This window comes from Streptomyces sp. NPDC005004 (genome assembly GCF_053600675.1).
In genome coordinates this window covers 277781-333838 of the sequence record NZ_JBSGAH010000006.1, presented here as the reverse complement: position 1 = coordinate 333838, position 56058 = coordinate 277781, and the positions used below count along the sequence as shown (strand labels likewise).

Annotated in this window: 53 protein-coding genes and 1 pseudogene (2 of these 54 only partly in view); 20 read left to right on the top strand and 34 right to left on the bottom strand. The window is 71.2% G+C overall.

Annotation, left to right across the window (positions count from 1 at the left end; translation table 11 throughout):
* Positions 1-2056, top strand: partial view of an FtsX-like permease family protein gene (locus ACWEEU_RS11215; RefSeq protein ID WP_451730960.1) — the 3' portion only. Its footprint begins 290 nt before the window's first position; 2056 of the gene's 2346 nt are visible here — the last part of the coding sequence; its start codon lies off the left edge, out of view; the stop codon is at positions 2054-2056.
* A 54-nt stretch (positions 2057-2110) separates the two neighbouring features.
* On the opposite strand, the gene ACWEEU_RS11210 is transcribed toward ACWEEU_RS11215, so the two are convergent.
* The gene (locus ACWEEU_RS11210) at positions 2111-3091 is read right to left on the bottom strand and encodes a LysR substrate-binding domain-containing protein (RefSeq protein WP_451731046.1); all 981 of its coding nucleotides are present in this window, start codon (positions 3089-3091) and stop codon (positions 2111-2113) included.
* Between the two features lie 141 nt (positions 3092-3232).
* Between ACWEEU_RS11210 and ACWEEU_RS11205 the strand changes: the two genes are divergently transcribed.
* Positions 3233-3787 (top strand): peroxiredoxin, encoded by a 555-nt coding sequence (locus tag ACWEEU_RS11205; RefSeq protein WP_018544217.1) that lies wholly within the window; start codon positions 3233-3235, stop codon positions 3785-3787.
* 3 nt (positions 3788-3790) lie between these two features.
* Positions 3791-4324, top strand: a complete 534-nt coding sequence (locus ACWEEU_RS11200; RefSeq protein WP_451730957.1) for an alkyl hydroperoxide reductase — start codon at positions 3791-3793, stop codon at positions 4322-4324.
* 28 nt (positions 4325-4352) lie between these two features.
* Here the strand turns inward: ACWEEU_RS11200 and ACWEEU_RS11195 are convergent, their stop codons facing one another.
* The 5 genes from ACWEEU_RS11195 to ACWEEU_RS11175 form a co-directional block, all read right to left on the bottom strand.
* Entirely contained in the window at positions 4353-5723 is a 1371-nt protein-coding gene (locus ACWEEU_RS11195) for an AI-2E family transporter (protein WP_385741950.1), read from the bottom strand.
* 126 nt (positions 5724-5849) lie between these two features.
* Positions 5850-6551 (bottom strand): aggregation-promoting factor C-terminal-like domain-containing protein, encoded by a 702-nt coding sequence (locus ACWEEU_RS11190; protein ID WP_451730955.1) that lies wholly within the window; start codon positions 6549-6551, stop codon positions 5850-5852.
* A 425-nt stretch (positions 6552-6976) separates the two neighbouring features.
* Positions 6977-8302 (bottom strand): PhoH family protein, encoded by a 1326-nt coding sequence (locus ACWEEU_RS11185; protein ID WP_385741742.1) that lies wholly within the window; start codon positions 8300-8302, stop codon positions 6977-6979.
* Positions 8303-8660: 358 nt separating this feature from the next.
* Positions 8661-9434: an isoprenyl transferase gene (locus ACWEEU_RS11180; protein ID WP_018544212.1), complete on the bottom strand. Its 774-nt coding sequence runs from the start codon at positions 9432-9434 to the stop codon at positions 8661-8663.
* Positions 9435-10038: 604 nt separating this feature from the next.
* Positions 10039-10827: a methyltransferase domain-containing protein gene (locus ACWEEU_RS11175; protein WP_451730952.1), complete on the bottom strand. Its 789-nt coding sequence runs from the start codon at positions 10825-10827 to the stop codon at positions 10039-10041.
* A gap of 105 nt (positions 10828-10932) precedes the next feature.
* On the opposite strand from ACWEEU_RS11175, the gene ACWEEU_RS11170 reads away from it, so the two are divergent.
* Positions 10933-11319, top strand: a complete 387-nt coding sequence (locus ACWEEU_RS11170) for a DUF192 domain-containing protein (protein WP_385741749.1) — start codon at positions 10933-10935, stop codon at positions 11317-11319.
* Here ACWEEU_RS11170 and ACWEEU_RS11165 read toward each other — a convergent pair.
* From ACWEEU_RS11165 to ACWEEU_RS11100, 14 genes are all read right to left on the bottom strand, one after another.
* Complete coding sequence (locus tag ACWEEU_RS11165) at positions 11313-11960, bottom strand: OmpA family protein (protein ID WP_385741752.1); 648 nt, start codon at positions 11958-11960, stop codon at positions 11313-11315. The two genes, ACWEEU_RS11170 and ACWEEU_RS11165, sit on opposite strands and share 7 nt — an antisense overlap.
* Positions 11960-12535, bottom strand: coding sequence for a hypothetical protein (locus tag ACWEEU_RS11160; RefSeq protein WP_451731043.1), 576 nt, complete (start codon positions 12533-12535; stop codon positions 11960-11962). Before ACWEEU_RS11160 ends, ACWEEU_RS11165 begins: the two co-directional genes overlap by 1 nt.
* Before the next feature lie 34 nt (positions 12536-12569).
* Positions 12570-13208 (bottom strand): pilus assembly protein TadG-related protein, encoded by a 639-nt coding sequence (locus ACWEEU_RS11155; RefSeq protein WP_451731040.1) that lies wholly within the window; start codon positions 13206-13208, stop codon positions 12570-12572.
* The gene (locus ACWEEU_RS11150; RefSeq protein WP_199585214.1) at positions 13205-13390 is read right to left on the bottom strand and encodes a hypothetical protein; all 186 of its coding nucleotides are present in this window, start codon (positions 13388-13390) and stop codon (positions 13205-13207) included. Before ACWEEU_RS11150 ends, ACWEEU_RS11155 begins: the two co-directional genes overlap by 4 nt.
* A gap of 113 nt (positions 13391-13503) precedes the next feature.
* The gene (locus ACWEEU_RS11145; protein ID WP_451730947.1) at positions 13504-14262 is read right to left on the bottom strand and encodes a response regulator; all 759 of its coding nucleotides are present in this window, start codon (positions 14260-14262) and stop codon (positions 13504-13506) included.
* Positions 14262-15596 (bottom strand): sensor histidine kinase, encoded by a 1335-nt coding sequence (locus tag ACWEEU_RS11140; RefSeq protein ID WP_451730944.1) that lies wholly within the window; start codon positions 15594-15596, stop codon positions 14262-14264. The genes ACWEEU_RS11145 and ACWEEU_RS11140 overlap by 1 nt, the downstream gene beginning before the upstream one ends.
* A 5-nt stretch (positions 15597-15601) precedes the next feature.
* A complete protein-coding gene (locus tag ACWEEU_RS11135) occupies positions 15602-16489 on the bottom strand; it encodes a DUF5936 domain-containing protein (RefSeq protein WP_385741760.1) in 888 nt (295 codons plus the stop codon).
* A gap of 16 nt (positions 16490-16505) precedes the next feature.
* Positions 16506-17450: a type II secretion system F family protein gene (locus ACWEEU_RS11130; protein WP_385741763.1), complete on the bottom strand. Its 945-nt coding sequence runs from the start codon at positions 17448-17450 to the stop codon at positions 16506-16508.
* A gap of 10 nt (positions 17451-17460) precedes the next feature.
* Complete coding sequence (locus ACWEEU_RS11125; protein WP_385741766.1) at positions 17461-18798, bottom strand: CpaF family protein; 1338 nt, start codon at positions 18796-18798, stop codon at positions 17461-17463.
* A gap of 24 nt (positions 18799-18822) precedes the next feature.
* Positions 18823-19179 (bottom strand): TadE/TadG family type IV pilus assembly protein, encoded by a 357-nt coding sequence (locus ACWEEU_RS11120; RefSeq protein WP_385741769.1) that lies wholly within the window; start codon positions 19177-19179, stop codon positions 18823-18825.
* 1 nt (position 19180) lies between these two features.
* Positions 19181-19510, bottom strand: coding sequence for a pilus assembly protein (locus ACWEEU_RS11115; RefSeq protein WP_385741956.1), 330 nt, complete (start codon positions 19508-19510; stop codon positions 19181-19183).
* 147 nt (positions 19511-19657) lie between these two features.
* On the bottom strand, positions 19658-20899 hold the full coding sequence (locus ACWEEU_RS11110) for an AAA family ATPase (RefSeq protein WP_385741772.1): 1242 nt from the start codon (positions 20897-20899) through the stop codon (positions 19658-19660).
* A 12-nt stretch (positions 20900-20911) separates the two neighbouring features.
* Entirely contained in the window at positions 20912-21613 is a 702-nt protein-coding gene (gene cpaB / locus ACWEEU_RS11105) for a Flp pilus assembly protein CpaB (protein ID WP_451730938.1), read from the bottom strand.
* Positions 21614-21678: 65 nt separating this feature from the next.
* Positions 21679-22539, bottom strand: a complete 861-nt coding sequence (locus ACWEEU_RS11100) for a hypothetical protein (RefSeq protein ID WP_451730935.1) — start codon at positions 22537-22539, stop codon at positions 21679-21681.
* 326 nt (positions 22540-22865) lie between these two features.
* Here ACWEEU_RS11100 and ACWEEU_RS11095 point away from each other — a divergent pair, with 326 nt between their 5' ends.
* Complete coding sequence (locus ACWEEU_RS11095; RefSeq protein ID WP_451731037.1) at positions 22866-24572, top strand: chitinase; 1707 nt, start codon at positions 22866-22868, stop codon at positions 24570-24572.
* A 94-nt stretch (positions 24573-24666) separates the two neighbouring features.
* Here the strand turns inward: ACWEEU_RS11095 and ACWEEU_RS11090 are convergent, their stop codons facing one another.
* The 5 genes from ACWEEU_RS11090 to ACWEEU_RS11070 form a co-directional block, all read right to left on the bottom strand.
* Positions 24667-25224 carry a hypothetical protein gene (locus tag ACWEEU_RS11090; protein ID WP_451730932.1) on the bottom strand — a complete coding sequence of 186 codons (558 nt, stop codon included), beginning with the start codon at positions 25222-25224 and terminating at the stop codon, positions 24667-24669.
* 77 nt (positions 25225-25301) lie between these two features.
* Entirely contained in the window at positions 25302-26855 is a 1554-nt protein-coding gene (locus tag ACWEEU_RS11085; RefSeq protein WP_385741780.1) for a GntP family permease, read from the bottom strand.
* 128 nt (positions 26856-26983) lie between these two features.
* Positions 26984-27394: a RidA family protein gene (locus tag ACWEEU_RS11080; RefSeq protein WP_385741783.1), complete on the bottom strand. Its 411-nt coding sequence runs from the start codon at positions 27392-27394 to the stop codon at positions 26984-26986.
* Complete coding sequence (locus ACWEEU_RS11075; RefSeq protein ID WP_385741786.1) at positions 27391-28155, bottom strand: IclR family transcriptional regulator; 765 nt, start codon at positions 28153-28155, stop codon at positions 27391-27393. The genes ACWEEU_RS11080 and ACWEEU_RS11075 overlap by 4 nt, the downstream gene beginning before the upstream one ends.
* Positions 28152-29210, bottom strand: a complete 1059-nt coding sequence (locus tag ACWEEU_RS11070) for a sugar kinase (protein WP_451730927.1) — start codon at positions 29208-29210, stop codon at positions 28152-28154. The genes ACWEEU_RS11075 and ACWEEU_RS11070 overlap by 4 nt, the downstream gene beginning before the upstream one ends.
* A 178-nt stretch (positions 29211-29388) precedes the next feature.
* On the opposite strand from ACWEEU_RS11070, the gene ACWEEU_RS11065 reads away from it, so the two are divergent.
* Both ACWEEU_RS11065 and ACWEEU_RS11060 read left to right on the top strand, forming a co-directional pair.
* A complete protein-coding gene (locus ACWEEU_RS11065; protein WP_451730924.1) occupies positions 29389-30666 on the top strand; it encodes an amino acid deaminase in 1278 nt (425 codons plus the stop codon).
* Positions 30667-30678: 12 nt separating this feature from the next.
* Complete coding sequence (locus ACWEEU_RS11060) at positions 30679-32289, top strand: N-acyl-D-amino-acid deacylase family protein (RefSeq protein ID WP_451730921.1); 1611 nt, start codon at positions 30679-30681, stop codon at positions 32287-32289.
* Positions 32290-32317: 28 nt separating this feature from the next.
* Here ACWEEU_RS11060 and ACWEEU_RS11055 read toward each other — a convergent pair whose 3' ends face one another.
* Complete coding sequence (locus tag ACWEEU_RS11055) at positions 32318-33151, bottom strand: trypsin-like serine peptidase (RefSeq protein ID WP_385741798.1); 834 nt, start codon at positions 33149-33151, stop codon at positions 32318-32320.
* 395 nt (positions 33152-33546) lie between these two features.
* Here ACWEEU_RS11055 and ACWEEU_RS11050 point away from each other — a divergent pair, with 395 nt between their 5' ends.
* The 3 genes from ACWEEU_RS11050 (at position 33547) to ACWEEU_RS11040 (ending at position 36493) form a co-directional block, all read left to right on the top strand.
* Entirely contained in the window at positions 33547-35256 is a 1710-nt protein-coding gene (locus ACWEEU_RS11050; protein ID WP_385741801.1) for a sodium:solute symporter family protein, read from the top strand.
* Positions 35257-35272: 16 nt separating this feature from the next.
* Complete coding sequence (locus ACWEEU_RS11045; RefSeq protein WP_385741804.1) at positions 35273-35584, top strand: hypothetical protein; 312 nt, start codon at positions 35273-35275, stop codon at positions 35582-35584.
* 78 nt (positions 35585-35662) lie between these two features.
* On the top strand, positions 35663-36493 hold the full coding sequence (locus ACWEEU_RS11040; RefSeq protein ID WP_451730917.1) for an aldo/keto reductase: 831 nt from the start codon (positions 35663-35665) through the stop codon (positions 36491-36493).
* A gap of 27 nt (positions 36494-36520) precedes the next feature.
* Here the strand turns inward: ACWEEU_RS11040 and ACWEEU_RS11035 are convergent, their stop codons facing one another.
* Positions 36521-37195 (bottom strand): hypothetical protein, encoded by a 675-nt coding sequence (locus ACWEEU_RS11035; protein WP_451730914.1) that lies wholly within the window; start codon positions 37193-37195, stop codon positions 36521-36523.
* Positions 37196-37332: 137 nt separating this feature from the next.
* Between ACWEEU_RS11035 and ACWEEU_RS11030 the strand changes: the two genes are divergently transcribed.
* Positions 37333-38544: a pyridoxal phosphate-dependent aminotransferase gene (locus ACWEEU_RS11030; RefSeq protein ID WP_385741812.1), complete on the top strand. Its 1212-nt coding sequence runs from the start codon at positions 37333-37335 to the stop codon at positions 38542-38544.
* 113 nt (positions 38545-38657) lie between these two features.
* The gene (locus ACWEEU_RS11025) at positions 38658-39089 is read left to right on the top strand and encodes an SCO4983 family protein (RefSeq protein ID WP_385741815.1); all 432 of its coding nucleotides are present in this window, start codon (positions 38658-38660) and stop codon (positions 39087-39089) included.
* Between the two features lie 6 nt (positions 39090-39095).
* On the opposite strand, the gene ACWEEU_RS11020 is transcribed toward ACWEEU_RS11025, so the two are convergent.
* A complete protein-coding gene (locus tag ACWEEU_RS11020) occupies positions 39096-40928 on the bottom strand; it encodes a phosphoenolpyruvate carboxykinase (GTP) (protein ID WP_451730910.1) in 1833 nt (610 codons plus the stop codon).
* Between the two features lie 383 nt (positions 40929-41311).
* On the opposite strand from ACWEEU_RS11020, the gene trhA reads away from it, so the two are divergent.
* A complete protein-coding gene (gene trhA / locus ACWEEU_RS11015; protein WP_385741821.1) occupies positions 41312-41995 on the top strand; it encodes a PAQR family membrane homeostasis protein TrhA in 684 nt (227 codons plus the stop codon).
* A gap of 52 nt (positions 41996-42047) precedes the next feature.
* Positions 42048-42776: a Mut7-C RNAse domain-containing protein gene (locus ACWEEU_RS11010; protein ID WP_451730906.1), complete on the top strand. Its 729-nt coding sequence runs from the start codon at positions 42048-42050 to the stop codon at positions 42774-42776.
* A gap of 117 nt (positions 42777-42893) precedes the next feature.
* Here ACWEEU_RS11010 and ACWEEU_RS11005 read toward each other — a convergent pair whose 3' ends face one another.
* Positions 42894-44927 (bottom strand): thioredoxin domain-containing protein, encoded by a 2034-nt coding sequence (locus ACWEEU_RS11005; RefSeq protein ID WP_451730904.1) that lies wholly within the window; start codon positions 44925-44927, stop codon positions 42894-42896.
* The gene (locus ACWEEU_RS11000; protein WP_451730901.1) at positions 44924-46849 is read right to left on the bottom strand and encodes a hypothetical protein; all 1926 of its coding nucleotides are present in this window, start codon (positions 46847-46849) and stop codon (positions 44924-44926) included. Before ACWEEU_RS11000 ends, ACWEEU_RS11005 begins: the two co-directional genes overlap by 4 nt.
* 338 nt (positions 46850-47187) lie before the next feature.
* Between ACWEEU_RS11000 and ACWEEU_RS10995 the strand changes: the two genes are divergently transcribed.
* On the top strand, positions 47188-47460 hold the full coding sequence (locus ACWEEU_RS10995) for a hypothetical protein (RefSeq protein WP_385741833.1): 273 nt from the start codon (positions 47188-47190) through the stop codon (positions 47458-47460).
* Positions 47457-47864 carry a type II toxin-antitoxin system VapC family toxin gene (locus tag ACWEEU_RS10990; protein ID WP_451730897.1) on the top strand — a complete coding sequence of 136 codons (408 nt, stop codon included), beginning with the start codon at positions 47457-47459 and terminating at the stop codon, positions 47862-47864. The genes ACWEEU_RS10995 and ACWEEU_RS10990 overlap by 4 nt, the downstream gene beginning before the upstream one ends.
* 36 nt (positions 47865-47900) lie before the next feature.
* On the opposite strand, the pseudogene ACWEEU_RS10985 reads toward ACWEEU_RS10990, so the two are convergent.
* Positions 47901-48053 (bottom strand): annotated as a pseudogene (locus ACWEEU_RS10985) (DUF255 domain-containing protein); the annotation flags it as partial.
* 446 nt (positions 48054-48499) lie between these two features.
* Between ACWEEU_RS10985 and ACWEEU_RS10980 the strand changes: the two are divergent.
* Entirely contained in the window at positions 48500-51706 is a 3207-nt protein-coding gene (locus ACWEEU_RS10980; protein WP_451730894.1) for a tetratricopeptide repeat protein, read from the top strand.
* Between the two features lie 86 nt (positions 51707-51792).
* Here ACWEEU_RS10980 and ACWEEU_RS10975 read toward each other — a convergent pair whose 3' ends face one another.
* On the bottom strand, positions 51793-52044 hold the full coding sequence (locus ACWEEU_RS10975) for a hypothetical protein (RefSeq protein WP_385741842.1): 252 nt from the start codon (positions 52042-52044) through the stop codon (positions 51793-51795).
* Complete coding sequence (gene mca / locus ACWEEU_RS10970; protein WP_385741845.1) at positions 52037-52918, bottom strand: mycothiol conjugate amidase Mca; 882 nt, start codon at positions 52916-52918, stop codon at positions 52037-52039. The genes ACWEEU_RS10975 and mca overlap by 8 nt, the downstream gene beginning before the upstream one ends.
* A gap of 155 nt (positions 52919-53073) precedes the next feature.
* Here mca and ACWEEU_RS10965 point away from each other — a divergent pair, with 155 nt between their 5' ends.
* Together ACWEEU_RS10965 and greA are read left to right on the top strand one after the other, a co-directional pair.
* Positions 53074-53472, top strand: a complete 399-nt coding sequence (locus ACWEEU_RS10965; protein WP_385741848.1) for a DUF4307 domain-containing protein — start codon at positions 53074-53076, stop codon at positions 53470-53472.
* Positions 53473-53679: 207 nt separating this feature from the next.
* On the top strand, positions 53680-54180 hold the full coding sequence (gene greA / locus ACWEEU_RS10960; RefSeq protein WP_385741851.1) for a transcription elongation factor GreA: 501 nt from the start codon (positions 53680-53682) through the stop codon (positions 54178-54180).
* A gap of 104 nt (positions 54181-54284) precedes the next feature.
* On the opposite strand, the gene ilvA is transcribed toward greA, so the two are convergent.
* Entirely contained in the window at positions 54285-55535 is a 1251-nt protein-coding gene (ilvA, locus tag ACWEEU_RS10955) for a threonine ammonia-lyase (protein ID WP_385741854.1), read from the bottom strand.
* Between the two features lie 163 nt (positions 55536-55698).
* Here ilvA and ACWEEU_RS10950 point away from each other — a divergent pair, with 163 nt between their 5' ends.
* Positions 55699-56058 carry the 5' portion of a MarR family winged helix-turn-helix transcriptional regulator gene (locus tag ACWEEU_RS10950; protein ID WP_451731034.1) on the top strand. Its footprint extends 135 nt past the window's final position, so only the first 360 of its 495 coding nucleotides appear in the window; its start codon is at positions 55699-55701; its stop codon lies beyond the right edge, outside the window.

Genomic DNA, 56058 nt, shown 5'->3' with positions numbered 1-56058 from the left:
GCTCGATCCGGAGGGCCCGAAGGCGCCGCTGCCGCCGGGTCTGAGCCGTTTCCCGGCCAGGGGCGAGATGGTGGTCTCCCCCGCGCTGCGGGACCTGCTCGCCTCGCCGGACGCCCGGCTGCTGCGCGAGCGGCTGCCGTACAAAGTCACCGGGACCATCGGCGAGAGCGGGCTGGTCGGCCCGCGCGAACTCTCCTACTACGCCGGTGCCGAGGACCTCAAGCCCCGGGCGGGCGGCGCGCGCACGAACCGGCTGACCCACTTCGGGCAGACCCAGCCGTGGCAGGAGCGGGACGACCCGGTGCTGCTCCTGCTGATATCGGTCGTCTTCGTGACGCTGCTGCTGCCGGTCGCCGTGTTCATCGCGGCCGCCGTGCGCTTCGGCGGCGAACGGCGCGACCGCAGGCTGGCAGCGCTCCGGCTGGTGGGCGCGGACGGCCGTATGACCCGGCGGATCGCGGCGGGCGAGGCGCTGGCCGGGTCGGTGCTCGGCCTCCTCCTCGGCGCGGTCCTCTTCCTGGCCGGACGCCAACTGGTGACTCTGGTGGAGATCCGGGGCGAGAGCTTCTTCCCGAGCTATGTCACCCCCGCACCCGCCCTGGTCCTGCTGGTCGCGGTGGCGGTCCCGGTGTGCGCGGTGCTGGTCACCCTGTTCGCGATGCGCACCGTGGTGGTCGAGCCGCTCGGTGTGGTGCGCTCGGCCGCGGCCGCCCCGCGCCGGCTGTGGTGGCGGCTGCTCCTGCCGCTGTCCGGTCTGGTCCTGCTCTGGCCCATGATCGGCAAGGGTCGCACGCACGGCGACTTCAACCAGGTCCTCGTCATCGGCGGCGTCCTGCTGCTCCTGGTCGGCGTGACCGCGCTGCTGCCCTGGATCGTCGAACGGGGCGTCAGCCGGCTCGGCGCGGGCCCGCTCTCCTGGCAGCTCGCCGTGCGGCGGCTCCAGTTGAGCGGAGGCATGGCGGCCCGCACGGTCAACGGCATCGCGGTGGCGGTGGCCGGGGCGGTCGCGCTCCAGATGCTGTTCGCGGGCGTGCAGAGCCAGTATGTGAAGGACACCGGCCGGGACCCCTCCCGCGCGCAGGTCGAGGTCGACCTGACCGACCGCACCGGCATCACCGCGGCGACGGAGGCGTTCGCGCGGACCGAGGGCGTGCGGGCGTCGGTGGGGCTGGCCACCACGACCATCGGCGACCGGCCGCTGGACCCGTCCGCCTCGGTCGACCTCGTCGTCGGCGACTGCGCCGCCCTGCGCGAGCTGGCCCGCCTGGCGTCCTGCCGCGACGGCGACATGTTCTCGGTGAACAGCCCCCAGTACCCCACCGCGTTCGACAAGCGAATGCGCAAGACGGTGTTGCGGCCCCGCGCACGCGCCTGGATCGACCCGCGCTTCACGGGCGGCCCCGGTCTCGCGGTCCCGCTGAGGCTCCCGGCGTCGATTCCGCACGCGGCCTTCCGCGAGGACTCCCTGATGCCGAACGCCAACGGGCTGCTGATCACCCCGTCCGCGCTGCCCGCCGCGGCGGAACCGGCGCCGGCCGGCCGGATCTTCCTGCGCCTGGACCCGTCGGTGCCGGACGCGTGGGAGTACGCGCGCAACACCGCGGCGCGGGTGGACCCGGTCTCGGACGTCCTCGCCTGGACGCCGACCGCGACCGACGGCGGGTTCGCCTCCCTGCGCACCGGTCTGTTCATCGGCGCGACCTGTGTGCTCGCGCTGATCGGGGCGAGCCTGCTCGTCTCCCAGCTGGAGCAACTGCGCGAACGGCGAAGGCTGTTGTCGGCCCTGGTGGCCTTCGGCACCCGGCGCCGGACCCTTGGCCTGTCGGTGCTGTGGCAGGCGGCCGTGCCGATCGCGCTGGGCGTCGCGCTGGCCTCGGTGGTGGGCATCGCCCTGGGTGCCGTGCTGCTGCGCATGACGGCGACCCCGGTACGGGTGGACTGGCCGAGCGTGCTGTCCCTGACGGGCGTGGGCGCGGCGGTGGTCGCGGCCATGACCCTGCTCAGCCTGCCGCCGCTGCTGCGGCTGATGCGGCCCGACGGGCTGCGTACCGAGTAGCGCCCAAGGGCGCGAAGAGGGGGGACGGGCGGGGCTGCACGAGCCCCGCCCGTCTCACGCGTCCGCGTCCAGCACCCGCACCGGCAGCGGGCGCAGGGACTCCCGCAGGGCGGCGGCCAGTTGCTGGTACTCGCTGCCCCGGGCCGCGCCCGCGCGCATCGCGAGACCGACGCGGCGGCTCGGGGCCGGGTCGGCGAAGCGGGCGGTGCGCAGCCGGTCGCCCCGGGCGGTCTCCAGGTCCATCGCGGTGCGCGGCAGCAGGGTGCAGCCGAGACCGCCCGCGACCAACTGGACCAGGGTGGAGAGCCCGGCGGCCGTGGTGGTGACCGGCGCCGTGGCCGGACGCCCCCCGCGCCCGGCACCCCGGAACTCGCGTCCGGCCTCGCGGCAGATCTCCAGCGCCTGGTCGCGCAGGCAGTGTCCCTCGTCCAGGAGCAGCAGGTTCAGCTCCTTCAGCGCCTCGCGCGGGATGCCGTCGTCGCCGCCGAGCGGATGGTCCAGCGGGGTGACCAGCACGAAGTCCTCGTCGAACAGCGGGAGTTCGGCCACCCCGGGCACGGCGAGCGGCACGGCGAGCAGCAGCAGGTCGAGCCTGCCGGAGTGCAGCCCCTCGACCAGGTTCGCGGTCTGCTCCTCGTGCACCTGGAGGTCGAGCTGCGGGTAACGCTCGTGCACCAGGCGCAGCACGGTGGGCAGCAGATACGGCGCGACGGTGGGGATCACCCCGAGCCGCAGCACCCCGGTGAACGGCGCGCGCACCGCCTCCGCCTCCTCCATCAGCGCCCCGACCTCGGCCAGCACCGCCTTGGCCCGCACCGCGAGCCGTTCCCCGGCGGGCGAGAGCAGCACCTTGCGGGTCGTACGCTCGACGAGGGTCACGCCGAGGGTCTCCTCGAGTGCGGAGACCGCTCCGGACAGCGCGGGCTGGCTCATCCCGATGGCCGCCGCCGCGTCCCGGAAGTGCAGATGCTCCGCCACCGCCGCGAAGGCGCGGAGCTGGGCCAGGCTCGGCTGCTTCCGAGCGGCGCTACCCATGGTCACCTATAACCACCTCCAATCAATGGCACCGAGTGTAGCTATTTCCCTAATCAATGCACCCTGTGCCACCATCGGCCCAGTCCAACCCATGGGAAGCACCTCCCGACCTGGGGTGCCTCCTCGCTGCAAGGAGAGCAAGTGCTCACTGTCGGTGACAAGTTCCCCGAGTTCGAACTGACCGCCTGCGTCTCGCTGGAGAAGGGCAAGGAGTTCGAGGAGATCCACCACAAGTCCTACGAGGGCAAGTGGCTCGTCGTGTTCGCGTGGCCCAAGGACTTCACTTTCGTCTGCCCGACCGAGATCGCCGCGTTCGGCAAGCTGAACGACGAGTTCGCCGACCGTGACGCGCAGATCCTCGGCTTCTCCGGCGACTCGGAGTTCGTGCACCACGCCTGGCGCAAGGACCACCCGGACCTGACCGACCTGCCGTTCCCGATGATGGCGGACTCCAAGCACGAGCTCATGCGCGACCTGGGCATCGAGGGCGAGGACGGCTTCGCGCAGCGCGCCGTCTTCATCGTGGACCCGAACCGCGAGATCCAGTTCACCATGGTGACCGCCGGTTCCGTCGGCCGTAACCCCAAGGAGGTCCTGCGGGTCCTCGACGCCCTCCAGACGGACGAGCTGTGCCCGTGCAACTGGACCAAGGGCGAGAACACCCTGGACCCGGTCGCGCTGCTGGCCGGTGAGTGACCCATGTCCCTCGACTCGCTGAAGTCCCGCGTCCCGGACTACGCCAAGGACCTGAAGCTCAACCTGGGCTCGGTCATCGGCAACTCCGACCTCCCCGCGCAGCGGCTCTGGGGCACCGTGCTGGCGACCGCCATCGCCTCGCGCTCCCCCATCGTCCTGCGTGAGCTGGAGCCGGAGGCGAAGGCGAACCTCAGCCCTGAGGCGTACGACGCGGCCAAGTCCGCGGCCGCCATCATGGCGATGAACAACGTCTTCTACCGCACCCGGCACCTGCTGTCGGACCACGAGTACGGCACCCTGCGCGCCGGTCTGCGGATGAACGTCATCGGCAACCCCGGCGTCGACAAGGTCGACTTCGAGCTGTGGTCCTTCGCGGTGTCCGCGATCAACGGCTGCGGCATGTGCCTGGACTCGCACGAGCAGGTGCTGCGCAAGGCCGGTGTCGAGCGCGACGTGATCCAGGAAGCGTTCAAGATCGCCTCGGTGATCCAGGCGGTCGGCGTCACGCTGGACGCGGAAGCCGTTCTGGCCGAGTAATCGGCTCTTTCCGGCCCTGGGGCCTCGCTCACTCCTTGTGGGCGAGGCCCTCGGTGTTTTCCGGCTCGGGGTCCCCGGGGACCGCGTCCCCGGGCTCCGCATCCGCCTCGGCGGTCTCCTCGACCGGAGGACGGGCCGGCGGATCGACGCGCGCCCTGGAGAGCTGTTCCGCCAGTGAGTACTGCCGCAGATACCCCACCACCGTGTTCGTCACCGCCACCAGAGGCACCGCCACCACCGCGCCGCCGATGCCCGCCACCATGCCGCCCGCGGCCACGGTGAGCACCACCGCGAGCGGGTGGACCCGTACCGCGCGGCCCAGGATGAACGGCTGGAGGACGTGTCCCTCGATCTGCTGGACGGCGAGCACGACCACGAGAGTCATGACGGCGGTGAAGACGCCCTGGGTCACCAGCGCGACCACCACCGCGAGCGCGCCGGAGGCGACCGCGCCGACCAGGGGGATGAAGGAGAACAGGAAGATGAAGACGGCCAGCGGTACGGCCATCGGCACGTTGAGGAAGTAGATGCCGAGGCCGATGAAGACGGCGTCGATGAGGGCGACCAGGACGGTGCCCCGGACGTAGGCGGTCAGGGTGCGCCAGGCGCGCGGACCCGCTCCGGCGACCCCCGGACGGGCGGCGGCGGGGACCAGCTTCAGGAACCACTGCCAGATGCGCTGGCCGTCGTAGAGCAGGAACAGCGTCGAGAAGAACACCAGCAGGATGCCGGTCAGGGCCTCGACGACGACCTGGACTCCCTCGAGACCGGCGGACGTTATCTGGTCGGTGTTGGCTCCGATGGCCTCGCGCAGGCTCTTGGCGATCTGGTTGATCTGTTTGTCCGTCACATGGAACGGACTCTTCAGCAGCCAGTTGCGCAGGTCGTCGATGCCGTTCTGGATCTGGTCGGAGAGCGTGTCGATGTTCTCCATGACCTGCCAGGTCACGAACCAGCCCATCAGGCCGATGATGACGAATCCCGATATGGCGCTGAGCGCGGTGGCCGGGCCGCGGGGCAGGCCGTAGCGCATCAGCCGGGCGACCGTCGGCTGGAGCAGGGCGGTGACGAGCAGCGCGATGACGAAGGCGAACACCACCAGCTGGACCGCGCTGATGACGCGCATGAGCACCCAGACGGTGCCCGCGAGGACCAGCAGCCGCCAGCCCGCCTCGGCGGCGACGCGTACGCCCCACGGCACGGCCTGCGCCGGGTCGGGGCGGCGGTCGGCGCTCGCCTGATGGGGCACCATCGCCTTGACGGTGTCCACGGGTTCGGGCGCCGGGTCGGCCGGCGGGGCGTGCTCCTTCTCCACTTCGGCGCGGAGCTCGTCAAGACGCTCGCTCATCTCGGTCAGTCCGGCCCCGAGCCGGCCGAGCCACCCTGGCATTCGCGACATCATCCGTCCCTCTTTCCCCGGTTTCCCCGGGGCACTGCGAGCCGTCCGGTTACGACCGTACAACGCGAAAGCCCCTCCCCCTAGGACGGGGAGGGGCTGCGCGAGGTTGAGCGTGCGGCCGCGGGCCTAGTACCAGCTGTTGGCCTGCCAGAACGACCACGCCTCACAGGGGCTGCCGTACCGGCTGTTCATGTAGTTCAGGCCCCACTTGATCTGGGTGGCCGGGTTGGTCTGCCAGTCGGCGCCGACCGAGGCCATCTTGGATCCGGGCAGCGCCTGGAAGAGACCGTAGGCGCCGGAGGAGGCGTTCACGGCGCGGTAGTTCCAGCTCGACTCGTGGTTCACGATGTTGCTGAAGCACTGGAACTGGTCGCCCGCCACCATCTGACGGGCCATCGCCTGGATCTGCGCGACGGTGTAGCTGCTCTGCGGGGCGAAGCTGGAGGCGTCGCGGACGTCGTCGCGGCTGGTCTCGGCGGCGGCCTTGGTCTCGGCGCGCTCCTTGGCCAGCTTGGCCGCCTTCTCGGCGGCCTCCTTCTTCGCGATCGCCGTCTCGGCGGCGGCCTTGCGGGCCGCGGCCTCGGCGTCCTTCTTGGCGGTCGCGTCGGCCGCGATGGCCTGGGCATCGGCCTGCTGCGTCAGGGAAGCGGTCTGCACCTGCGCCTGCTGACCCGCGGGGATGTCCGCGAGGAGCGTGGCGTCCGCTGCCGTCGCCTCGGGGTCGTTCGGCTGCGCGACGCTGCCCGACGCGACTCCGACGACGCTTCCTACGGCGGTGACCGCGGTGGCCGAGACCACTGCGAATCCCCGGACCGAAATCCAGCTCACACGGTTTCCTTCCAGCACCGCCCGCTTCGGTGACCCTGGCGGACGCAATCGTGCCCCTGGCGCTGGCCTCCCAACTGAGGGTCACGGGAGACGCGGGCCCGGTGGGCAACTCCCTCCTCGGGAGCGCCGCGTGGTGCTCGGGCGGCATACGACGGAAGTATGGAGTTGGAATCGTGCTCCCGGTGGTGCCGCACCCTCCCTGCCAGGGGCGAGGGCGGTACCCGGGGGTACAGGTGTGTCGTATGCGGGGCCTGACAGAAATGAGACTCTGCCGTAACCGGACGCCGGGTGGCAATTCCGAGTTGCGTGTGAAAGCTCACACCTCGTTTGGCCCAGGGGTTTTCAGGAAACACCCGCGCACGAAGACGCCGCCCGGCTAAGCTCTTCGGCTTCTCCGGGCGGCGCCTGGGGTTTTCGAGGGGGCGTCAGATGTGGCCGTCCTCCAGCATTTCGGTCACAAGCGCCGCGATCTGGGACCTTTCCGAACGGTTCAGGGTGACATGCGCGAACAGCGGATGTCCCTTCAGTTTCTCCACCACGGCCACCACACCGTCGTACCGGCCGACACGCAGGTTGTCTCGCTGGGCCACGTCATGGGTGAGGACCACCCGCGAGTTGGCGCCGATGCGGGACAGCACGGTCAGCAGGACGTTGCGCTCCAGGGACTGCGCCTCGTCCACGATCACGAAGGCGTCGTGCAGGGAGCGGCCGCGGATGTGGGTGAGGGGGAGGACCTCCAGCATCCCGCGCGCGGTGACCTCCTCGATGACCTCGCGGCTGGTGACCGCCGAGAGCGTGTCGAAGACCGCCTGGGCCCACGGGCCCATCTTCTCCGCCTCGCTGCCCGGCAGATAGCCGAGTTCCTGCCCGCCGACCGCGTACAGCGGCCGGAAGACCATCACCTTCTGGTGCTGACGGCGCTCCAGGACCGCCTCCAGGCCCGCGCACAGCGCCAGCGCCGACTTGCCGGTGCCCGCGCGACCGCCCATGGAGAGGATGCCGATGTCCGGGTCGAGCAGCAGGTCGAGCGCGATGCGCTGCTCGGCGCTGCGGCCCTTGATGCCGAACGCCTCGCGGTCGCCGCGCACCAGCCGGACGTTGCCCTCCGGGGTGACCCGGCCGAGCGCCTTGCCGCGCTCGGACTGGATCGTCAGACCGGTGTGCACGGGGAGGTCGGCCGCCTCCGGGACGTACACATGGCCCTCCTCGAAGAGGACGTCGACCTGGTCGCCCGGCAGGGTCAGCTCGGACATGCCGGTCCAGCCGGAGGCGTCCGTGATCGCCAGCTCCGCGCGGTACTCCTCGGCCAGCAGGCCGACGGAGGACGCCTTGATGCGCAGCGGCAGGTCCTTCGACACCACGGTGACGTCGAATCCCTCGGCCTGGAGGTTCCGGGCCACCGCGAGGATCCGGGAGTCGTTGTCCCCCAGGCGGTAGCCGGTGGGCAGCACGCTGGGGTCCGAGTGGTTGAGCTCGACACGGACGGTCCCGCCCAGTTCGCCGATCGGGATCGGGGCGTCGAGGCGGCCGTGCCGGACCCGGTAGTCGTCCAGCAGGCGCAGGGCCTGGCGGGCGAAGTAACCGAGTTCGGGATGGTGCCGCTTGGCCTCCAGTTCCGTGACCACCACGATCGGGAGCACGACCTCGTGTTCCTCGAAGCGGGTCAGGGCATTGGGATCGGCCAGCAGGACGCTGGTGTCGAGAACATAGGTGCGCCGGTCGGGCTTGCGGCGCTTTGTGCTGGTCACCACGGAAGGACGTACCCCCTCGGATGAGGTCGGGGAGCGACGAAGAGGAGCTGGGCCGGTTTCTGGCCCCCGCGTGCGGCGGGCCGGACACCGGCCCTCCGCGGCTGCTTCCGCGCGAGGACCGCACGGTCGGGCTGGTGCAAAGGGCCTCCCGGGCGGACGGCCCCGAGCCGCCCGCTGAGATACGACACCCGTGGTTCGGGCGTCGACCTGCCTTCGTTATGCCCGGCAAGCGCCGCCACCATGCCGAACCCCCCTGCGGCACGCCGGTGAACTCGTTGTTACGTCCGGGTGGAGGGGGGTATACGGGGCGCTCGGTCCTCGCGGTCCTGCCGTGCCGCCCTGTGGGCGGTGGGGTCCGTCAGCCGCCGAAGCGGCGGTGGCGGGCGGCGTAGTCGCGCAGGGCCCGCAGGAAGTCGACCTTGCGGAAGGCAGGCCAGAAGACGTCGCAGAAGTAGTACTCGGAGTGGGCGGTCTGCCACAGCATGAAGCCGGACAGGCGCTGCTCGCCGCTGGTGCGGATGACCAGGTCGGGGTCGGGCTGGGCACCGGTGTAGAGGTGGCGGCCGATCATGTCGATGTCGACGGACTCGGCCAGCTCCTCCATGGTGACACCCTTGTCCTGGGCGTCCAGGAGCATGGAGCGCACGGCGTCGGCGATCTCCTGGCGGCCGCCGTAGCCGATGGCGACGTTGACCACTATGCCGTCGACCTGGCGGGTGGCCTCCTCGGCCTCCTTCAGGGTGCGCTGCATCCCGGCCGGCAGCAGGTCCAGGGTGCCGACGTGGTGCACGCGCCAGCGGCCGTCGGAGGCGAGGGTGCGCACGACGTCCTCGATGATGCCGAGCAGCGGGCCCAGTTCGTCCTGCGGACGGTCGAAGTTGTCCGTGGACAGCAGCCACAGGGTGACCACGCCGACGTCGGTCTCGGAGCACCAGCCGAGGAATTCCTCGATCTTCTCGGCCCCGGCCCGGTGCCCGTGGACGGTGCTGGAGCCTGCGGCCTTCGCCCAGCGACGGTTGCCGTCCATGATGACGCCGATGTGCTTGGGCACCTGAGCGTGGTCCAGGTGACCTTCCACCCGGCGCGCGTAGAGCCTGACGAGCAGGCCGCGCAGTTTGTCGCGCAGGTTCACGTGTGAGCCCCTCCAAAACGGCCGCGGTTGCGGTCCCCGCGGAGGCCGAGCCTACCCCCGCCCAAGGTGCGCCGGTGGCCGGGGGTTTCGGCGTCGGAGCCGTCCCCCAAGAAAAACGGGCCGGTCCGTGGGGGGGGAGACGGACCGGCCCGAGGGGGGGTTTCCACCATAACCCTTCGTAAGGGATGGTGCGTGCATCCGTGCGCCACAACTACTCTGCGGAGTCACCCGATAGCGCCCTGATGGCTGCGGAATGCTTGATTCAGCGGGTCTGGATGGCCGATTCCCGACGGAATCGCAGGAGAAACGGACCGATAGACAACGAACACCAGGGTTTGAGCCGTCTCGGTGACCGCGTGGCGAGTTGTCCGGGGTCCCTCCTGAGAGCGACCCCGTCAGCGAACGGTGGACTTGACGATTCCGCTCCGGAACAGGGGGACTTCAGGACGGGTGTGGGGGCGGGGTGGGGGGTGTGACGGGGGTGTCGCTTTTGCTGCCGCGAACAGGGGGTTGTGGGTGACGGGTTCGGCGGGGTCGGCGGGCGCGGATAACGATGTGGTCACCGGCGCGTCCGGAACGGCGGGCGGCGGTGCGGGCGCGCGGGCTATGCCGGTTTGCGGGCGTCGAAGAGGTGCCGGGTGCTGTGGGCGACGAACGGTCCCTCCGCGACGATCCGCTCGTGCAGCGCGCGCAACCGCGGCTCGTACGCCTCCACGGTGAACCCCGGCACCATCCAGACGACCTTGCGCAGGAAGTGGACGACGGCGCCGATGTCGTGGAACTCCATCCGCAGCCGCTCGGCCCGCAGATCGACGACCTCGAGACCGGCCGCCTCCGCCCCGGCCCGCTCCCTGCCCGGGTCGCGGCCGGTGCGGGCGTCCTCCGGCTGCGGACCGAGGAAGTACTCGACCAGTTCGAAGACGCTCGCGGGTCCGACGTGCTGCGCGAAGTAGGTGCCGCCCGGGCGCAGCACGCGGGCGATCTCCGGCCAGTCGGGCGTGACCGGGTGACGGCTGAGCACCAGGTCGAAGGCGCCGTCGGCGAACGGCAGCGGGGCGCCGTCCGGCACCTCGACCACGACGACACCGCGCGGCCGGAGCAGTGCGGTGGCCTTCGCCGCGTTCGGCCGCCAGCCCTCGGTGGCGGCCACCAGCGCGGGGCGCCCCGGCTCGGCCACGCCCAGCGCGACGTCCAGCACCTCGCCGCCGCCGGTCTGCACGTCCAGCGCGGCCTCGGCGCGGGCGAGACGCTCACCGGCGGACCGGGCGTATCCCCACGAGGGGCGATCCTCACTGGCGCGGCCCTCGAACCAGGAGAAGTCCCAGCCGTCGGTGGGGACGGCGGCGGCTTCGGCCACGAGGACGTCGTAGGCGGTGGGGTCGGTGGAGGTCATGGGGACCATGCTGGCAGGGGGGCGCCGGTGCGGTCCTCCCCTTTTTTCTGTGCGGCTTTCCCGCGCTGCTGGGGTGGGTACGGTCGCGGCGGAGGGGGTGCGGGGATGAAGCGGCGGTGGCAGGACGGGCCGGGGACGCTGACGGTGCACGGGGCGGAGGGCGCGGTGGAGGTCCCGTTGGAGGTCGCGGCGTCCTACCGGGCGCGGACTCGGGGGCTGCTCGGGCGCGACACCGTGGAGGGCGCGATGCTGCTGACGCCGGCCGGGAGCGTGCACACCTTCCGGATGCGGTTCCCCATCGACGTGGCGTACCTCGACCGGCACCTCACGGTGATCGCGGTGCGCACGATGGTGCCGGGGCGCCTGGGACTGCCCCGACCGCGCTCCCGGCACGTGCTCGAGGCGGCGGCGGGGGCGCTGGCGGGGTGGGGGGTGGAGCCGGGCGCGCGGGTGTCGGTGTCGCCGGCCGCCCCCGGCCGTTCCGCCTACTGACCGTTCTCCCCGGTGCGGGGGAAACTGACCTCGACCCGGCGGTTCTTCTTCCGTCCCGCTTCCGTGGAGTTGTCGGCGATGGGGTACTGCTCGCCGTAGCCGCGGACCTCGAACGTCACGTCCGGGTCGTTGAGGTCCTGGTCGAGCACGGCCTGTACGGCGTTGGCGCGCCGCTTGGACAGGACGTCGCCGTGTGCGGAGGAGCCGAGGTTGTCGGTGAAGCCGAACACCCTGATCTGCGTCGCGTTCTGCTTCTTGATCTCCTCGGCGATGGTCGCGATGCGTGCCTTCGCGTCCGCCCCGAGCTTGGCGCTGTCCTTCCCGAACAGCACCTCCGCCTGCAACGCGAACGTCACGTCCGCGTTCGTGTCCTCCCGCCGCTCGTCCCCGCTCTGGTCCTCCACCACCGACTTGATGTCCAACACCTTCGGCTCCGCCAGCGTCCCGCCCTCCGGCAACTTCAGATCCGGATCCGTGGGGTCGACCTTCACGGGCGCGGACGCGGAGGGCTCCGTCCCCGGGGGGTCACTGGGGCCGGTGTCGTCGGCTTGCGCGGTTGTCTGGGGGGTCGCCAGGAGGAGGGTGGTGAGGAGGGCGAGGGGGAGCGCGAGGCGGGGGGTGGTGGTCACGGGGGGCCTCATCAGGAGATTTTGATGGTGGCCGGAGCGAAGCCGGGCAGTTGGAAGTCGACGTCCGACGTGTCGGCCGGCGGCGCGGGGAACTGCATGAACACCGTGGTCTCCGCCCCGGCCTTGAGCGCTGTCAGACCGGTGGTGGTGAGCGGCCGTCCGTCCGTGTCACGCAGGACGTAGTAACGCTTCTTGCCCTTGGGATCAACCAGGGTGGCTCCGCCCAGGGAGCTGCCGTTCTTGAGGATCTCGGTCTCGTTGCCCCGCACGCTCGACGGAATGACCGCGGTGCTTCCGCCGTCGTTCTTCAAGCTGCCCTGGACGGTGACGAATCCGCCGCTGTCCCGCTGTGCGGCGGTGATCCTGAGGAGCAGGCCGCTGGGGCCCTTCATCTCCGCGAGCGGCGCCTCTGACTGCCCTTCCTGAGTGCTCGGAGCGGACCCGGGCTTCGAGGAAGCGGCCGTCGGCTGCTTCTCCTTGCTCTTGCCGTCGCCGCCGCCGCAGGCCGACGCCCCTGTCACCAGACCGACGGCGACGGCCAGGGCGACCGCTCCCCTGCGGGTCCGCGCAGTGAACCGAATGCTCATCGCTCCGCTTCCTTCATCGTCACTGGTCCGCTTCTCATTCGGCCAGGTGGACATCGAAAAGGTCCTCGGGTCCGGGAAGTCCGCTCTCGTCGTCCGCGTGCAGATCCCAGACCTTTTCCCCGCAGGTGAGTTCGGGCAGCGCGGGGTCATCCGGTTTCTGATCACCCTTTGCGGGGTCGGGGGGATCGGTGTCCTGGTCGGGGGGATCATCGGGCGGATCAAACGTGCAGAGCGGTTCGACGACAGCCGTCGCCGACTCGGTCGACTTGATGCTCTCCGTACCCGGTACGACGGAATCCCCGACGGGCTTGTTCGTCTTCACCTCCACCCTGTACTTGAGAAGTCCGGGGTCACAGAGGGTCAGCTCCGCGTCGTTCTGCGCGGCGAGCTGTTCAGCGCGCCAGCAGGGGTCCTGGACACCGTTGCCCTTGAAGATGTCCCCCCACTTGGCCGGGTCCGCCAGGTCCTGCAGCCACGTGTCCGTGAGCTGCTTGCGCGCGTTCTGGGCCGCGGCGAGGGCGGCCGCGTCCGCCGCCGTCTGCGCGCCGCTGCGGTTCACGGATGCCTGACCGACAGCGAGATAGGCGAGAGCAAGAAAGAGCAGGCCCGCCACCACCGTGATGTAGATGGGGAAAGCCTGCCCTTTCTCGCCGAGACAGCGCCGATGTGTCAGGTGATTTCCTGGATCTTGGACTGGATCTTGTCCAGGATGGCCTGCCCGATGTCCGTGCCCGTCACCGCCAGCACGATCGCCACCACCACAGCGATGATCCCCAGATACTCCACCGCCGTCTGACCCTTGTCGTCCACGCGGCGCTGCACCGCGGTCACCAGCTTCAGGATCGGATCGCTCATGACGCTTCCCTCCGGCTCGGCCCTCGATGCGCTCACCGTAGGGCGGGAGGGAGGGTGGGTCCGAGGGCCCAAGGGCCCATAAGCGGGCCCAGTTCGCGGAGCGGCGTCGCATGTCAGTTCACCCCCAGCCACACCGCCACGGCCCGCCCCCGGCTGTCGGCGTGGAGTTTGGCGAAGATGTGGTTGATGTGGTTCTTGACCGTCTTCTCGGTGATGAAGCACGCGGCGGCGATCTGCCGGTTCGTCAGGCCGGACGCGACGAGGTCCATGATCTCCGCCTCTCGGGTGCTCAGTTGAAAGCGCGACCGATAAGACTGTCCCACAGGGGATTGCAGTCGCGAAAGGCTTTTGGAAGACAACTCCAGCGGAACAGAGAGATTTTCGTCAGCGGTGTGTGCATTCGCATCGCTGTCCAGAGCGGACAGCAACGCCCGGGCCGCCCCCGGCGTCACATGCGGCCGCCCCTCGCTCACATCCCGTACCGCCCGTGCCAACTGCTCCGCCGAGAACTCCCCGTGCACCAGATAGCCCCCCGCCCCCAGCCGCATCGCCTCCCGCACGGTCTCCGTCTCGTGGCTGTAGGTCAGCATCATGACGGGGGCGAGCCGGACCAGGTGCGGTAATGCCGGGATTCCGCCGACGCCGGGCATACGGACGTCGAGGAGGACCACGTCGGGACGGTGCCGCAGCGCCGCCTCGTACGCCTCGCGCCCGTCCGCCGCCTCCGCGACGACCGTGGTGTCGGGACGGGCGGAGAGCAGCGCGGTGAGCCCGGCACGGACGACGGGGTTGTCGTCGGCGACGAGCAGCCGGAGGCAGGCGGGCGGGGCGGGAGACGGGAAGTCCTCGTACGACGGTGTGCGTTGGCGCATCAGGCGGTCCTCTCCGTCACCGGCAGGGGTACGTCCACCCGCACCTCCGTACCGACGCCGCTCTCGCCCGGGCCCACCACGACCCGGCCCCCCGCCGACTCCGCCCGCTCGGTCATGCCGAGAAGCCCGAAGTGGCCGGTACTGCACAGCCGTTCGAGAGTGGTGGCGGGGGGCACGCCACGGCCGTCGTCGCGGACGGTCAGGTGGAGGCGGTCGTCGTGGACGGTGACCACCACCTCGACGTGGGCCGCGTGGGCGTGGCGGTGGACGTTGTCCAGGGCCTCGGTGGTGATGGCGAGGAGGGCGCGGGTGAGGAAGGGGGGCAGGGGCGGGAGGGGGGCGGGGGTGTGGCAGGTGGCGGGAAGGCCGGTGCGGGTGGTGAAGTCCGTTGACAGGCTGCCGAGTTCCGCCGCCAGGTCGGGCGGCGGTGACGTCTCCTCGCGCAGGTCCGTCAGCAGTGCACGGGACTCCGCCGCCGCCCGGCGGGCCGAGCGGGACACCAGGGACGCCTGGTCGCGCAGGAGGGCCGGGTCGGGGGCGGGGGCGGCGGCGGTGGCCGCGAGGGCGTCGGCGGCGAGGGCGACCCCGTGGAGGGTCTTGGTCAGGGAGTCGTGCATCTCGCGGGCGAGGCGGGCGCGTTCGGCGTGGACGGCCTCGGTGGCGGCGAGACGGGCGCGTACGGCGGTGAGGGCCTGGGTGGCGGTGCCGTAGCGGAGCATCAGGTTGCGCAGGGTGGAGCCCATCGCGCCGGTGACGACACACAGTCCGGGCAGGAGCAGCGACTCGGCGGGGCCGGCGTGCTGGTCGGCCTTCAGCGTGGCGTGGACCAGCAGCAGGATCAGCGACTGGAGCGACGCGAAACAGGCGGCACCGCGCCAGCCGTAGACCAGCCCCGCCAGCAGCGGGGTGCACACGCTGACGTAGGCGAGGGTCGTGTCCGGCCCCGCCGAGACGAGCAGCAGCGAGCCGAAGAGCGTGTCGGCGGCGAGCAGCGCGGGGTGCCGCAGCAGCAGCGGCCCGAACCGCTCCCAGTCCCGGAAGAGGACGTACGACCCCATGAACGTGACCACCACCGCCGCCCCCACCAGCCGGGCCCCGAGCCCCGGTGCCGCGTTGAGCAGCGCGGCCGGCGCGGCCAGCACGATCATGGCGAGCCGGAAACCGAACACCTGGCGGCAGAGGGCCTGAAGGGCTCGCACCTGGAGCCGCTCGGAGGGCTCGGGGAGGGGGCGGGCCACGTCCTGCGCCGGTGCCGGGGCCGCCTCGGCAGCCACGTCCTCCGCGAATGCCGGGACCGCCTCCGCGGCCACCTCCTCACCGCCCCTGGTCGCCACCCCCCTCACTTCCCCGCCAGCGACCCGAAGTCCACGCCCGACCCGAGGATCAGGCCCGCTCCGAGCAGCAGCATCGTGGCCGGGACCATGAAGGTGGTGATCATGAGGGTGGCCTTGGGGACCGCGCGGGCGGCTTTGCGGCGGGCGTTCTGGGCGTCGGTGCGGCGCATGTCCTTGGCGAGGGAGACGAGGGTGTCGACGATGGGGGCGCCGAGTTCCTCGCCCTGCTGGAGGGCGGTGACGAACATGGCGACCTGTTCGGAGTCGTTGCGGCGGCGGAGTTCGGCGAATGCCTGCCGGCGGGTCATGCCGAGGTCCATCTGGCGCAGCGTGATGCGGAGTTCGTCGGCCCAGGGGCCCTCGTAGCGGGTGGAGACGCGGTCGAGTGCCTGGCGGAAGCCGAGACCCGCGCTGACGACGACGGCGAGGACGTCGAGGAAGTCGGGCAGGGTGCGCTCGATGACGTCCTTGCGGACCCGCATGGCGGACCAGAGGCCGACCTCGGTCCACAGCGCGCCGAAGGCGAGCAGCAGCAGGGCGACGAACCACTGGCCGCGCAGCAGGAACACCAGGAAACCGGTGATGCCGAGCACGCCGTAGACCGCTCGGCGGGCGGCGTAGCGGTCGATGGTGAGTCCACCGGGGTTGCCCGCGAGGTCGATGCGGCGGCGGTAGCGGGCGACCAGGCGGGGACCCATCAGGCGCAGCACGAAGGGGGCGTACCGCATCCCCATGCGGTCGATCACGGAGTCGACCGCGCCGGTGCGGGTGGCGCCGATCTCCAGGGCGAGGGCGAGGTCGCCGGGGAGTCTGGCGTCGGCGCGGTACATCCGGACGCCGGTGAAGGCGCCCCAGACACCGAGGGCGGCGACGAGCGCGAGGAGGAGTGCCATGCGGTCCGTCACCCCCTCACACGTCGATCCGGCTCATCCGGCGGATGAGGAGGAAGCCGAGGGCGTACAGGGCGAAGGCGATGATCACGCACGCCTGGCCGACCGGTGAGCCGGTCATGCGTTCCAGGGCGCCGTCCTTGACGCCGTTCATCAGGAACAGCGCGCCGATGCCGAGGACGGGGACGGCGTACGAGGTCATGGTCACCTGGGAGAGCTGGGTGCGGACCTCTCGCCGGGTCTCCTTGCGCTCCTCCAGGGTCTCGGTGAGGTTGCGCAGCGCCGACACCACCTGACCGCCGGCCCGGTTGGCGAGAACCAACGTGGTGACGAGGACGACGAGTTCGCGGGACGGGAGCCGGTCCGCGAGTTCGCCGAGCGCGTCGTCCATGGACTGGCCGATCGCCAACTGGTCCGAAACGCGGGCCAGTTCCTCGCCCGCCGGCGCCTCCAGTTCCTCCGCCGCCATGCCGATGGCGGTGCGCAGGGCGAGTCCCGCCTGAGTGGCGTTGGCCAGGATGCGGGCCAGTTCGGGGAGTTGACCGATGAACCGTTCGATGCGTTTCTGCCGTTGCCAGTTGAGGAACTGGATCGCGGCCCAGATGCCGAGGAGTCCGGCGATGGGCCCGAAGAAGGGAGCCAGGGTGGCCTCGCCGACGATCCACAGCCCGGCGACCACGGCGAGCATGTAGACGAAGAACTCTCCCGGGGTGATGTCCAGCCCTGTCGCCGCGAGCCGTAGTTCGAGTCTGCGGCCGAGTCCGGTCCGGCGCAGCCGTCGGTCCAGGCCGCGGAAGTGCCGCCTGCGGCCGCCGGCGGTGATCTGGCCGGTGTGCGAGAGGCGGTCGACGAGGGCGGCACGCCGGGCCCGCCCGGCGGCGTAGCTCTGTACGCCGAGCACGGCCAGGACGCAGGTCAGGAGCGTGATACCGGTGGTGAGCCGGACGAGCGTGGGGAGATCCATCGTGGCCTACCTACCTGGCTTCTCGGGTGGCGAGCTGGGCGTCGGTGTGGGCGACCCCGAACGCCTGCGGGACGGGCTGGCTCGCCATGTGGAGGCGGTCGGCGATGCGGCGGGGCAGCGGGAAGTACTGGAAGGCACCGGGCACCCGGCCGTCGGCGGTCATGGGGCGGGCGTCGAAGCGGGCGACGGTGGCCAGGCGGTACGGCTCGCCGCCATGGCTGTCGAGGAGGGCGATCTCGGTGATGCGGCGGGCGCCGTCCGCGAACCGGGTGAGCTGCACGAGCACGTCCACCGCGCTGTTGATCTGGTCGTGCAGCGCGGCGAAGGGCACCTCCACGTCGGACATGGAGGCGAGGGTCTGGAGCCGGGTGAGCGCGTCCTCGGCGCTGTTGGCGTGCACGGTGGCCAGCGAGCCGTCGTGACCGGTGGACATGGCCTGGAGCATGTCCAGGGACTCGCCGCCGCGGACCTCGCCGACCACGATCCGGTCGGGCCGCATCCGCAGCGAGTTGCGCACCAGGTCGCGGATGGTGATCTGCCCGCTGCCCTCGACGTTGGGCGGCCTGGACTCCAGGCGGACCACATGGGTCTGCTGGAGCTGGAGTTCGGCGGAGTCCTCGATGGTGATGATGCGCTCGTGCGCCGGGATCATCCCGGACAGGGCGTTGAGCAGGGTGGTCTTGCCGGTGCCGGTGGCGCCGGAGACGATGATGTTGAACTTGGCCTGCACGAGCCCCGCCAGCAGGTACACCATCTGTTCGTCCAGCGAGCCGAAGCCGATCAGCTCCTGGAGCGTGAAGGAGCGCGGGAAGCGGCGGATGGTGAGGACCGGTCCGGTCAGCGACAGCGGCGGGATGATGACGTTCACGCGCTCACCGGACGGCAGCCGGGCGTCGACCATCGGATTCGACTCGTCCACCCGGCGGTTGACGGTGGAGACGATCCGCTCGATGGTCTGCATGAGCTGGTCGGCGGAGGCGAAGCGCAGCGGAAGGCGTTCGACGCGGCCGCCGCGTTCGACGAAGACCGCGTCGGGGCCGTTGACCATGATCTCGGTGACCGAGGCGTCCTCCAGGAGCGGTTCGAGGATGCCGAGACCGAGAGCCTCGTCCACCACCCGGCGGATCAGCTGGGCGCGCTCGACCGTGGACAGGACCGGTCCCTCGCGGCTGATGATGTGCCCGAGCACCCGCTCCAGGCGCGCCCGGCGCTCGGCGGGGGCGAGCGCGCTCATCTCGGCGAGGTCGATCTCCTCCAGGAGCTTCGCGCGGTAGGAGCTGACGAGATGGCCGTCCTCGCCCCGGCTGCCCTGTTCCTCGGGGGAGTTGATGCGTGCCCGCAGACTCATGGGTCGGCTGCTCCTCGGTCCTGGTCAGTGGTCGAGCGGCATGGTGGCGGTCTTGTGGGCGGCGCCGAAGCTCCACCCGGGCACGAGCCGGGGTATGTCGACGGAGGCCGTGACGGTGACCGAGTCGCCGCCCCCGCCGCCCCCCGTGCAGGTCACGTCGAGCCCCCCGCTCACCGCGCCCGCGCACGCGGCCTGCGCGTCCTGCCGCAGGGATGCCGCGCGGGCCCCGGCGCGGGCCGCCGTACTGGCCTGCTCGGCGGCGTAGGCGACGGCGCCGATCTGGAGCCCGGCGAGTCCGACGATCAGCAGGACGGGGATGAACCCCAGGTACTCGATGGCCACTTGGCCCCGATCGCGCGTCCGCTCACGTGCGTACCGCATCTCAGTGCTTCACCTCCTCCACGGCACCGGCGTGGCCGTGCACCGTGACCGGGAAGTCGATCGAGCCGGGGAAGAGCACCGGCACCTTGAGGGAGACGTCGGCCGTGACCAGCCCGGAGCCCCCGCACGCCACCGTCGCTCCCCCTCTCCAGTCCCCCGACAGATGCTCGAGGGCAGCCGCGCGGCAGGCGGCCTCGCGCGCGCCGCCGGGAGCCGCCGCCGTGCCCGCCCGTACGCCCTCGTCCGCAGCATTCCCCGCGAGCGTGAAGGCGTACCCCGTGAGCACGCACTGCCACATGAGCACCAGGGTCAGCACGATCAGCGGGGTCATCCCGAGGAGTTCGACGGCGACCTGCCCCCGGTCCCCGGCGGCTCTCCTCGACGCGCCCTCGGCGCCGGCCGTCACCGCGCCCCCGGTCGCGGTCCTTCTCGCGTCCCCAGCCCTCGTCGCACCCCCGGCCGCAGTCCTCATCGCGCCTCACTCCTTCCGCCGCCGGAAGCCGACCGCGCCCCGGTCGCCGCGCTGCCGGCCGCCCCGGTGCGCGGGGCCCTCCGGGGGCTTGGCGATGCCGAGTTCACCGGCGAGGCTCCACAGGGCCTGCTTGACGGTGCTGCGGTGGTCGAGTTCGTGCAGCCGCCCGGAGTCCACGACGCCCTGGAGTTCCTTGAAGGCGGCGGGCACGGTCGTACGGGCCAGGGCGGTGCCGGTGATGCGCTGGACGAGCGCGGGCTGGATCTCGGTGGCCCGGCTGAACCGGTTGATCACGACGGTCGTCTCCTCGGCCTTGCGGATCTGGAGCCGGTCCCACATCCGCACGGTCCGCTTGGCGGCGCGTACGGCGATCACGTCCGGGGTGGCCACCAGGAGCGCGGTGTCGGCGCCCTCCACGGCGGCCGCGGTCGCACCGGTCGACTGGGCGCCGCAGTCCAGGACGACGACCTCGTACCGCGAGCGCAGCGCGGCGACGGTGTGCCGTACGGCCCGGTCGGTGACCTCCTCGCCCCGTTCGCCCTCGCCGGGGGCGAGCAGCAGGGCGAGCCCGGAGTCGTGGCGGAAGACGGCGTCGGCGAGGACGCGCGGCGAGATGTCGCTGATCGCGGCGAGGTCGACCACCGAGCGGCGGAACTGCACGTCGAGGTAGGAGGCGATGTCGCCGGTCTGGAGGTCGAGGTCCACGAGGGCGGTGCTGCGGCCCGACGCCTGTGCGGCGAGGGCGAGTTGGATGGCGACGAGACTCGCGCCGACCCCTCCCTTGGCCCCGCTGACCGTGACGACGGTGCCGCCGGGGCCCTCGGGCGCGCCGTGCCCGAGATGACGGCGGACCCCGGTGGACCACTGGGCCACCGCCTGGACGCGGTGCGCGAGTTCCTCGTACGACAGCGGCAGCGCGACCAGGCCGCGGGCGCCGGAGTCCATCGCGGCGGCGAACAGCGCGGGTCCGGCGTCGGTGGTGACGAGGATGACGCCGACGGCCGGGAAGCGCAGGGCGACCTCGCGGATCAGCTCCAACGCCGGTACGGGACCGATGCGTTCGTGGACGACGACGACCTCGGGCAGCTCGTCCACCGACTCGGCGGCGAGCCTTGCGAGGGTGTCGACCAACCGGGTCGAGTCAGCGGCCGGCGGCAGCGGTTCGGCGTCGGGAAGCTGGCTGAGCAGGGTGGTGAGCGTACGGACGGCGTCCGGGTCGGCGCCGGCCGGAAGAATCCTGGTGGGCATCCGGGCGGCCTCTCACTTGTCCGTCGCGAGTTCGTAGGTGCGGTCGCGGTCGGGTATGGCGGGCTCGTCGCCGGGGGCCACCAGGGCGAGCCGGACCCGCTTGGCGAAGGACTCGGCGTAGGTGACGCGCTGGGCGTCGAGGGTGGAGAGGGCGAAGGTGATCGGAACCGCCTCGGTGGGCTGGTTCTTGTCCTGGTCCGGGTCGAGCGCCTTGATCTGTCCGACGTCGATGACACGCGCGTCCGTGACGATGATCTTCGACTGGTCGGGGTCGCCCTCCTTCCGGCCCTCGAAGGTGGCGTAGACGTTGACGCGGGCCCCGGTCGTGATCTTGCCCGCGACACCGGTCGCCGCGTCGATCATGATGGCGACCTCCTGCTGCCCGGGGCGCAGCGCGGGACGGTCCACGATCATGTCGCTCTGGAGCAGCGAGCCGGGCCGCAGCGTGGTCACCGCGATCTTGCCGCGCAGCTGCGCGAGATCGGTCACCGCGTTCTCCGACAGCCACCGCTTCGGCATCCGGATCTTCTCGAACTGCCCCGGATCGAGGGCGGTGTACGGCCGCACCGCCGACCGCACCCGATAGGCGGTCACCTCGGGACCGACCTTGGACTGCACGTCGTGGACGACGGAGAGCACGCCGGCGAACGCGCCGAGCGCGCACAGGACCGACAGGATCAGGAGTATCACGCCGCGGCGCTGACGGGAGTTCATGAACCGTGCAACCTCATTGGGGGAATCGGTCGTGCGGGATATGAGCGCGGGGGCCGGGCGGCCGGTCAGGCGGGGGCGCGCCGTTGCAGGGCGCGGGGTTCGGGCGGTCGTTCGGTGGGCGGGGTCGCCGAGCAGAAGACGCAGAGGTCGCCGATGACGTCGACGCCGCACCAGTGGCAGACGGACTGCCGCACGGAGGTGACGAGTTGGTACAGCACGGAGAGGTCGGCCAGGTAGGCGCAGAACTCGATCAGACGCCCGGTGCCCCACCAGGCGGCGGACTCGGCGGGCAGCGGCGCCTCGCGCATCCCGTGCGCACCCCAGGAGCCGACGAGCGAGGCGCTCCAGTCGGACTGGAGCTGCCCCTTGGCGAGCAGCAGCCAGGTGCCGAACTCGGGACCCTTGAGGGCGGCTCCGGGCACGGCCTTGACGAGCTGCGGCTCGGGGTGGGCGACGACCGCGAACTGAGTGCCGGGCACCCAGGACTTGGCGTGCGCCTTCAGGCCCACCGGTACCCGGTCCAGCCGGGCGACCGAGCCGAGGACGGCACCGGCGTGGACGTAGTGGGTGAGCAGCCGGCCCGCCGAGGCGAGCACCCCGGGGCTCAGGTCGCAGGAGGCGAGCTGGCGTAACTGCCTGGCCAGGACGGCGACCCCGAGCGGAGGCAGCTCGGGCACGAACACGGCGACGCGGTCGCTCTCCAGCAGCGCGCGCAGGGTGTACAGACGGCGCAGCACCGGTTGCGGGGTGGCCTGCGAGCAGACGACGACCAGGTGTCCGAACTGCTCGACGAGGGACTGCAGTTCCAGCAGCGCCTGCTCCAGCGGCCGCCGGTCGAGATCGCGCAGCACCACGGCGGGCATCGTCCGTTCGTCCTGCGCCGACAGCGCCAGGTCGGCACTGGTCACGGCAATGGCAGTTGGCACGCGCAGCTCCCCGCTCTTCGCATCACCCGCCCCACGGGTGTCACTCCCGTGGGCCGGGACGACTTCATTGCGTGACTACCTGAGCACTGTATCCACGGCTCGATCACGGGAGAACAGCGTTTGTGTAGCTCGTGGGGAACTTGCCGGGCGCAAGTCGCACCAAACCGGGACGGGTTGATCAGGTACGCGAACTCCCCCGCGTGCACGACGACTTGACAGCTGGATTGGTCTGGACCAACTTACAGTCATGGGGTGGATGTTCTTTCCCACTCCGCTCCCCCCGCGATCTCCCCCACTGGAGGCTCCAGTTGGACCTCGTATCCGTCATGCCCGGACGCGCCGGACGCGTCCGTGCCCGTACCTGGTCGGCCGCTGCCGCGCTGGCGCTCGCGGTCGCGGGTCTCGCCGCGGCACCGGCCAGCGCGGCTGACGTCAACAACGCGAAGAACGCCGGGTTCGAGTCCGGTCTGAGCGGCTGGACCTGCTCGGCGGGCAGCGGCACGACCGTCTCGTCCCCGGTGCACGGCGGCTCCGCCGCGCTCAAGGCGACCCCGGCCGGGCAGGACAACGCCCAGTGCACGCAGTCGGTCGCGGTGAAGCCGAACTCGACCTACTCGCTCAGCGGTTGGGTGCAGGGCGGCTACGCCTACCTCGGCGTCACCGGCACCGGCACCACCGACGTGTCGACCTGGACCCCGGACTCCCCGTCCTGGAAGCAGCTCACGACCAGCTTCACCACGGGCGCCTCGACCACCTCCGTGACGGTCTACACCCACGGCTGGTACGGCCAGGCGGCCTACTACGCCGACGACATCCAGGTCTACGGTCCCGACGGCGGCGGTGGCGGTGGCGGCAACCCGACGGTCCCGGCGGCGCCGGGCGGTCTCGCCGTCTCCGGCACGACCTCCTCCTCGGTCTCGCTGGCGTGGAACACCGTCTCGGGCGCGAGCAGTTACAACGTCTACCGCGACGGCTCGAAGGTGACCTCGGCGAGCGGCACCTCGGCCACGGTGTCCGGCCTGTCCGCCTCGACCTCGTACTCCTTCCAGGTCACGGCGGTGAACTCGGCGGGTGAGTCGGCGAAGTCGTCGGCGGTGACCGCGACGACGGCGTCCACCGGTGGCGGGGGCGGAGGCGGGGGCGGCGCGCTGCCCAAGCACGCCGTGACCGGCTACTGGCAGAACTTCAACAACGGCGCGCAGGTCCAGAAGCTCTCCGACGTGCCGTCGTCCTACGACATCATCGCGGTCGCCTTCGCGGACGCCACCTCCACGCCGGGCGCGGTGAGCTTCAGCCTGGACTCGGCGGGCCTGAACGGCTACACGGTCGACCAGTTCAAGGCCGACATCAAGGCCAAGCAGGCGGCCGGCAAGAAGGTGATCGTCTCGGTCGGCGGCGAGACGGGCACCGTGTCCGTCAACGACGCGACCTCGGCGGCGAACTTCGCCAACTCGGTCTACTCCCTGATGCAGACCTACGGTTTCGACGGCGTCGACATCGACCTGGAGAACGGCCTCAATCCGACGTACATGACGCAGGCGCTGCGCTCCCTGTCGTCGAAGGCGGGCTCCTCGCTCATCATCACGATGGCTCCGCAGACGATCGACATGCAGTCGACGTCGGGCTCCTACTTCCAGACGGCCCTGAACGTCAAGGACATCCTCACGGTCGTCAACATGCAGTACTACAACAGCGGTTCCATGCTCGGCTGCGACGGCAAGGTGTACAGCCAGGGCTCGGTCGACTTCCTCACCGCCCTCGCCTGCATCCAGCTCGAAGGCGGCCTCTCCCCCTCCCAGGTCGGCCTCGGCCTCCCCGCCTCCACCCGCGCCGCGGGCAGCGGCTACGTCTCCCCGACGGTGGTGAACAACGCCCTCGACTGCCTCACCCAGGGCACCTCCTGCGGCTCGTTCAAGCCCTCCCGCACCTACCCGGCCCTGCGCGGCGCGATGACCTGGTCGACGAACTGGGACGCGACGGCGGGCAACGCGTGGTCGGGCTCGGTGGGGACGCACGTCCACGCGCTGCCGTAACACCCGCTGAACGCCTGTGCGTGACGGTGCCGGGACCGGGGAAGGTCCGGGCACCGTCACGCACGTGACCGGCGTGTCGGCCGAGGTGGGTGGGTCAGGCTTCCTCGAAGTACGCGTCCAGCACCGCGTCCAGCTCCGACTCCCACTGCTTGAAGTCGGAGCGGGACTTCGCCTCGATCTCGATGGGGTACCAGCGGTGGTCGGGGGTGTGGACGGTGATGGTGAAGCGCTTGCCGAAGCGGGGGGACTCGGTTTCGACGGCGGCGATCTCGGACCAGGTGAACTCGCAGTTCTCCTCGTCGAGGGTGAGGTGGACGCCGGTGCGGTCCGCGAGTATGCGGGCGCGCCGGTCGGCCGCCTCGAAGGCCGGACCGTCGGTGGTCCCCGGGGAACCGTCGTCGGGCTCCTCCGCCGAAGCCTCGGCCTCCGGCTCGGCCGGGGCCTCAGCCTCGGCCACGGCCCCGGTGTCGGCTTCCGCCTCCGGCTCGCGCTCCGCCTTCGGCTTCCGCTCTTCCTCCGGCCCCGGGCCTCCCGCCTCCGCCGCCGGCTTCGCCGGAGGCGTCAGGCCGGGGATGAAGGCCGGGTCGAATCCGGCGCCCGTGAGGGGCTCGCCCTTCGCGGGCTTGCTGCTCGATCCTATGCGCTGGTCCACGGCGGCAGTATGGACGACTTACCTGTGCCGGAACCACCCGACGCTCCTTTCCCACCGGTAAGTCCCCAACGCGCCCGTCAGACGAACACACTCACCACCGCCGCCACCGCGAACCCCGCGACGGACAGCACCGATTCGAGCACCGTCCACGTCTTCAGGGTGTCCCGCTCGCTGATGCCGAAGTACTTGGCCACCATCCAGAAGCCGCCGTCGTTGACGTGCGAGGCGAAGATCGAGCCCGCCGAGATGGCCATGATGACCAGGGCCGCGAACGCCGCCGAGTGGTGGCCCTCCGACAGCAGCGGCGCCACGATGCCCGCCGTCGTCACGATCGCCACCGTCGCCGAGCCCTGCGCGACCCGCAGCACCAGCGAGATCAGATACGCCAGGACGATCACCGGAAGCCCCACGCCGTGGAACGTGTCCGACAGCGCCTGCGCGACCCCGCTCGCCTTCAGCACGGCGCCGAAGATCCCGCCCGCGCCGACCACGAGCAGGATGTTGCCGACCGGCTTGAGGGAGGCGGTGGAGACGTTCTCCAGGGACTTGCGGGACCAGCCGCGCCGGATGCCGAGCAGGTAGTAGGCGAGCAGCAGCGCGATGGTGAGGGCCACGAAGGGGTGGCCGAAGAACTCGATCACCGAGCGTCCGGTGGACGGGTCGAGGGCGACCGAGGAGAACGTCGCGGCGAGGATCAGCACCAGCGGGGTGCCGATGATGCCGAGCACCACGCCCAACGGGACGGGCTTCTCCTGCGGTTCGGCGGTGGAGAGCAGTACGTCGCCGTCCGCTGCCGGTGCCCCCTCACCCACGGCCTCGGCAGCGGGCGCCCCCCGCTGTCCCACGACCGCCACCCGCTCCGCGGCGACCGTCCGCCGCGCCTCCTCCGCGGCTTCCACCATGTCCTGCGGCACCGGTACGAAGATCCGCCGCCCGATCCACGCGGAGTACGCCCACGCCGCGAGCACCGCCGGGATACCGCACACGATGCCCATGAGGACGACCCAGCCGAGCTGCACGTGCAGCAGGCCCGCCGCGGCCACCGGGCCGGGGTGCGGGGGCAGGAAGGCGTGGGTCATGGAGAGGCCCGCGAGCAGGGGGAGGCAGTAGAGCAGGATCGACTTGCCGCCGCGCTTGGCGGCCGCGTAGACCAGCGGGGCCAGGACGAAGATGCCGACGTCGAAGAAGACCGGGATGCCGAAGATCAGGCCGGTCAGGCCCATGGCGAGCGGTGCCCGGCGTTCGCCGAACAGCCGCAGCAGCCGTGCGGCCAGCACCTCCGCGCCGCCGCTCACTTCGAGGATCGCGCCGAGCATGGTGCCCAGGCCGATGATGATCGCGACGTGGCCGAGGATGCCGCCCATGCCGGACTCCAGCGTGGAGACGGCGTCGGAGCGCTGGACGGTGCCGAAGAGTTCGGTGACCGAGAGGCCGGACAGCAGGCCGACGGTTATGGAGACCGCGAGCAGGGCGACGAACGGCTGGAGCCGCACCTTGATGATCAGGTAGAGCAGCAGGGCGATGCCGATTCCTGCGACGGTCAGCAGGCCGGGGGTGCCGTCGAGGAGCAGGAGCAGTCCGCCGGTGTGGGGTGGCGCTGCGGGGGCTGGTGCGGCGAGCGGAAGGGACATGGGAGGGGGTCCTCTGCGTGAGTACCGTACGTGCATCGGGCTTTCGGGCAGGGTGGAGCGCGGCACGGCACCCCGAGGGGTTGCCGTGCCGTGGTGCCTGGTGCGGGTGGTGCGAGAGGGACGCGACCTCAGCCGAGTACGGCCAGTGCGTCGATCTCGATGAGGAGCCCCGCCGGAAGCCCGACGTAGACCGTCGTGCGGGCGGCGGGCGGCTGGGTGAGCCCCTGCTCCTCGAAGTAGGTGTTGTAGATGCCGTTCATCTCGGCGAAGTGGTCCACGTCGGTGAGGTAGACGCGGATCATCATCACGTCGTCCCAGCTCGCGCCGCCCTCTTCGAGGATCGCCTTGACGTTGGCGAGGGTCTGGAGGGTCTGCTCGCGCAGGGTGGGGCCGGCGGGGGTGGGGGCCTTGCCCTCCTCGGCGGGCAGGAAGCCGACCTGGCCGGCGACCTGCAGGATGTTGCCCTTCTTGACCCCGTGGGAGAACTTCGCCGGCGGGGTCGTGTGGGTCTTGGGGGTGAGCGCGATCTTGTCGGTCATGGGGTGGGGTCCTTCACTGGGGTTCTTCCGGAGTACTCGCCGCTGATCGCGTCCGCGGTACGGCGCACCTGCGGGAGCAGGGCGAGGAGTTCGTCGGCGGTGACGACGACGTTCGGCGCGGAGACCGACATCGCGGCGACCACCCGCCCGTCGGCGCCGCGGATCGGGGCCGCGACGCAGTTGATGGACTCCTCGTGGCCGCCGAGGTCGGTGGCCCAGCCCTGTTCGCGCACCTTCTCCAACTCGCGCAGGAAGGCTGCCGCGTTGGGGGTGGAACGGGCCGTGTAGAGGGGGTAGTCGAGCCGTTCCGCGAGGGCGCGGCGCTCGGGTTCGGGCAGGTCGGCCAGGAGCAGCTTGGCGACGGCCGCGACGGTGATGGCGACGGGCTTGCCGACGCGCGAGTACATCCGCACCGGGTAGCGGCTGTCGACCTTGTCGATGTAGAGCACCTCGTTCTCCTCGTGGACGGCGAGGTGCACGGTGTGGCCGACGTCCTCGTTGAGGCGTACGAGGTGGGGGTGGGCGATCTCGCGGACGTCGAGGCTCTCCATCGCCTCCTGGGCGAGGGCGAAGAGGCGGGCACCGAGCCGGTAGCGCTGGTCGGACTGGCGGTAGACCAGGCCGTGTTCGTGCAGGGTGCGCAGCAGGCGCAGCGCGGTGGACTTGTGCACGCCGAGCCGGTCGGCGACCTGGCCGAGGTCGGCGGGGCCCTCCGCGAGCAGCGGAAGGATGCTCAGGGCGCGGTCGACGGTCTGGCTCATGGGGTGTTCGTCTCCTCGGTGACCTGGCCGGTTCCGGTCCAGTGGGGGCCGAGTCGCAGTGTCCCCCATGCCTGGTCGTCGAGGGCGGCCAGGCGGTCGGCGTGGTCGCGGGCGGGCGGCGCCGCGAGGTCGCCGGGGACGGTGAGGGCGGCGGCGGCCGTGAGGTGGCCGTGGCGCAGCCGGTCGCGTGCGGGCAGGCCGCGCAGGGTGGCGGAGAGGAAGCCGGCGGCGAAGGCGTCGCCGGCGCCGACGGTCGCGACCACGTCGACGGTGAGGGCGGGGACGTGCACCGTGCGCTCACCGGCGTCGGTGCGCTCGTACACGGTGGCCCCGCTCGGGCCCTCCTTGACGACCAGGACCCGGGGTTCGGGCAGCAGCCGCCGTACGGCGTCGGCGCCGCCCCGGGTGTGCCAGGCGTCCTCCGCCTCGTCCACGCCGACGAAGACGAGGTCGGCGCCCTGGGCCAGTTCCAGCAGCACCGAGGCGTCGGAGGTGTCCCGCCACAGCGCGGGCCGGAAGTTCACGTCGAAGGAGACCAGTGGCCGCCCCGGTCGGGGGGAGGTGAGCGCGCGCATCAGCTCCAGGCACCCGGCGGACAGCGCGGCCGTGATCCCGGACAGGTGGAGCACCCGCCCGGCGTCCACCGCCGCGAGGTCCACGGTGTCGACGGACATCGCGGAGGCGGCCGATCCGGTCCGGTAGTAGGCGACTTCGTGGGCGTCGGTGGCGCGGTCGGCGGCGGTGCGGAAGTAGATGCCGGTGGGACGGCCGGGGTCCACGCGGACGGCGCTCGTGTCGACGCCGTGGGAGGCGATCCGCTCCACCAGGTGCCGGCCGAAGCCGTCGGCGCCGACCCGGCCGACCCAGCGGGCGGAGTGCCCGGCGGCGGCGAGGGTGCAGACGACGTTGGACTCGGCGCCGCCGATGCCGCGTGCGAAGGCGGGTACGTCGGCGAGGCGTCCTGGACGGGTGGGCAGGAAGGTGACCATGGACTCGCCGAGGGCGACGACGTCCACGGCGTCGGGGGCGGCGCTCGGTTGTCCGTCGGCGGTCACGATGGTCTCGGCTCCTCGTCCATGGGTCCGTGGTCCCGGGGGTCCGGACATCGGGGTCCCCGGGGGTTCCGGGGAGACGGCTTCGTTGACCCCGTGTTGGCCGAGATGTTAGACAGCAGTCAGCGACATACGCAATGGACGTTGCATACATTGCAACGATGCAGATCAGGAGGCTTCCATGGCCCGTGAGACCGGCACCGACGCGCTGTCCCGGCTCGCCGGGGAACGGGTCGACCACCGCTTCAAGGGCCTCCCGCCGGACGCCGCCGGACTAACCGTCGGCGAGCTGACCGACCAGCGGCGCAACCTCTTCTCCGACGGGTTCCCCACTCCCGTGCTCGCGCTGTCCGCCGAGCGCCTGGAGCACAATCTCGCGTTGATGGAGGCGTACACCGAGCGCCACGGGCTCGCCTTCGCCCCGCACGGCAAGACCTCGATGGCTCCGCAGCTCTTCGCACGTCAGGTGGAGCGCGGCGCCTGGGGCATCACGGTCGCCGTGCCCCACCAGGTCTGGGTGGCGCGGGAGTTCGGCATCGAGCGGATCTTCCTGGCCAACGAGCTGGTGGACCCGGCCGCGCTGCGCCGCGTCGCCGCCGAGCTGGCGGCCGACCCCGCCTTCCGCTTCGTCTGCTACGTCGACTCCGTGCGCGGGGTCGAGCTGATGGACGCGGCTCTCGCGGGCGCCGCCCGTCCGGTGGACGTGGTGGTGGAGCTGGCCGCGGGCGAGGGCGCCCGGACCGGCGTGCGCACCGAGGCGGAGTGCGCGGCCGTCGCCGCCGCCGTGGCGGCGACGAGCACCCTGCGCCTGGTCGGGGTCGCGGGCTACGAGGGCGAGGTGCCCAAGGCCGACCCGGAGCGCGTGGCCGCCTATCTGCACCGGCTCACCGCGCTCGCCGCCGCCCTGGACGCGGAGGGCCGCTTCGCACAGGCCGACGAGATCGTGGTGAGCGCGGGCGGCAGCGCCTGGTTCGACGCGGTGGCGGAGGTGTTCGCGGCGATCCCCGAACTATCGCGCCCGGTGGTGAAGTTGCTTCGCTCGGGTGCCTACCTCTCGCACGACGACGGGCACTACCGCAGGATCACCCCCTTCAACCGGGTGCCCGAGGAGGGTGCCCTGGAGCCCGCCTTCCGGCTGTGGGCGCAGGTGGTCTCCCGCCCCGAGCCCGGGCAGGCGTTCGCCAACGCGGGCAAGCGGGATGCGGCGTACGACCTCGACCTGCCCGAGGCCCAGGTGGTGCGCCGGGACGGGGCGGAGCGGCCGGCCACCGGGGTCGAGGTGAGCGCCCTGTCGGACCAGCACATGTGGCTGCGCACCACACCTGAGGCCGATGTCATGGTGGGCGACTGGATCGGCTTCGGGCTGTCCCACCCGTGCACGTCCTTCGACAAGTGGCCGCTGATCCCCGTGGCGGAGGCGGACGGCACGGTCGTGGAATACATCCGCACGTTCTTCTAGGAGGCCGGGGCCGTGGACCAACTCGTCATCCGAAACGCCGATGTGGTGGACGGCAGCGGTGCGCCCTCCTACCGCGCCGATGTGGTGATCCATCAAGGCCGGATCGTCCGGATCGTCAAGGAGGCCGCGGCCTCGGGCTGCCAGCGCCCCCGAGCCATGCGCGAGCTGGACGCCGAGGGACTGGTCCTCTCCCCCGGCTTCATCGACATGCACGCCCACTCCGATCTGGCCCTGCTGCGCGACCCCGACCACAGCGCCAAGGCCGCGCAGGGCGTCACGCTCGAAGTCCTGGGCCAGGACGGGCTGTCGTACGCCCCGGTGGACGACCGCACCCTTGAGGAGGTGCGCCGGGCCATCACCGGGTGGAACGGCCACGGCGACGACCTCGACATGGACTGGCGCTCGGTCGGCGAGTACCTGGACCGGCTGGACGGGGGCATCGCGGTCAACGCCGCCTATCTGATCCCGCAGGGCACCGTCCGCGCGCTGGTCGTCGGCTGGGAGGACCGCCCGGCGACCCCGGCCGAGCTGGAACGGATGCGCCGGCTGGTCGCGGAGGGGCTGGAACAGGGCGCCGTCGGCCTGTCCTCGGGGCTCACCTACACCCCCGGCATGTACGCCGAGAACGCCGAACTCACCGAACTGTGCCGGGTGGTGGCCTCCTACGGCGGCTACTACTGCCCGCACCACCGCTCCTACGGCGCGGGCGCCCTGGAGGCGTACGCCGAGATGGTGGCGCTCACCCGGCAGGCGGGCTGCCCGCTCCATCTCGCCCACGCCACCATGAACTTCGGCGTGAACAAGGGTCGCGCGTCCGAGCTGCTGGCCCTGCTGGACGACGCGCTCGACGCGGGCGCCGACATCACCCTGGACACCTATCCCTACACCCCCGGCTCCACCACCCTCGCCGCCCTGCTGCCCAGCTGGGCGAGCGAGGGCGGCCCGGCGGGCGTCCTGGCCCGCCTCACCGACCCGGCGACGGCCGCACGTGTCCGGCACGACCTGGAGATCACCGGCGCGGACGGCTGCCACGGGGTGCCGGTGGAGTGGGAGACGATCGAGATTTCGGGGGTGAGCGACCCGGCACTCGCACATCATGTCGGGCGGACGGTAAGGGAGTTGGCGGACGAGCACGGCGAGGAACCGTGGACCGTCGCCCACCGGCTGCTGGTCGGGGACCGGCTCGGCACCACGATCCTCCAGCACGTCGGCCACGAGGAGAACGTCCGCGCGATCATGCGGCACCGCGCCCACACCGGCGGCTCGGACGGCATTCTCCAGGGCGCCAAGCCCCACCCGCGCGCCTACGGCACCTTCCCCCGCTATCTCGGCCACTACGCACGGGAGTTGGGCGTGCTGAGCCTGGAGGAGTGCGTCGCCCATCTCACCGCGCGGCCCGCGGCCCGGCTGCGGCTGCCGGACCGGGGCCTGGTGCGCGAGGGCTACCGCGCCGACCTGGTGCTGTTCGACCCGCGGACGGTCGGCGCGGGCTCCACGTTCGCGCGGCCGCGCGCCCTGCCGACGGGGATTCCGTACGTCCTGGTCGACGGCCGGTTCGTCATCGAGGACGGGCGGCGCACAGACGTACTGGCGGGCCGGGCGGTACGGCGCACTCCGGTGTGACCGCCCGGACCCCGCGCAGCGGCGGCACCTACGGCTTGGGCAGGACGCACCCGGCCGCGGCGAGGTTCAGCTTGTTGCCCGTCGTGAAGCAGGCCGGGATCTGGTAGGTCTCCTCGGCGTAGTTGATGCCCTTGCGGACGGTGACCGTGCCGTTCTCGTCCACCTCGCAGGGGTTGTTCTCGGTGCAGCGACCGCCGTCCTCGTTGCCGGTGTTGTTGACCGCGACGACCTTGCCGGTGGCGGTGTCGATCACGGGCGAACCGGAGGTGCCGCCGATGGTGTCGCAGGCGGCGGTGTAGCGCAGCGAGTCCTTCCAGGTCCAGTCGCCCTCCTTGAGCCGGTAGACGAACCCGTCGGCGTTGCAGCTGTAGGTCCGCTTCCAGTAGCCGGAGACGACCTTGACGGCGCTGCCGGCCACCGGGTGGGCGTCGTTCAGGGTGAGGGCGTTGATGCCGTAGGAGCTCTTGATGGCCGCGTAGGTGGTGGTCAGCCGGTAGAGGGTGACGTCTGTGTCGGTCATCGTCGAGTAGACGACCTGGTTGGCGCGGAGCGTGGCGACCTTGGTCCCGGCGGAGTTGAGCAGCCCGAAGGTGCGGCTGGAGGACTGGCCGGTGATGACCTCGCCGGGCTCGGGGAAGCCGGTCTCCAGGCAGTGCCCGTTGGTGAGCACGAGCGCGGGGTCCGCGTCGGCGGAACCGGGCAGCCGGACGACGGAGCCGGAGCAGTTGCTGAGCGAGACCGTCCCGGCGAAGTCGACGGTCACCGCCTTGGCCTGGGGCGCGGTCTGGGAAGCGGCCGCCGGAACCGTGCCGAGCCCGGCGAGTGCCAGGGCGGACAGCGCGGCCAGGAGAGGCTTGTTCATGTGGGGGTCCTCTCTGCGGAGCGGACGGCCGGAGATCTTCCGGCCGTCCGTCTTGTCATGCGCATTGTTATTGGGCGCACGGGAGAGGACAAGAAGGCGTCCGTTCACATCCGCCCCGGCGCGGACCGCCAGGGATTTGGTGAGGACTCTTTCCCAAACCCTTGCGACCCCCCGCCCCCGCTGTTACGTTGACGCGCAATTCTTTGGTTAGGAGTCCTTCCTAACCAACAAACGCCAGGTCGGAAGGCAGGTCGACAGACCTCCCGGCCCACCGGCGCCCCGGACAGCAGGGACTACCAACATGATCGAAGCCGTGCCGGACCCGGCAGCGTCGCCGGGCCCCGTCGGACCGCCGCCGAGCGGAGCGACGGCCGCGCAGCCGGAAGGAGCGTGCGGTGTACGCACTCGCTGAGGCCGATCTGCGGCTGAACGCACAGCCCGTCGACTACGCCCTGATCGCCGTGTACTTCACCTTCGTGCTGGGCATCGGCGTGCTCGCCCGCCGGAAGGTCGCGTCCAGCCTGGACTTCTTCCTCTCCGGCCGCTCCATGCCGGCGTGGGTCACCGGACTCGCCTTCATCTCCGCCAACCTCGCGGCGGTCGAGATCCTGGGCATGACGGCGGACGGCGCGCAGTACGGCCTGCCGTCGGTGCACTACTACTGGATCGGCGCCATCCCGGCCATGGTCTTCCTCGGCCTGGTGATGATGCCGTTCTACTACGGCTCCAAGGTCCGCAGCGTCCCGGAGTTCCTGCTGCGCCGCTTCGGCCGCTTCGCCCACCTGGTCAACTCGGCGAGCTTCGCGCTCGCCCAGGTGCTGATCGCGGGGGTGAACCTCTACGCACTGTCCACGGTGGTCAACCTGATGCTCGGCTGGCCGACCTGGCTGTCGATCCTCGCCGCGGGCGTCATCGTCCTCGTCTACACCCTGCTCGGCGGACTGTCGGCGGCGATCTACAACGAGGTCATGCAGTTCTTCGTCATCCTGGCGCTGCTGCTCCCGCTCACCTTCGTCGGGCTGCACCGGGTCGGCGGCTGGAGCGGACTGGTCGGCAAGATCGAGCACGGCAACGCCGACTCGGCGCTGCAACTGCACTCCTGGCCCGGCACCAACCTGACCGGCATCGGCAGCTCCACGCTCTCCGTGCTCGGCATCGTCCTCGGCCTCGGCTTCGTGCTGTCCTTCGGCTACTGGACGACCAACTTCACCGAGGTGCAGCGCGCGCTGTCGGCCAAGAGCATGTCGGCCGCCCGCCGCACCCCGCTGATCGGCGCCTACCCCAAGACCCTGCTCATCCTGCTGATCATGATCCCCGGCATGGTCGCCGCGGTGCTCTCGCCCCAGTTGGCCGCGCTCAAGGCGGCCAACGCGGCGGACCCCTCGGTGCAGAGCCTGGGCGGGGTGTCCTTCAACAACTCCATCGAACTGCTGATGCGCGACCTGCTGCCCAACGGAATGCTCGGCGTCGCCATCGCGGGACTGCTCGCCGCCTTCATGGCGGGCATGGCCGCCAACGTCAGCTCCTTCAACACCGTCGTCACCTACGACATCTGGCAGACGTACGTGAAGAAGGACCGCCCCGACGCGTACTACCTGCGCGCGGGCCGCGTGCTCACGGTGGTCGGCTGTGTGGTGGCGATCGGGACCGCGTTCATCGCCGGGAACTTCGGCAACATCATGGACTACCTCCAGACGCTCTTCGGCTTCTTCAACGCGCCGCTGTTCGCCACCTTCCTGCTGGGCATGTTCTGGAAGCGCATGACCCCGGTGGCCGGCGGCGTCGGGCTCATCGCGGGCACCACCTCCGCGGTCACCATCGACCTGCTCAACCGCACCGGCGTGCTGCACGTCTCCGGACAGGGCGCCAGCTTCCTCGGGGCGATCGCGGCCTTCACGGTCGACATCCTGCTGAGCGTCGCCGTCTCCCTGGTGACCAAGCCCAAGAGCGACTCCGAACTGGTCGGCCTGGTCTGGTCGTTGACCCCGCGCGACAGCCGCGTCCACGAGACGAGCGGAGAGGACGCCGGCTGGTACCGCAGGCCCGGTGTGCTCGCCGTCGGAGTGCTCGCCCTCGCCACCGCCCTGAACATCGCCTTCTGGTGAGAGACGGAGACCCCCGATGCCCGAGAACGACCCCCGCCGGACCCCGCCCCTGAGGGGACTGCACCTCCTGTTCGACCTGCGCAGCATCATCGCGGCCCTGTTCGGGATCTACGGAACCGTGCTCACCGTGCTGGGCGCGCCCGGCGCGAGCGCGGCGGACCTGCGCAAGACCGGAGGCTGGAACGTCAACCTCTGGTGCGGCCTCGCGATGCTCGCCTTCGCCGCCTCCTTCGCCGCGTGGACGCTGCTGCGGCCCCTGCGCGAGCCCGTGGAGGAAGCTGTACGGGACACCCCCGAGACCGCTCCCGCACCCGCACCCGCTGCCTGACCCCGCGTCACGTCCGCCCGGCGCCCGCCCCCGGGGCGCCGGGCGGATGTGTCACCCGACACCAGCCCGAGGAACCCCATGACCACAGTCCCCACCCGCGTCCTCTCCGACGGCGTGTCGATCCCCGTCGTCGGATTCGGCACCTATCCGCTCCAGGGCGCCGAGGCCGAGGCGGCCGTACGCGACGCCTTCGAGGCGGGCTACCGCCTGATCGACACCGCCGCCAGCTACGGCAACGAGGCCGCCGTCGGCCGGGCGATCGCGACCGGCGGGCTGCCCCGCGAGGAGGTGTTCCTCACCAGCAAGGTGCGCGGAAGCGCCCACGGGTACGACGAGACCCGCCGGGCGTTCGCCGAGTCCGCCGGGCGGCTCGGCGTGGACCACCTCGACCTCTACCTCATCCACTGGCCACTGCCCCGCCTGGACAAGTACGTCGACTCCTGGCGCGCGCTGATCGACCTCCGCGCGGAGGGCCTGGTGCGCTCCATCGGGGTCAGCAACTTCACCGAACGGCACCTCGACCGGCTGCACGAGGAGACCGGTGTGCTGCCCTCGGTCAACCAGATCGAGATGCACCCCCGTTTCCCCCAGCACGAGCTGCGCGCCGCCCATGCGGCCCGGGGCATCGCCACCCAGAGCTGGAGTCCGCTCGGCCGGGGCAGCGAACTCCTCGCCGAGCCCGCCGTCGCGGCCGCGGCCGACCGGCACGGGGTGACCCCGGCCCAGGTGGTCCTGCGGTGGCACCTGCACCTCGACGCGCTGCCGATCCCCAAGTCCGGTTCGGCGCACCGCCGTCGGACCAACCTCGACCTCTTCGGGTTCACACTGACCGAGGAGGAGATCGCCGCGCTCTCCGCCCTGGAGCGGGGCCGTACCGGTGGCGATCCGGAGACCCACGAGGAGTTCTGAGGAGGACCGGCGGGCGCCGGCGCCCCGTCACCAGTGGTGCCGGTGCCGCCCTCCGCCGCCGTGGGTGGGCCAGCCGAAGGAGCCGGTCGGACTCGGCAGTGCCGTCGAGGCGGTGGGCGCGGCCGTCGGCGACGCCTTCTCGGGGGACGCGCTCGCGGACGTGTGCGAGGCGGCGGAAGACGGCGCCGCCACCGGCGTGGTGGCGCGCAGCGGGATGAGCGAGGACGGCGCGGTGGTGGGAGTGTTGACGGACGCCGAGGACTGCGGTTCGACCGCGTCCGGCAGCCCGGTGGACACCTCGGACACGCCGGGGGTGGCCCGGTCGGAGGTCGCCGGACGGTCGCCCCCGGAGGAGGACGCCACCAGCCCCGCGATCGCGGCGGCGGCCCCGACCGTGCCGACCACGGCACCGGCCACCGCCACCCGGCGGCGCCCGCCGTCGCGCCGTCGCCGCGCGGCCGCACGGGAGCCCTCCGGCGCGGGCGGGGCGGGCGGCGGCTCCACGAGGGGTGCGATGACCGGGAGTTCACGGGTCGCGTCGTAGGCCTTCTGCCAGCCGTGGGCGGCGGCCGGGTCGGCGTAGCCGTCGTACGAGGGGGCCTCGGCGGGCTGCGGCCGGTACACGACGGGCGGGACCGGGGCCGCGCCGTCCGCCTCGTGCGCGTCGTACGCCCCCGCCTCGTACTCGCGTTCGCTAGACATGATCGCGAATTCTAGAGACGTACGGGGCCCGCGGCACACCCCCGGGGCAGACCTCGGCGAAACCCCCGCAAACCCGACGCGACCCACGTGGTGCAAAACACGACGCAGCGCCCGGCCACGGGCCGTAAGCTCGCGTCATGCAGGTGATCCAGTCGACCAAGCTCGCCAACGTCTGTTACGAGATCCGGGGCCCGGTGCTCGAGGAGGCGATGCGACTTGAGGCGGCCGGTCACCGCATCCTGAAGCTCAACACCGGCAACCCGGCCGCCTTCGGCTTCGAGTGCCCCCCGGAGATCCTGGAGGACGTCCTCCGCAACGTCTCCACGGCCCACGGGTACGGCGACGCCAAGGGGCTGCTCGCCGCCCGCCGCGCGGTGGTGATGCACAACCAGACCCTGGGCATCGAGACCGACGTGGAGCACGTCTTCATCGGCAACGGCGTCTCCGAGCTCATCGTGATGGCCATGCAGGCGCTGCTCGACGACGGCGACGAGGTGCTCGTCCCCGCCCCGGACTACCCCCTGTGGACGGCGGCCGTCTCCCTGTCCGGCGGCACCGCCGTGCACTACCGCTGCGACGAGCAGTCCGACTGGATGCCCGACCTCGCCGACATCGAGCGCAAGATCACCGACCGCACCAAGGCGCTGGTGGTCATCAACCCGAACAACCCCACGGGCGCGGTCTACGACGAGGCGATGCTCCGGGGCCTGACCGACATCGCCCGGCGGCACAACCTACTGGTCTGCTCCGACGAGATCTACGACAAGATCCTCTACGACGACGCCACCCACACCCCCACCGCCAAGATCGCCCCCGATCTGCTCACCCTCACCTTCAACGGCATGTCGAAGGCGTACCGGGTGGCCGGCTACCGCGTCGGCTGGATGTCGGTCTCGGGTCCTCGCGCCCACGCCGCGTCCTACATAGAGGGACTGACGATCCTGGCGAACATGCGGCTGTGCGCCAACATGCCGGGCCAGCACGGGGTCGCCGCCGCGCTCAGCGGCCGCCAGTCGATCAACGACCTGGTGCTGCCGGGCGGGCGGCTGAAGGAACAGATGGACACGGCGTACGAGCTGCTGACGCGGATTCCCGGCGTGAGCTGCGTGCGGCCGAAGGGCGCCCTCTACCTCTTCCCGCGCCTCGACCCCAAGGTCTTCAAGATCAAAGACGACCGGCAGATGGTCCTCGACCTGCTGCGCGAGGAGAAGATCATGGTCGTCCAGGGCACCGGCTTCAACTGGCCCGAGCCCGACCACTTCCGGGTCGTGACGCTGCCGAACGTGGCGGATCTGACGGACGCGGTGACCCGGATCGGGACCTTCCTGGACGGCTACGGACAGCCGTAGACACGCGGAGGCGGGACCGGGCGTGACAGCCGGGCCGCCGTCCGTGACTCGACTCAACTTTAGACTGAATCCAAGCTAGGATGGTTTCCTGTCAGCGCAGAGGAGGCCGTCCCATGTACGAAGCGATCCGCACGAAGTCGGTCCACAGCACCCCGGCGGCCTCGGACTTCCCGCACCGCTCGCGCGAGGAGGAGCTGGACATCCAGCTCGCCGGACACCTCGCCGCGCTGCTCGCCGTCACGGACGAGCTGCGCGGGACGATCCCGGACGCCGAGCTGGACGCGGCCGCCGACCGCCTCGCCGAGCAGGTGGCCCGGCTGCGCGGCGGCAGGACCCCGGTGCGGGCGGTTCCGGCGGTCTCGGGCGACGCCGCGCGGCTGCACCGCCGGGCACACACGCTCGCCGGGCGCGCCCTGGTCGTCGCCGCCTCCCGTGCGGACACGGCCGCCGCGATCCTCGCCGCCGAGCGGATGGACGCGCACTCCCCCGAGCGCTGCGAGCAGCAGGGGCCGGCCGCGCCGAGGCAGCTCAGCGCGGCCCGCTGATCCCGCTCAGCCCAGGCGCCGCACCAGCGCGCGGTACTGGTCCCACAGCTCCCTCGGGGTGTGGTCCCCGAAGGTGTTCAGGTGGTCGGGGACGAGCGCGGCCTCCTCGCGCCAGATGTCCCGGTCCACCGTGAGCAGCAGATCCAGCTCGGCGTCGGACAGGGCGAGCCCGTCGGTGTCCAGGGAGTCGCGGGTCGGCAGCACGCCGATCGGGGTCTCGACGCCCTCGGCGCGGCCGTCGAGCCGGTCCACGATCCACTTCAGGACGCGGCTGTTCTCACCGAAGCCGGGCCACACGAACCGGCCCTCGCCGTCCTTGCGGAACCAGTTGACGTAGTAGATCCGGGGCAGCTTCGCCGGGTCCTTGTCCTTGGCCACGTCGATCCAGTGGGCCATGTAGTCGCCCATGTTGTAGCCGCAGAACGGCAGCATCGCGAAGGGGTCGCGGCGCAGTTCGCCCACCTTGCCCTCGGCGGCGGCGGTCTTCTCGCTGGCCACGTTGGCGCCGAGGAAGACCCCGTGGTCCCAGTCGAAGGACTCGGTCACCAGCGGTACGGCGGTGGCGCGACGGCCGCCGAAGAGGATGGCCGAGATCGGCACGCCCCTCGGGTCCTCCCACTCGGGCGCGATGATCGGGCACTGGTCGGCGGGCACCGTGAAGCGGGCGTTGGGGTGGGCCGCGGGGGTCTGCGACTGCGGCGTCCAGTCGTTGCCCTTCCAGTCGGTGAGGTGCGCGGGCGGCTCCTCGGTCATGCCCTCCCACCACACGTCACCGTCGTCGGTGAGGGCGACGTTGGTGAAGACCGCGTTGCCCCACAGGGTCTTCATCGCGTTGGCGTTGGTGTGCTCGCCGGTGCCGGGCGCGACGCCGAAGAAGCCGGCCTCGGGGTTGATCGCGTAGAGGCGGCCGTCCTCGCCGAAGCGCATCCACGCGATGTCGTCACCGATGGTCTCCACGCTCCAGCCGGAGACGGTCGGCTCCAGCATGGCGAGGTTGGTCTTGCCGCAGGCGGAGGGGAAGGCGGCGGCGACGTACCTGGGCTCCCCGTGCGGGGGCGTGAGCTTGAGGATGAGCATGTGCTCGGCCAGCCAGCCCTCGTCGCGGGCCATGACGGAGGCGATGCGCAGGGCGTAGCACTTCTTGCCGAGCAGGGCGTTGCCGCCGTAGCCGGAGCCGTAGGACCAGATCTCGCGGGTCTCGGGGAAGTGCGAGATGTACTTGGTCTGGTTGCACGGCCAGGGGACGTCCTCCTGGCCCTCCTCCAGCGGGGCGCCCAGGGAGTGGACGGCCTTCACGAAGTCGCGGTCCTCGCCCAGCTCGTCGAGGACGGCGCTGCCCATGCGGGTCATCGTGCGCATCGAGACGACGACGTACGGCGAGTCCGTGATCTCCACGCCCAGCGCGGAGAGCGGGGAGCCGAGCGGTCCCATGCAGAAGGGGACGACGTACATCGTGCGGCCGCGCATCGAGCCGCGGAACAGACCGCCCTCTCCGCCGCCGCCCCGGAAGATCTCCCGCATGTCGGAGGGGGACTTCCAGTGGTTGGTGGGACCGGCGTCCTCCTCCTTCTCGGAGCAGATGAAGGTCCGGTCCTCGACCCGGGCGACGTCGGTCGGGTCGGAGGCGGCGTGGTAGGAGTGCGGGCGCTTCACGGGGTCCAGCTCGGTGAAGGTGCCCTTGTCGACCAGCTCACGACACAGGCGCTCGTACTCGGCCTCGGAGCCGTCACACCAGACCACGTTGTCCGGCTGCGTCAGTTCGGCGATCTCGTTGACCCACGAGATCAGTTCCTGATGGGTGGTGGGGATGACGGTGGGAGCCGCGTTGTCGCGCGCCACGATCGCTCCTAGGTGAGGGTTTCCGTGACCCCGGTGGGGGTCCTCTGCTTCCGCCGGCCCCGGCGGGGGAGCGTCGCGCGCCCCCGGGGGCCGCGGCACGGATGCCGAGCGGCGTCCCGGTCAGGTGGCCGCTCATCCGGTGCCGATCGCACTCATTTGATCATCCGACGGGAGCGCCCATCTGTCCATAGGGCATCACAGGTGAGCGGAGTGAGCACCGCCACGCGGTCCGTGTTCCCGCTGGACAACCGGGGCGCGCTTTACCTTCACATGACATCCCCCTGGCGCATTCTTTGCGCGCCGGGTCGTCGCCCGGCGTGAGACGATGACCTTGAACGCACACCCTGGGGGGCTGATCCGTAACTTACGGTCCCGTAGGTACGATGCGAGTCATGACTGCGTCCGCTCCCGCCGCGCTCTCCCTGCCAGAGTCCGTCAAGCCCCGGCTCCGTGGCTGGCTGCACCTCGGGATGTTCCCGGCCGTGCTCATCGCGGGCCTGGTGCTCACCGCCCTCGCCGACTCCACCCGTGGACGGATCGCCTGCGGGATCTACGTCCTGACGGCCTGTCTGCTGTTCGGGGTGAGCGCGCTGTACCACCGGGGCGACTGGAGCCCCCGGATGGACGGCGTCCTGCGCCGCCTCGACCACGCCAACATCTTCCTGATCATCGCGGGCACCTACACCCCGCTCACCCTGCTGCTCCTGCCCGGCACCAAGGGCCGGTGGCTGCTGTGGGGGATCTGGGGGGCGGCGGCCGCCGGGATAATCTTCCGCGTCTTCTGGGTCGGCGCCCCGCGCTGGCTCTACACCCCGTGCTACATCGCCATGGGCTGGGCCGCCGTCTTCTTCCTGCCCGACTTCATGCGCACCGGCGGCATCGCCGTCCTCGTCCTGGTGATCGTCGGCGGCCTCCTCTACAGCGCCGGGGGCATCATCTACGGCATCAAGCGGCCGAACCCCTCACCGCGCTGGTTCGGCTTCCACGAGGTCTTCCACTCCTTCACCCTGGCCGCGTTCATCGTCCACTACGTCTGCATCTCGCTGGTGGCCTACCAGCACGCCTGAGCCGTGTGAAATCCGCTGCGTACAGCGCGGCCTGCCGTGCCATGCTGGCGGGGTGAGCACTCCCGGGATCCACGTCGAAGTCGCCCCTGACCTGCGCCTGTTCCTCCCTTCGGCACGGCGCGGCGCGGGGGCGTGCGAGGTCGCCGTCGACGGCGTCTCCACCCTCGGTCACCTCGTCGAGTCCCTCGGCATCCCGCTGACCGAGGTGGGCACCCTGACCGCCGACGGCCGCGAGGTGCCGCCCTCCCACCTCCCGGCGGCGGGCGAGACGGTCACCGTCCGCCCGGTCGCACGCCCCCAGCGCGTGCCCGGCGCCCCGCTCCGCTTCCTCCTCGACGTCCACCTCGGCACCCTCGCCCGCCGGATGCGGCTGCTCGGCGTGGACACGGCGTACGAGTCCCTCGACATCGGCGACCCCGCCCTCGCGGCCCGCTCAGCCGCCGAGCGGCGCGTGATGCTCAGCCGCGACCGGGGACTGCTGCGGCGCCGCGAGCTGTGGGCGGGGGCGTATGTGTACAGCACCCGGCCCGAGGAGCAGCTCCGCGAGGTCCTGGAGCGCTTCGCGCCCGAGCTGCGGCCGTGGACGCGGTGCACGGCCTGCAACGGTGCGCTGCGCCCCGCATCGGCGGAGGAGGTGGCGGACCGGCTCGAGGACGGTACGCGGAGGTCGTACGACGTTTTCGCGGTGTGCGGGGAGTGCGGGCGGGCGTACTGGAAGGGGGCGCATCATTCGCAACTGGAGGCGATCGTTTCCCAGGCGACGGAGCTCCGGCGGTCTTGAGGGCGCCGGCTGAAGAGGGGGCTCGGCGGACTGGCGGGTGCCGGTTCGTCGTGGCTTGTCGCGCAGTTCCCCGCGCCCCCTTGGGTATCTCACCCTTGCCGGTGAGATCCAGACCTGTCATTTGGTGTTCAACGTGCTTCCCAGGGCTTTCGGGTCCGTCGTGGGGGCGTCGCAGGTGAAGTGGCGGCAGACATAGGCCGCCGCGGCGCCGTTCACGAGGGGACGCTCCGCCAGCAGGGGGAACTCGTCGCCGCCGGCCGTACCGACGGCCACCACCGTGCCGGGCCGGGTGCCGAGGAGTGCCGTGCGGTGCAGCGCGATGGTACCCGCGTCGTCCGGTGAGGGGCCGACGACGGCGACCTCGCGGGGGCCGTCGAGCAGGGCCTCGGCGGCGGCCAGTCCCCAGCCGATGAACCGGGGCACGCGGGGGCCGAGGGTCGCCACGATGCCCAGGGCTCGCTCGGCGGCGGTGCGGTGGGCGTCGGAGCCGGTGTGGGCGGCGTAGCTCAGCAGGGCGGCGGCCGCGGCGGTCCAGCCGGAGGGGGTGGCGTTGTCGGTGGGGTCCTGCGGGCGGCGGATGAGCTGCTCGGCGTCGGAGGCGGTGTCGTAGAGCGCGCCGGTCTCCGGGTCGGTGAAGCGGGCGATCACCTGGTCGAGGAGCAGCCCCGCGAAGTCCAGCCAGACGCCCTCGCCGGTGACGGAGGCGAGCGCGAGGAAGCCCTCCGCGACGTCGGCGTAGTCCTCCAGGACCCCGGCGTTGGCGCCGACCCGGCCGTCCCGGCTGGTGCGGGAGAGGCGGCCGTGCTCGTCGAGGTGCACCCGGACCAGCAGGTCGGCGGCGGCCACGGCGGCCTCGGTCAGGTCGGGGCGGTCGAAGTAGGCGCCGGTCTCGGCGAGCGCGGCGACGGCGAGACCGTTCCAGGCGGCGACGACCTTGTCGTCCCGGCCGGGTGCGGGGCGCCGCGCGCGCTCGGCGAGCAGCCGCTCGCGGACGGAGGCAACCTGGTCCGCGTCGAACACGCCCTCCGTCTGCGGGAGTTGGAGGACAGAGCGGCCGTGCTCGAAGGTGCCCTCATCGGTCACGCCGTAGTAGCGGGCGGCGAGGTCGCCGTCCTCCTCCCCGAGGACCGCGCGCAGCTGCTCGGGCGTCCAGACGTAGTACGCGCCCTCGACGGAGCGGCCGGTGCCGTCGTCGCTGTCGGCGTCCAGCGCGGAGGCGAACCCGCCCTGCTCGGTGCGCAGTTCGCGGACGAGGAAGTCGGCGGTCTCCAGCGCGACACGGCGGGCGAGGGAGGAGCCGGTGGCACGCCACAGATGGGCGTAGGCCCGGCAGAGCAGCGCGTTGTCGTAGAGCATCTTCTCGAAGTGCGGCACGACCCAGTCGCGGTCGACGGAGTAGCGGGCGAAGCCGCCGGCGAGCTGGTCGTAGATACCGCCGCGCGCCATGCGCTCGCAGGTGTCCTGCGCCATCTGGAGGGCGCCCTCGGAGCCGGTGCGGGCGTGGTGGCGCAGCAGGAACTCCAGCACCATGGACGGCGGGAACTTGGGCGCGCCGCCGAATCCGCCGCGCTGCGGGTCGTACTCCCGGGTGAGCCCGAGCAGCGCCTGCGCCTGCTCGGCGTCCCCGGGCGGCTCGCTCCCCTGCTGGGCGATCTCGCGCTGCGCGAGGTCCCGCACGATCTTCCCGGCGACCTCCCCGACCTCGTCCCGCCGGTCGTCCCACGCCTGCCGGACCCCCTCCAGCACCTGCCGGAACGACGGCATCCCGCCGCGGGGCCGGGGCGGGAAGTACGTACCGAAGTAGAACGGCTCCGCGTCCGGCGTCAGAAACACGGTCATCGGCCACCCGCCCTGCCCGGTCGCCGCCTGCACCGCCTCCATGTACACCGCGTCGATGTCCGGCCGCTCCTCGCGGTCGACCTTCACGCTCACGAAGTTCGCGTTGAGGAAGTCGGCGGTCTCCTGGTCCTCGAAGGACTCGTGCGCCATGACGTGGCACCAGTGGCACGCCGAGTACCCGACGCTCAGCAGGATCGGCACATCCCGCCGCCGCGCCTCCTCGAACGCCTCCGGCGACCAGGGGTACCAGTCGACCGGGTTGTCAGCGTGCTGGAGCAGATACGGCGAGGTCACGTCGGCTAGCCGGTTCATACGCTCCAGCCTCTCACAATGGCCGGTCCCGTCAGTGAGACCGCAGCGCGCCTTCCAAGAAGGAAGTGGAGTTGCACTGCCAACGCGGCTTCTTCTGCGGTCCTCTGGGCAAGCGCGGTAGCCGGCGCCTTGCCCTCGATGTAGGAATCGAGGGCAAGGTTGAGCGCGCTACCGCTCAGGAACTCGGCGTACCCGCGCACCGACTCGACGATCGCGAAGCCAGCGGGATTGCCATGCACCAACGCATTCCGGACTCGGCTACGTCTCTTCTCCAGCACGGCACCTTCAGTGGCGTAGCAATCGATCAGGGCGTGATACTCGGCATGGTCGCTCACGCTGGAGAACATCCGCCTGATCCAGGCGCGCTCGGATTCGATACGGCAGAGCGAGAGCATGTCACCGGAACGGTCGGCGACGAAGAGGATCCATGGGTGCGACGGATTGTTCGCGAACCACTCATGCCTCAGCGCATCGACCAGCTCACTCCGGTTTCCACCACCGAGCAGACACATATGGACGGCTCGCCTTACGTCGACGAGCCACCGCGCGTGCGGCCAGCGCTCGCCGAGAAGACCGAACAAGTCGCGTGAGGCGAGTGCCGCATAGGCCGCGACATGTTGCACCACGCGATCCGCGAGGGGGATGACACTGCGGACGTCTGCCTCGGAAGGATCGCGCATCGCCATGTCGCGGCTGAACGGGTGGTTGGCGGTGGTCTGCACCTCGATTGCGGCCGCGAGAAACCGGGGCAGATCCTCGCGGGCCAGTGCCGCAGCGATGCGCGGTCCGTGCTCCTCGATCGCTTGTGCGGTGATGCCCGCACCGTAGTGATCATTGGTGAAGCCCGTCTCGCCCCAGGGGACCATGAAGTTCCACGAACTGGCCTGGCCGGAGCGCAGGAGGCCGTACTGAGCGAGGTGCGGGCGGATCCCACCAGCATTGTGGATGGATACATCAAGGATCGTGTCGATGATGCGAATGGCACGGTCCACGGCATCGGCTGCCGTGGTTGTGCCAAGGTCGACACGGACCAACAAGTCCACATCGGATTTCTCGTCGACCAGCTCCGCGACCTTGAAGAGGATGCCGTCCTGCACGAGTTCCCAGAGCTCCGCCTTGTGCTCGAAGCTCTGGCCCTCAGGTTTGGCGTTGGGCACCGCCCAGTGGGCGTTCATGAAGGACACACGTCCGGCGGAGAGATTAAGTGGGGCCCGGCCCTGGTAGCCGAGCCACACCACGATCGGCTCGGCTACGGCCCGAGTGCCGACGTGGCTTCGGGCGTTCGCGAGCCGCTTCTCCAGTGGTACGTCCCTCTGGCCGATGGGAGGATCCTGGGGATCACGACCGAACGCGATCACAGAGACAAGATCCCGGAAGATCCACTCCGCGCCGAGTCCACGCCTGCGCAGTTGGTCGAAGAGCAGTTCAGCGATCGGACGGTACTCCCGGCCCTCCAGGGTGCGGTCCCGCGCTGTGGCTACGAGGTCATCCCAACAGACGCGGGCGGCTTCATCATCGTCGAGCACTTCCAGGAGCTTCTTGCCCGCCGTGCCGACATCGGTCCAGACGGCGTCGGTGCGGCTGCCCGGTGGCTGCTTCAGAACCGGCGAAGGGCTGTTGATGAGCCGCGAGAAGGCAATTTGGAACTGTGTGAGTGATGTGGCGATGTACGCCCGGAGCGAGGCACCAAGTGCCCCTACGGACTCGTCCAGGTCCTGGCGCAGCGACACGCGGTTGGCGGAGTTCTTCCAGGCGTCGACGCCGCTGGCAAGCTCCAGCCACTCCAAGACCTCCTCCACGATCACGGTCAGCGGCAGAACGGTGCTGATGCCGTGGCGGCGGTCGAGGGACGAGACGAGGGACTTCAACCAGTCTGGTGTGTCGGCGGACCAATGATCACTGACGTTGTAGTCGATCATCATATTGAGCCCGCCTCATGAGCGGTCCTCGCGGGAGATTGAAAGGGCTGTCTTGTCATATGCCTCTCAGAATAAGGGGGGTGGTTGGCCGCGAGGGGAGAGCTGGGCGTCCCCTCGCAGCCGCACAAGCTCACGTCACGCCAGCGAAGGCAGCCACTGACGGAGCGGTCCAGTAGGAGCGGCATTTGGAGTACCGCGGCACGAGGGAATGATCGATCCGTGCTCGAGATCGGGCTTGCGCAGGCAGCGCCCTACAAAGAAGGGCAGCGCCCGAGCCATCGACACCCTTGAAAAGGCTGCAAGCCTCTGGCTTGTAATAGAAGCTGTATTACACTAGGGGCATGAAGTCGACCCGGACTGGGACCACCGAGAACATCTCCGTCTCCATGCCCTCCGAGCTGGTCAGTGAGCTTCGCTCAAGAACCGGGCGCCGAGGCTTGTCCGGCTACATCACCGAAGCCGTCAGGCACCAGCTCGCCATGGACGGGCTCGCCGAGATCGTCGCGGCCCATGAAGAGGAGCACGGCGCGCTCACGGAGCAGGAGATCGAAGCTGCTCGTCGCGAGCTGTTCGGAGAAGAGAACGCTGGTGAAGTCGAACGGGGCGCTGCGTGAAGGAACAGCCGGCCCGCTCGCTGGTGCTCGACTCCGAAGCGCTCTCCCTGCTCCTGCGCAACGACCGCAAGATGGCGGCTCGCATCGAGGCATCCCGACAGGCCGGGGTGCCTGTTCTCGTGTCTGCGCTGACCATCGTCGAAGCTGTGCACGGGAAGACCGATCTGGCGCGCTTGAAGTGGGTACTCTCCCGGCTGCGGGTGGAACCAGTCAGTCAAGAGGACTCCCTGACCGCAGTGGAGCTGCTTCAGGACGCAGGCGGGCTACATGGGCACAAGTACGCGATCGACGCCCTCGTCGCCGCGCTCGCGCTCCGCGTCCCGGCCCCCGTGATCGTCCTGACCTCCGACCGTGACGACTGGTCGACGCTCTGCGGGAACCGCGTGATCATCAAAGAGGTGTGAGCACCGCCCACTACTGGGTTCGCGAGTTCACTGTCACCAGTGACACGCGGAATACCCGACCGACAGCAGCACCGGAACGTCCCGCCGCCGCGCCTCCTCGAACGCCTCCGGCGTCCAGGGCCACCAGTCGACCGGGTTGTCAGCGTGTTGCAGCAGATAAGGCGAGGTCACACCAGCCAGCCGGTTCATGCGATCCAGCCTCTCACAATGCCCGCTCCCGTCGGCGAGACCGACGTGGGGTCGTGTTCGACGCGGCCGGACCTCAGGGGGGCGGTGCCGGGCGGGCACACGCAGCACGATCCGGAGGGGGCCGGCACATGACCACCCGGGGGGCGGGACCTGTACGTGGCGTCTCCGGCCGGTGGGCCGGCGCACGGGGTGGGGGCCGTCGGGCACGAGCTGTTCGGTGTGACGCCGCGGTGCGGATCTTCCTGGCCGCCCCCGAGCCCCCCTACGAGCGAACCCGGCGCCGACGCGCACGGAGGACACGGCCCGGCGCCGGGACGACGGGCAGCGCCCGCGGTGAACGGCCTCCCGGTGCGACCTCCGTCCCGCGCCGTCCCGCCCCCTCGCGCCAACGCTGCAGCCGAAGGACACTTCTAGGCAACGGAGTTGTCGCCGGAGGGGGACGGGACGTGCGGGACGGGCATCGGGTGGAGGCGGAGCGGCTGTTGGTGCGGGCCGTGGAGGAGGAAGTGCGCAGGTCGGGGGGACGGGCCGACGGGGCGGCGCTGCTGGCGCGGGCGCGGGACGGTCTTGACGGGATGGCGCTCGCGGCGGAGGAGGAGTACGAGGCGTATACGCGGGCGCTGGACGCGTCGGAGTCGGGGCTCAGCTTCGGGGAGCGGTACGCGAAGGAGGGCGCCGGAACTCCCCTGGTCGTGGCGTCCGTTGCCGCCGTCGCGGCCGCCGTCGCCGATCTGTCCCTCGGCACCGGCGCGGCTACGGCCCTCGGCACGGGCGTCGTCGTGGGGGTGGCCGGCGCCGCCACGACCGTCGTGAAGGTGGCCGGCGCTCATCTGCCCGCCGCGCATCACCGCAAGGGCGCGGCCGGGCAGCCGGGCGGGCCCGAGCAGTTGCGGCTGCAGTGGCTGACGGCGCTGGAGGTGCGCGGTATCCGGCCCTTCCTGGATCAGCAGCGGATGCTCGGCGCGGCGCAGGGCGCGCGGAAGCAGAAGAAGGGCGCCCCGTCGCTGCGCGGCGCGGACAAGAGCGCGGCGGCCAGGCGGCGTACGGTCCTTGAGCAGTCTTTCGGGCAACTCCCGGACAAGGAGGGCGTGTTCGCAGGGCGTCGGCAGGAGCTGGCGCAGATCGCCCAGTGGGCGCAGGCGGCCCGCGCGGCCACCGAGACCCGGCCGACGGTGGTCGTGCTGCACGGGCAGCCCGGTTCGGGCCGCAGCGTGCTCGCGGTGCGGGCGGCGCACGAGCTGCGCGACCACTTCCGGGGCGCTGTCGTGGTGGACCTGCGCGGCGAGGACCGCGAGACGCCCCCGCTGTCCACGCGCGACGCCCTGCTGCATCTGCTCAACCGGCTCGGCGCGCCCCGCGAGCAGTTGCTGTTCCGTGAGCACGCGTCCACGGAGCAACAGGTCAGACGGCTGGCCGAGTTGTATCACCGGCATCTGACCGGGCTGCCGGTGACGATCGTCCTGGACGACGCCTCCGACCCGGAGCAGGTGGCCGCGCTGCTGCCCGAGCGCTCCGACAGCCTCGTCCTGGTCACCTCCCGCGCCCCGCTGGCGCTGTCGGACGAACTGTCCGCCTGGGTTCACCAGTTGCCGGTCAACGCCCTGGACCCGGCCGCCTCCGAGGAGCTGCTGAACGCCTCCGCGCAGGACAGCACACAGCCCTACGACGCCGAATCCGTCGAGAAGATAGGCGAGTTGTGCGGCGGGCTGCCCCTGGCGCTGCGCTGCGCGGGTTCCGCCCTCGGCCCCCGCACCCCGCATCAACTCGCCGCGGATCTGGCGGCGTACGGCCCGGTCGAGCCGGTGGAGCGGGCGCTGTGGCTGCGCTACGCGGACCAGTCCGGGGACGCCCGCAAGCTGCTGCGCCGTCTCGCGCTGGCGGGGCGGGCCTCGCTCGGCGCCGCGGCCGCCGCCGCGCTGCTCGCCACCGACGAGGAGGCGGCCGGACGGCAGCTCGCCGCGCTCACCCGGGCGGGCCTGATCGACCATGTGCGCGGCAGCCGCTACCGGCTGCACGACCTCGTGCGCGCCTTCGCCCAGGCCCGGCTGCTCGACGAGGAGGACCCGGCCGAGCGCACGGCGGCCCAGGAGCGGCTGATCGTGAACTACGGGGAGCTGGCCGACTCGGTGCTGCGCCTGGTCGACGGCAACATGTCGACCCGCTCGGACCGCTTCGGTTCGCACGGCTTCACCTCGCTGGAGGAGGCGCTGCGCTGGCTGGACGACGAGTCCAGCTTCATCACGGCCACGCTGCGCCGCGCCGAGGGCGTGGACCAGGGTGCCGTGCTGAACCTGCTCGGCGCGCTGTGCGACTACTGCCTGCTGCGCGGCGACCTCTACCGCCTGGGCGAGATCAACGACCTCGCCCAGGCGGTCGACGAGGGTCTGCTGGTCCGCTCGGTGCAGTGGCGCACCGGCATCGCGGCCCGTCAGCTCGGCGAGCTGGACAAGGCGCGCACCACGCTGGCCTCGGTCGTGGACCTCTACCGGGAGGCCCACCACGACGCGGGCGCCGCCCGTGCCCTGTGCTCGCTCGGCATCACCCTGCACCACCAGGGCAACCTCACCGAGGCGGCGGCCCGGCTCCAGGAGGCCCTGGACCTCCAGGCGGCTCCCCAGTTGGCGACGGACCGCGCCTGGACGATGCACGCGCTCGGCGCCGTCCAGCGCGACCGCGCCCGTCTGCCCGAGGCCGTGGACCTGCTGAAGCGGTCCCTGGTGCTGCACCGCGCGGGCGGCTCCCTGCACGGCGAGGCGTGGGCCCACTACCAGCTCGGCCAGCTCGCGCTGCGTCTCGGTGACGTACCGCGCGCGGAGAGGGAGCTGCGGGCCGCCCTGGAGCGCTACGGCCGTACCCGCGACGCGCGCGGCGAGGCGTGGGCGCTGACGCAGTTGGGCCGGGTCCGGCTGTTCGACGGCGACGCCTCGGCCGCCGTGGAGGCGCTGCGCCAGGCCGCCGCCCGGCACGTGGAGAACGAGGACGCGCGCGGTGAGGCGTGGACCCTCTTCCACCTCGGGCAGGCCCTGGAGGAGACCGGCGACCTGGACCGGGCGGTACGGGAGCTGGAGCGCTCGCGCACGATGTTCTCCCGGATGCGGGACGTGTACGGCCTCGCCTGCGCCCGGCACCACTCGGCCCGGGTCACCCGGGACCAGCGCGCCGCGCAGACCGGCTCCCTGCGCAACTCCGGCTTCGCCCGTCAGTTGCTGATGGACGCCCGCGCCGACTTCCAGCGCATCGGGGTCGCCCACGGCGAGGCGTGGACCTGCCTGGAGCTGGCGGTGGTGGACGCGGGCAACGGACGTACACGGCAGGCGCTGACCCTGTGCGACGAGGCGCTGACGCTGTTCACGTCGTACGGCGACCTGCGCGGCGAGGACTGGGCGCGCTTCCTGCGCTGCACCCTGCTGCCGTACGCGGCGCCGGGCGGCGTCGAGGTGGGCACCGCGGTGGCGCAGGAGGAGCTGACCCGCCTGATCGACGCCGCGCACCCGCTGCGCGACGGAAAGCTGGCCGAGTGCGCCTCGGCCTACGCGCTGCTGCTGGAGCGCGGCGTCACCCTGGAGACGGGCTGGCAGGCGTGGTCCCTGCGCATGACGCCGGACCGCCACGCCCGGGAGGTGATGGGGGTGGCGGTGCCGGAGAAGGGCTAGGACCTGTCTGACGATTCCCGTCGTCGCCCGGAGGGCGGCCGCGCGGCAGACGAGAATGGTCAGACAGACCCCAGGGGGCGTCTTCCCTAGCCCTGCTGCGCTTCGGTCCGGGCGGCGGTGCCGCCCTGCGCGGAGTCCTGCGGGGCGGGGGCCTCCTTGAAGTCGACCTTCCGCATGTGCTTGCTCATGGACTTCATCAGGCCCCACACGGCCAGGGCCATCACCGCGAACACGATGAAACCGAGGACACCGGGGGTGACCTTGTTCTCGTCGACCTCCTTGGCGAGGGGGACGAGGTGCGTCACTGCCAGGCTCACGCTTGCGCTCATGTCAGGCATTGTCGCGGATGCCCGCGAAAAGGTCGTCCTCGGGGAGGGAGGTGTCCACGAGCGACTTCGCCAGTTCGTACTCCTCCGTCGGCCAGACCTCCCTCTGGAGCTCCATCGGGACCTTGAACCAGCCGCCGTCGGGGTCGATCTGCGTGGCGTGGGCGATCAGCGCCTTGTCCCGCGTCTCGAAGAAGTCCGCGCACGGAACATGCGTGGTCAGCGTGCGCTCGACCCGCTCGAACTCCTTCCAGCGCTTGAGCCAGTCCCCGTACGGCGACTCCAGGCCGCGGTCCAGCATCGCCTGGTGCAGCGCCTCGGTGCGGGGGCGGTTGAAGCCCTGGTTGTAGTACAGCTTCAGCGGCTGCCAGGCCGGGCCGAACTCGGCCTCGGGGTACTTCTCGGTGTCCGCCGCGCCCTCGAAGGCCACCATGGTGATCTTGTGGGTCATGATGTGGTCGGGGTGCGGGTAGCCGCCGTTCTCGTCGTAGGTGGTGATCACCTGCGGACGGAAGGCACGGATCTTGCGCACCAGCTCGCCGGCCGCCTTGTCGACGTCCTCCAGGGCGAAGCAGCCCTCCGGCAGCGGGGGCAGCGGGTCGCCCTCGGGGAGGCCGGAGTCGACGAAGCCGAGCCACTCCTGGTCGACGCCGAGGATCTCGCGGGCCTCGTCCATCTCCTTCTTGCGGACCTCGTGGATGTGCTCCTCGATGTACGCGTCGCCCTGGAGCTTGGGGTTGAGGATGGAGCCGCGCTCTCCACCGGTGCAGGTCACCACCAGCACGTCCACCCCCTCGGACACGTACTTCGCCATGGTGGCCGCGCCCTTGCTCGACTCGTCGTCGGGGTGCGCGTGGACAGCCATCAGTCGTAGCTGGTCAGTCAAGACTCGTTCCTCGTTAAGTCGGCGCCCCGCGTCACGGGGGCTGTCAACAGGTGCCGCCCGGGGGGACGACGCCCGGGGGCGGCGGTCGGTCGGCGTGCGGGCGGCTTCTATAGTGACCGAATCGGGGGGCGAATAATTCCGCGGAGAGGACGATCATGGGTACGGCGAGCGCGGGGCTCCCCCAGGGCCGCTACGGCCGCTCCTCGGACGAGCGCGCCGACCGCACGCTCAAGGTCGTCGGCGCGGTGCTCGGCGCGCTGGTGCTCGCGCTGGTCGGCTATTTCGCGTACCACTACGTCGCGCAGAACGAGATCAGCGCCCAGGTGATCACCTTCAGGTCCGAGGGCGACGCGGTCAAGGTGCATCTCGAGGTCCACAAGGATTCCGGCGTCGACGGCTACTGCACCCTGCGTTCCCAGGCGGCGGACGGCGCCGAGGTGGGCCGGGCGGACTTCCCCTTCACGGGTCCGGCCACGCGTGTGGACAAGGTGGTCACGCTGCGTACGACGGCGAAGGGCACCACGGCCGAGCTTCTGGGCTGCCACGCCCGCTGACCGGGCCCCGGCTGCCCCATCCGCTCCCCCGTCCCCTCCTTCACCCGGAATGAGTACGGGCTGAGCTGGGACGACGCGATTCTGATGGCTTATGTCCTCCCCCTTTCGCCCCTGAATTGTTAGGCTCGTGGTTTCGCCCATCCAACAGGGAACATTCTTCTGGGTAGGGCGATGCTTTGTATTCCCAGTACCGACGAGGAGCACCCTGTGACCCAGACCAGCGAGAACGTCACCTGGCTGACCCAGGAGGCGTACAACAAGCTCAAGGACGAGCTTGAGTACCTTACTGGTCCTGCGCGCACGGAGATCGCGGCCAAGATCGCAGCCGCGCGCGAGGAGGGCGACCTGCGCGAGAACGGCGGGTACCACGCGGCCAAGGAGGAACAGGGCAAGCAGGAGCTGCGCGTCCGTCAGTTGACCCAGCTCCTGGAGAACGCCCAGGTGGGCGAGGCCCCCGCCTCCGCCGACGGTACCGTCGCGCCGGGCATGGTCGTCACGATCGCCTTCGACGGCGACGAGGACGACACGCTGGAGTTCCTGCTCGCCTCGCGCGAGTACGCCAGCTCGGACATCGAGACGTACTCCCCGCAGTCCCCGCTGGGCTCCGCCGTGACCGGGCACAAGGTCGGCGAGAACGCGGAGTACGAGCTGCCGAACGGCAAGAAGGCCTCGGTGAAGATCCTCAAGGCCGAGCCGTACTCGGGCTGACCCCCTCCCCAGGACCGACCGAGCCCCCGCCGTCCCTCCGGACGCGGGGGCTTCGTCATACCCGGCTCAGCGACGGCGGGTGGGACGATCGGGTCGTACGACGCTCATGCGAACGCGTCCGGCATCCGCTCCACCACCTGGTAGCCCGCCGCCCCCAGCGCCCGGACCACCTCCGTGCAGTGCTCGGGACCCTTCGTCTCCAGGTGGAGTTCCACCTCGGCCTCGGTCAGACCCAGCCGGGGGTCGGTGCGGATGTGACTCACGTCGAGCACGTTGGCGTCGGCCTCGGACAGGACGGCGAGCAGGGTGGCGAGGGCGCCGGGGCGGTCGGTCAGACGGAGCCGGACCGCGAGGTAGCGGCCCTGCGCGGCCATGCCGTGCCGCAGCACCCGTTGCATCAGCACCGGGTCCACGTTGCCGCCGGAGAGCACCGCGACGACCGGACCCCGGAAGTCGCCGCGCCCGCCGAGCAGCGCGGCGACCGGGCTGGCCCCGGCCGGTTCCACGACCAGCTTGGCCCGCTCCAGACACAGCAGCAGCGCGGCGGAGAGCTGGTCCTCCCCGACCGTGCGCACCTCGTCCACCAGCTCGCGCACCAGCTCGAACGGCACGTGGCCCGGTGTGCCCACCTTGATGCCGTCGGCCATGGTGGCCGGGTGCGGCACGGTCACCGGGCGTCCGGCACTCAGGGAGGGCGGATAGGCCGCCGCGCCCTCCGCCTGCACGCCGATGATCCTGACGTCGGGACGCAGCGACTTCACCGCGACCGCGATCCCGGCCGCGAGGCCCCCGCCGCCCATGCCGACGACGATCGTGCCGACCTCGGGGCACTGCTCCAGGATCTCCAGGCCGACCGTGCCCTGCCCGGCGATGATGTCCGGGTGGTCGAAGGGGTGGATGAACACCGCGCCGGTCTCGGCCGCGTACTCCTGCGCGGCGGCCAGCGTCTCGTCCACGACCTGGCCGTGCAGCCGTACCTCCGCGCCGTACTCGCGGGTGGCGCTGATCTTGGGCAGCGGGGCGCCCTTCGGCATGAAGACGGTGGAGTGCACGCCGAGCAGCGAGGACGCCAGCGCGACGCCCTGGGCGTGGTTGCCCGCGCTGGCGGCGACCACTCCGGCGGCGCGCTCCTCGGGCAGGAGACCCGCGATGCGGACGTAGGCGCCGCGCAGCTTGAACGAGCCGGTGCGCTGGAGGTTCTCGCACTTGAGGTGGACCGGGGCGCCGACCTGGCGGGACAGGTGACGGCTGCCCTCCATGGCCGTCACGCGGGCCACGCCCGAGAGCATCTTCTGGGCCCCGCGCACGTCGTCGAGAGTGACGGAGCGCAAGGAGCCGGGCGTGCCGTAGCTCATGCCTCCAGTCTCGCAGTTCACACCCGCACACGGTGGCACCGCCCGGCCCCCGAAACTGGTTTCCCCAGGGCCCGTACGGGCCGGGGCCGGGCCGCGTACCCTGTCCCCCAACCCAGCCAGCCCTTCATGAAGCGAGCCTCCGGCCATGCCCACAACACCTGACATGTCGATGGACATGACGACCGTCGGTGACACCGGCCTCCTCGACACGCTCCAGCACGAGGTGGCGGTCTTCGCCCGGCGCGCCGAGCAGACCCGGCTCGGTGGTGTCGGTCAGGTCCGCAACTCCATGGACCGTGCCGCGTATCTGCTGCTCAACCGGCTCGACAACGAGGGCCCCATGGGGGTCAAGGCGCTCGCCGCGAGCATGGGGATCGACTCCTCGACGGTGACCCGGCAGGTGGCGCCGCTGGTGGAGGCGGGGCTCGTCAAGCGCACCTCGCACCCGGAGGACGGGCGCGCGGTGGTGCTCCAGCTCTCCCCGCGCGGCGCCAACCGGCTCGCCGAGGTGCGCACCTCGCGG

What these genes read in the sequence shown, in the direction of transcription:
- ACWEEU_RS10975 (WP_385741842.1), bottom strand. Translation starts at nt 52,044, where the DNA reads ATGCCTGACATGAGCGCAAGCGTGAGCCTGGCAGTGACGCACCTCGTC.
- ACWEEU_RS11120 (WP_385741769.1), bottom strand. Translation starts at nt 19,179, where the DNA reads ATGCGGTACGCACGTGAGCGGACGCGCGATCGGGGCCAAGTGGCCATC.
- ACWEEU_RS11065 (WP_451730924.1), top strand. Translation starts at nt 29,389, where the DNA reads ATGGCCCGTGAGACCGGCACCGACGCGCTGTCCCGGCTCGCCGGGGAA.
- ACWEEU_RS11125 (WP_385741766.1), bottom strand. Translation starts at nt 18,798, where the DNA reads ATGAGTCTGCGGGCACGCATCAACTCCCCCGAGGAACAGGGCAGCCGG.
- ACWEEU_RS11200 (WP_451730957.1), top strand. Translation starts at nt 3,791, where the DNA reads ATGTCCCTCGACTCGCTGAAGTCCCGCGTCCCGGACTACGCCAAGGAC.
- ACWEEU_RS11210 (WP_451731046.1), bottom strand. Translation starts at nt 3,091, where the DNA reads ATGGGTAGCGCCGCTCGGAAGCAGCCGAGCCTGGCCCAGCTCCGCGCC.
- ACWEEU_RS11055 (WP_385741798.1), bottom strand. Translation starts at nt 33,151, where the DNA reads ATGAACAAGCCTCTCCTGGCCGCGCTGTCCGCCCTGGCACTCGCCGGG.
- ACWEEU_RS10995 (WP_385741833.1), top strand. Translation starts at nt 47,188, where the DNA reads ATGAAGTCGACCCGGACTGGGACCACCGAGAACATCTCCGTCTCCATG.
- ACWEEU_RS11150 (WP_199585214.1), bottom strand. Translation starts at nt 13,390, where the DNA reads ATGAGCGATCCGATCCTGAAGCTGGTGACCGCGGTGCAGCGCCGCGTG.
- ACWEEU_RS11080 (WP_385741783.1), bottom strand. Translation starts at nt 27,394, where the DNA reads ATGACCGACAAGATCGCGCTCACCCCCAAGACCCACACGACCCCGCCG.
- ACWEEU_RS11005 (WP_451730904.1), bottom strand. Translation starts at nt 44,927, where the DNA reads ATGAACCGGCTAGCCGACGTGACCTCGCCGTATCTGCTCCAGCACGCT.
- ACWEEU_RS11145 (WP_451730947.1), bottom strand. Translation starts at nt 14,262, where the DNA reads ATGCGCCAACGCACACCGTCGTACGAGGACTTCCCGTCTCCCGCCCCG.
- ACWEEU_RS11045 (WP_385741804.1), top strand. Translation starts at nt 35,273, where the DNA reads ATGCCCGAGAACGACCCCCGCCGGACCCCGCCCCTGAGGGGACTGCAC.
- cpaB (WP_451730938.1), bottom strand. Translation starts at nt 21,613, where the DNA reads ATGAACTCCCGTCAGCGCCGCGGCGTGATACTCCTGATCCTGTCGGTC.
- ACWEEU_RS11025 (WP_385741815.1), top strand. Translation starts at nt 38,658, where the DNA reads ATGTACGAAGCGATCCGCACGAAGTCGGTCCACAGCACCCCGGCGGCC.
- ACWEEU_RS11110 (WP_385741772.1), bottom strand. Translation starts at nt 20,899, where the DNA reads ATGCCCACCAGGATTCTTCCGGCCGGCGCCGACCCGGACGCCGTCCGT.
- ACWEEU_RS11000 (WP_451730901.1), bottom strand. Translation starts at nt 46,849, where the DNA reads ATGATGATCGACTACAACGTCAGTGATCATTGGTCCGCCGACACACCA.
- ACWEEU_RS11115 (WP_385741956.1), bottom strand. Translation starts at nt 19,510, where the DNA reads ATGACCCCGCTGATCGTGCTGACCCTGGTGCTCATGTGGCAGTGCGTG.
- ACWEEU_RS10965 (WP_385741848.1), top strand. Translation starts at nt 53,074, where the DNA reads ATGGGTACGGCGAGCGCGGGGCTCCCCCAGGGCCGCTACGGCCGCTCC.
- ACWEEU_RS11165 (WP_385741752.1), bottom strand. Translation starts at nt 11,960, where the DNA reads ATGAGGCCCCCCGTGACCACCACCCCCCGCCTCGCGCTCCCCCTCGCC.
- trhA (WP_385741821.1), top strand. Translation starts at nt 41,312, where the DNA reads ATGCGAGTCATGACTGCGTCCGCTCCCGCCGCGCTCTCCCTGCCAGAG.
- ACWEEU_RS11175 (WP_451730952.1), bottom strand. Translation starts at nt 10,827, where the DNA reads ATGACCTCCACCGACCCCACCGCCTACGACGTCCTCGTGGCCGAAGCC.
- ACWEEU_RS11095 (WP_451731037.1), top strand. Translation starts at nt 22,866, where the DNA reads ATGCCCGGACGCGCCGGACGCGTCCGTGCCCGTACCTGGTCGGCCGCT.
- ACWEEU_RS11075 (WP_385741786.1), bottom strand. Translation starts at nt 28,155, where the DNA reads ATGAGCCAGACCGTCGACCGCGCCCTGAGCATCCTTCCGCTGCTCGCG.
- ACWEEU_RS11170 (WP_385741749.1), top strand. Translation starts at nt 10,933, where the DNA reads ATGAAGCGGCGGTGGCAGGACGGGCCGGGGACGCTGACGGTGCACGGG.
- ACWEEU_RS11195 (WP_385741950.1), bottom strand. Translation starts at nt 5,723, where the DNA reads ATGTCGCGAATGCCAGGGTGGCTCGGCCGGCTCGGGGCCGGACTGACC.
- ACWEEU_RS11035 (WP_451730914.1), bottom strand. Translation starts at nt 37,195, where the DNA reads ATGTCTAGCGAACGCGAGTACGAGGCGGGGGCGTACGACGCGCACGAG.
- ACWEEU_RS11085 (WP_385741780.1), bottom strand. Translation starts at nt 26,855, where the DNA reads ATGTCCCTTCCGCTCGCCGCACCAGCCCCCGCAGCGCCACCCCACACC.
- ACWEEU_RS11160 (WP_451731043.1), bottom strand. Translation starts at nt 12,535, where the DNA reads ATGAGCATTCGGTTCACTGCGCGGACCCGCAGGGGAGCGGTCGCCCTG.
- ACWEEU_RS11130 (WP_385741763.1), bottom strand. Translation starts at nt 17,450, where the DNA reads ATGGATCTCCCCACGCTCGTCCGGCTCACCACCGGTATCACGCTCCTG.
- ACWEEU_RS11030 (WP_385741812.1), top strand. Translation starts at nt 37,333, where the DNA reads ATGCAGGTGATCCAGTCGACCAAGCTCGCCAACGTCTGTTACGAGATC.
- ACWEEU_RS11040 (WP_451730917.1), top strand. Translation starts at nt 35,663, where the DNA reads ATGACCACAGTCCCCACCCGCGTCCTCTCCGACGGCGTGTCGATCCCC.
- ilvA (WP_385741854.1), bottom strand. Translation starts at nt 55,535, where the DNA reads ATGAGCTACGGCACGCCCGGCTCCTTGCGCTCCGTCACTCTCGACGAC.
- ACWEEU_RS11135 (WP_385741760.1), bottom strand. Translation starts at nt 16,489, where the DNA reads ATGGCACTCCTCCTCGCGCTCGTCGCCGCCCTCGGTGTCTGGGGCGCC.